The following is a 49,812-nucleotide window of genomic DNA, read 5'->3' as shown; positions in this document are numbered from 1 at the left end:
TCAGGCCCACCCTGAGACCAGCGGCGTGTCGACGCCGATGTCGCCGACCTTGCGGGAGCCGCCCGGAGCCCCGAGCGGCGCGTCCCGACCGGTCAGCACCTCGACGAAGAACGCCCGGTTGTCCTCGATGAACACCTTCTGGTCCGGCTCGACGCGGCGGTCCTGGGCGATGGCCTCGACCGGGCAGACCGGCTCGCAGGCGCCGCAGTCGATGCACTCCTTCGGGTTGACGTAGAGCTTGCGCTCCCCCTCGTAGATGCAGTCGACCGGACATTCCTCGATGCAGGACCTGTCCATGATGTCGATGCACGGGGAGGCAATGACGTAGGGCATGCTCGCGACTCTCCTCAGGGCGTGGTGGGGACTCAGGGCGTGGTGGGGACTCAGGCGGGTTGGGGGACGGAGGCAGGGGTGTCGGTCGAGTGGCCCGGGAAGAGCTGGGCCGCCGGGTCGAGGTGCACGGCAGCATTGTTCACCGCGGTCGCGACCTCGCCGAAACCGGTGGCGATCAGCCGGACCTTGCCGTCGTAGTCGACGATGTCACCGGCAGCGAAGACGCCGTCGAGGGCCGTCCTCATCGCCGAGTCGACGACGAGGTGGCGGTTGTCGTGCAGCTCGAGTCCCCACTCGCGCAACGGCCCCAGGTTCGCCGTGAAGCCGAGGGCGGCGACGAGCCGGTCGCAGGGCAGCGACCGGGTCGCGTCCTCGCCGGTGACCCGGATCTCGATGTGCTGCAACGCCGCTCCCCCGGTGGTCGAGACGACCTGCGCGTTGGTGATGACGTCGACCGGGGCTGCGCGCAGCTGCTCGAGGGAGCCGGGATGAGCGCGGAAGGCCTCGCGGCGGTGGACCACGGTGACGCTGCGGGCGACGGGATGGAGCATCAGCGCCCAGTCGACCGCACTGTCGCCGCCGCCCACGACGACGACGTCGCGACCGGCATACGCGTCAGAGGTGGGGACGAAGTAGTCGAGGCCGCGGCCGAGGAAGGCTTCGCCGGCGGGCAGCGGCCTCGGGGTGAACGTGCCGATGCCCCCCGTGACGACCACGGCGCCCGTGACGATCTCGGTCCCTGCACTCGTGCGGATGACGAGTCGGTCGGGCCGGTCCGGGACGGGCACCCGGTCGAGGGTCTGCGCCTCCTGGCCGAGGAGGTAGATGGGGTCGTAGGGGGCGGCCTGCGCGACGAGGTTGGCGACGAGGGTGCGGCCGGACACCGCCGGGAATCCGGCGATGTCGTAGATCTGCTTCTCCGGGTACATCGCCGTGACCTGACCGCCGACCTGGCTCAGCGAGTCGACGACCGCGGTCCGCAGGCCGCGGACGCCGGCGTAGTAGGCGCCGAAGAGACCGACCGGGCCGGCACCGATCACGAGCACATCGACCTCGACGGTGTTCACTTCGCGACCGCTGATCGTGTGGCGAGAGAGGGCGACTCGACCTCGGCGGCCGCGAAGAGCTGGCGCACCTTGTAGCGCTGCATCTTGCCGGTGGCGGTCTTCGGCAGCTCGGCGACGAAGACGATCTGCCGCGGGGCCTTGAAGTGGGCGAGGCCGTCACGACACCACTGCACGAGCTCGTCGGCGCCGACGGGAGCGGTCGCCGACGCGACCACGACGGCGACCGGCTTGTCGAGCCCGTCGGCGTCGGGGACCCCGATGACGGCGGCCTCGAGGACCGAGGTGTGCTGGACCAGTCGGGCCTCGACCTCGGCGGGTGACACCCAGATGCCGCCGGCCTTGATCAGGTCGTTGGACCGGCCGAGACACGTGTAGTAGCCGTCCTCGGAGCGGACGTAGGTGTCACCGGTGTTGAGCCACTCGCCCTGGAAGACGGCACGGCTCGCATCGGTGCGACGCCAGTAGCCGAGGGCCATCGACTGCCCCCGGACGTAGAGCTGGCCGGGCTGCCCGTCCGGCACCGGTTGACCGACGAGGTCGCGCAGCGCGATCTCGTAGCCCGGCACCGGCCGGCCGGTCGTGCCGGGACGGATGTCGCCAGGACGGTTGGACACGAAGATGTGCAGCTCCTCGGTGGAGCCGATGCCGTCGATGATGTCGACCCCGAAGCGGGCCCGGAAGCGCTCGAGGAGGGCGGCCGGCAACGGCTCCCCGGCGGAGGCGGCGAGACGGACGGAGGCGAAGGAGTCGTCCGGCACGTCGCTCGCCAGCAGCCCGGCATAGAAGGTCGGCACCCCGAAGAACAGGGTGGGGCGCTCGGCGCGGACCCGGTCGCCGATCGAGGCCGGAGTGGGACGTGCGGCCTCCAGCACCGTCGTGGCCCCCACCGCCAGCGGGAAGAACATGCTGTTGCCGATGCCGTAGGCGAAGAAGAGCTTGGCCACAGAGAGACAGACGTCCTCGGCGGTGATGCCGAGAACCTGGGATCCGTAGGTCTCACAGACGAGTCGGATGTTGGCGTGCCGGTGCATCGCCCCCTTGGGCCGGCCCGTCGTGCCGGAGGTGTAGAGCCACAGCGCCCACGAGTCGTCGGTCGTCGGGGCCAGAGCACGGCGCTCCGGCGGCGCCGCGCCGCCGGACTCGAGCAGCGCCGCGAACGGGGTGACGGAGACGCCGGGTGGCACGCCGATCTCCAGCTCTCCGTCGGTGACGACGGTCTGCACGTCGGGCGCGTGCCGCAGCGCCTCCTCGACCTGCGGCGCGAAGGGGGCGTCGACGACGACGACCCGCGCGCCCGAGTCGGCGATGATCTCGCCGAGCTCGTGACCACTCAGCATCGTCGAGACCGGGACGGCGACCAGTCCCGCGCGGAAGCAGGCGAGGATGCCGCTGAACATGACGACGCCGTCACCGGTCACGAAGACGACCCGGTCGTCGTGGTGCAGGTCGAGGCCACGCAGGCCGGCGGCCGTGGCTGCCACCTGGTCGGCCAGCGCGGCATACGTGAGGGTCGCCCCGCTGGCGGCCCGGACGGCGACGTGGTGGCCCCGGCCGGCCCCGACGTGGCGATCGACCAACCAGGCTTCGGCGTTGAAGGTGGTGGCCACGGGCTCAGACCCGCTTGAGGTCGTAGTCGCCCTTTTGGCCCGAGCCGTAGCGGCGGAGAGCGCCGTCCGGGCCAGCGGCGTTGGGGCGGAGGAAGATCCAGTTCTGCCACGCGGTCAACCGACCGAAGATCTTGGTCTCGAGCGTCTCCGGCCCGACGAAGCGGTGGTTGGCCTCCATGCCGGTGAGGGCGTCCGGCGACAGCGAGGCCCGCTCCTCCAGCACGATCCGGAGCTCGTCCTCGAAGTCGATGTCGTCCAGCGCGAGGGTCACGAGCCCGGCGTCGGTGGCCGTCGCCGCGTCGAGGTCGGAGCCGACCCTGGCGCCCGCGGCCGCGAGCTGGTCCGGGTGTCCCCAGAAGCGCGAGGCGAGCCGGGTCAGGCCGTTGCCCATCGGGTAGGCGCCGAGGTTGGACGGGGTGATCCGGATCGTCGCGGGCGCGGCGTCGGGGTCCACGTCCTCGTAGACGCCGTCGAGCATGTACTGCCGGTCCGCGGCCAGGGCGAGCTCGAGCAGCAGACCGACGAACGCCGTGCCGGGGTCGATGACGGCGACGAGGCTGCGGCTCGTGACGTCGAGCCGCTTGAGGGTCCGCTTGTAGTAGAGGGTCACCTCGCGGACGAACCAGTCGTCGGCGAGCTCGGTCAGCTGGGCGTCGTGGGCGAGCACCAGCTCCTGAACGCCCGAGGTCCGGAGCACCCAGGTGCCGATGTCGAGCTCGTTGGTGCGCAGGTGCAGGATCAGGTCGTCGAGAGCACGGGTCATGGCGAGCGGCCAGTAGGCGGCGCCCTGGGCGAGCACCCCCGCAGCGTCGGCCGGCGGCGGCGCGTCGGGCCCCGACACGGTGATCTCGGCGACCCGGCGGACGCGGTCGATCGTCGCGGACACGTGGGGGTAGGTGATCCGGTCCCCTCCGTCGCGCCGGTCGAGGGCCGTGAGGGTGACGCCCTCTGCGTCGGACGGGCGGGTCGAGCGGGCGGCCGCCTCGCTCGCGCGGCGCCTCACCTCGTCCGCGAACGCGTTGCGTGGCACGGTGGCGTCGACCAGTCCCCACTCGACGGCAGTGGCCCCCCGGTAGCCCTCCGACTTCGTCGCGAAGAGGTCGGCACGGTCCTTGCGGACGAAGCGCTTGTCCACGACGCGGGTCAGGCCTCCGGTGCCGGGCAGGACCCCGAGCAGCGGCACCTCGGGCAGCGAGACGGTGGACGAGCCGTCGTCGATGAGGACGATCTGGTCGCAGGCGAGGGCGAGCTCGTAGCCGCCACCGGCCGCCGTCCCGTTGAGGGCGGCGACCCACGTCTGCCCGGAGTGGGCCGTGGCGTCCTCGATACCGTTACGGGTCTCGTTGGTGAACTTGCAGAAGTTGACCTTCCAGCCGTGGGTCGACTGGGCCAGCATCCGGATGTTGGCACCGGCACAGAACATCCTGTCGAGCCCGCCGGTCATCACGACCGCCTTGACGCCCGGGTGCTCGAAGCGGACCCGCTGGACGAGGTCGTATAGCTCGATGTCGACACCGAGGTCGTAGCTGTTCATCTTGAGCTCGTAACCGGGGACGAGGCCGCCCTGCTCGTCGACCCGCAGGGTCGCCGTGGCGATCTCCCCGTCGACCTCGAGGCTCCAGTGCCGGTACCGCTCGGGAGAGATGGCGAAGGTGACCACCGGCAGGGATACGGCGACCTGGTCGGCAGGTCCCTGATCCTCGCGACCCGCGTGATCGGAGAGGGTGCTGTCGGTGATGGTCATGACGCTTCTCCAGGGGATCGACGGCTTCGGCGGGGAGGACCTGACTTGATAGTCTACGAATCTTCTACGTTTCGTCAAGTATTTGTAGTGTTAAGGCGGCCGCATCCACTCTCCGGCCGTCCTGACAGAATCACCACCCGGAGCCACCATCACCATCACCACCCGAGGAGACCCGTGCCCAAGGTCGGCATCGCCGAGGCCAGTGCCCGGTCGCTGCTGCTCACCGTGCTCGGGGAGTTCGTCCACGCGCGGGACGGCGAGGTCTGGACGGGGACCCTGGTCTCGGCGCTGGGCGCCCTCGGGGTCGAGGAGAAGTCCGCGCGTCAGGCCTTGTCACGGACTGCGGCCGAGGGGCTCCTCACCTCGGAGCGGCACGGGCGCCGCGTGCGCTGGCGTCTGACTCCGAGCGGCCGTCAGCTGCTCGCCGAAGGCACCGAGCGGATCTACGGGTTCATGCGGGGGACGCGGGAGTGGGACGGCCGCTGGCTGGTCATCAGCATCGCCGTGCCGGAGTCCCAGCGGCAGCTCCGGCACCGTCTCCGCACCCGCCTGACCTGGCTCGGGATGGGCTCCCCCTCCGCCGGCCTCTGGGTGGTGCCGGACGCGACGAAGGAGTCCGAGGTCCGCTCCGCGATCAGGGAGCTGGACCTGTGGGACCGGACCTACGCCTGGGTCGGGCCCGCGGTCGACGCGAGCGAGTCGACCCGGCTGCTCGCGGAGGCCTGGGACCTCGCCGACGTCGAGACCCGTTACCTCGACTTCATCGACACCTTCGGCGCCCTCGAGGCGACGTCGGGCGAGGACGCCTTCGTGGCCCAGACCCGCCTCGTCCAGGACTGGCGACGGTTCCCCTTCGACGACCCCGACCTTCCGGCCGAGCTGCTCGACACCTGGAACCACGACTGGCCGGGCCCGCGGGCCGCGGCGATCTTCCATGATCGCCGGACCCACTGGAACCGGCTGGCTCAGGCCGAGTGGGACCGCCTCGACGACGAGGCGGGCCAGCGCACCTGACCCGGCCGGGCCGGCCTCAGGCCAGGCCCTCCTCGGCGAGGTGGACGTAGTCGAACTCGACCGGCTGGTCGTTGATCCCGGACGACGGAGGCGCGATCCAGCTGGCGAACTTGCCCAGCTCGTACTGCGGCACCATGAGGTCCGCGACCGCCTTGCGGTCCTGCTCGCTGGGCAGCCACGAGTCGATCCGCGCGGCGTGCGTCTCCGCGTCGAGGACCTCACCCTCGGGGCTGACCGGCTGCCCGGCATACACGCCGACCTTGCGGTTGAAGCCCTCGTGGGGCAGGAGGAGCCGCTCCTCGAGACCGGCGTCCTCGAGTGCCTGGTTCCAGCGTCGGACCCCGTTCGCGCAGTCGGCGACGTATTCGTCGCGCAGGTCGAGGTTGAGGGCCGAGAGCATCGGGACGGTGGTGGTGGCGATCTTGCCGTCCTCGACGAAGCTCATCTCGCGGGTGTCCTCGAGGAGCTCGTGGTCGTCCTTGCGCCGGGTCTCCATCCACCGACCCTTGAGGCCCGAGGAGTAGTAGTTGCCGGCGTTGGTCGACCGCTCGGATCCGAACAGGTCCATCGAGACGGAGAACTGGAAGTTGAGGTACTTCTGGATCACCGTGAGCGGGATGACCCCCTGCTCGAAGGCTGCCGCGCCGCCGTTCTCCTTCATGACCTCGGCGGTGCGCTCCACCGTGCGCTGCACGCCGGTCGTGCCGACGAACATGTGGTGCGCCTCCTCCTTGAGCATGAACTCGCAGGTGCGCGCCAACGGGTCGAAGGCCGACTCCTTGAGGGTGCCCAGCTGGAACTTGCCGTCACGGTCGGTGAAGTAGGTGAACATGAAGAACTGCAGCCAGTCGGTGGTCGCCTCGTTGAAGGCGCCGAGGATGCGGGGCGAGTCGAGGTCGCCGGAGTTGCGCTTGAGCAGCTGCTCGGCCTCGTCGCGGCCCTCCCGCCCGAAGTAGGCGTGCAGCAGGTAGACCATCGCCCAGAGGTGACGCCCCTCCTCGACGTTGACCTGGAAGAGGTTGCGCATGTCGTAGATGCTCGGCGCGGTGCTGCCGAGCACCCGCTGCTGCTCGACCGAGGCGGGCTCTGTGTCGCCCTGGACGACGATGAGACGCATGAGGTCGGCGCGGTGCTCGCCCGGGACCTCCTGCCACGCCGGCTCGCCCCGGTGCTTGCCGAAGCTGATGACGCGGTCAGGGTCCGCCTCGGCCAGGAAGATGCCCCAGCGGTACTCCTCCATCGGGACGTGCTCGAAGTGCGCCCAGCCGTCGCGGCCCACCGCGACGGCCGTCCGCAGGTAGACGTCCTTGGTCGGGAGCGACGGACCCAGCTGCCGCCACCAGTCGAGGAACTTCGGCTGCCACCCCTCGAGCGCGCGCTGGAGGCGCCGGTCACCGTTGAGGTTGACGTTGTTGGGGATCCGCTCGCTGTAGTCGATCTGGCTGAGCGGGCCGGTGGGCGAGGGGGCCGGGCCGGTCCGAGCGTCGATGCTCATCACTGGTCTCCTGTCGGACGTCGGTGGGCTGTCACGTAAAGTTCTACACTTTGGTTGCGTGATTGCCAAGTGATTGTGGACTATTTCCCCGACTCGCCGTCGACGACCGGGTGAGGAGCAGTGTGACGACCATCACATCCGCTAGAGGCCCGAAGGTGGTTGAAACGTGATCTAAATCGGTGGCCAGGGTCGGTGGCCCTTCGCCGCGGTCTCCGTCAGGCTGACGTGGGGCGCTTGTGCTCCGCTCAGCTAAGGAGAACCCCGTGACGGTTCGGGCCGTGCCGAATGCGACAGCTGACGGGCTCGGCGACCTCATCGTCCGGTCGGCCGAGGGCGATGAGATCGCCTTCGCGCAGCTGTATGACGCCGCCTCACCGCGCCTCTTCGGGCTGGTCCTGCGGGTCCTGCGGGACCGGGCGCAGTCGGAGGAGGTGTGCCAGGAGGTGTTCCTCGAGATCTGGCGCACGGCAGCCCGGTTCGACCCCGACCGCGGCTCGCCGCTGACCTGGATGATGACCATCGCGCACCGCAAGTCCGTCGACCGCGTCCGGTCCGCCGAGGCGTCGAGCCGTCGCGACACGCGATACATCGAGACCAGCCACGAGGTCGAGTACGACGTGACCGCCGAGGCCGCCACCGCCTCGATGGACGGCCAGCGGGTGAGCGCGGCCCTCGCTGCCCTCGCCCCCGGCCAGCGCAACGCCCTGGAGCTGGCCTACTTCGGGGGGCTCACCCACTCCGAGGTCGCCGAGAAGCTCGGTGTTCCGCTCGGGACGGCCAAGACGCGGATCCGCGACGGGCTGATCAAGCTGCGCGTCGCCCTGAGCTCCGGACACGACGTCGAGTTCGCGTGAACTCACACCCTTCTCCGGGTTGAGGTGAGAACGCGCTCTCGAGAGCGCCTTCTCACCTCAACCCGGGTATCTGCTGGCGCCTAGTGAATCGTGAGTCACTAGGTCCTTGACAGGGGTCACCGCCCTGATCCACGCTGACGCGGACCGGTCTCGATGTCGTGGCCGGACCGCCGACAAGGAGGTCAGGTGTATCCAGGCACCCATGTCTCTACCCATCCCGACAAGCTCGCGGTCGTGATGGCCGACACGGGTCAGGGGGTGACGTATCGGCAGCTGGAGGACCGGTCCGTCCGGCTCGACCACGTGCTGTTCGACCACGGCCTGCGGGTCGGCGACTCGTTCGCGCTGCTCTCGGAGAACAGCCCGGTCTACTACGACTGCTACTGGGCGGCGCTCCGCAGCGGCCGCTACATCACGGCCATCAACTACCACCTCTCGGTGGACGAGATGGTGTACATCATGCAGGACTGCGGCGCAACGGTGTTCGTCGCCTCAGCGACGCTCGCCGACAAGGCGGCCGAGATCGTGGCCCGCGTCCCCGGCATCACGCTACGACTCGCGGTCGGCGGTGCGATCACCGGCTTCGCCGACTACGAGGCGGCCCTTGCCGCGGCCTCCGACGTGCCCTTCGAGACCCAGCCGGCCGGCCTCGACATGCAGTACTCGTCCGGGACCACCGGCGTCCCCAAGGGCGTCCGGGGCGCGTTGCCGGCCCGGCAGGTCACCGAGCCCGGCGACCTGATGATCGCGGTCTTCGCCCCGATGTACGGGTTCGACGAGGACACCGTCTACCTCAGTCCTGCGCCGCTCTACCACGCCGCCCCGCTGCGCTTCGGTGGTCTCATCCACGCCATGGGCGGCACCGACGTCGTGATGTCGCGGTTCGACCCGGTAGCAGCTCTGGGCTACATCGAGCAGTACCGCGCGACCCACAGCCAGTGGGTGCCGACGATGTTCGTCCGGATGCTCAAGCTGACCGAGGAGGAGCGCTCAACCCACGACCTGAGCAGCCTCAAGGTCGCGGTGCATGCCGCCGCCCCCTGTCCCGTCGACGTCAAGCAGCAGATGATCGACTGGTGGGGGCCGATCCTCCACGAGTACTACGCCGCGACCGAGGCCGCGGGGATCACCCTGATCCGGCCCGAGGACTGGCTGACGCACCAGGGCTCGGTCGGCCGGGCCGGTCTCGGCATCCTCCACGTCTGCGACGAGGGCGACCCCGACCAGGGTGAGCTCCCCGTCTGCGAGACCGGCCTGGTCTACTTCGAGCGCGACGCGATGCCGTTCAGCTACCACAACGACCCGGAGAAGACCCGCAACGCGCAGCACCCCCTCCACGACACCTGGGCGACCACCGGCGACATCGGCCGGGTGGACGAGGACGGCTTCCTCTACCTCACCGACCGGCGCGCCTTCATGATCATCTCGGGCGGGGTGAACATCTACCCGCAGGAGGTCGAGAACGCCCTCACCATGCACCCGGCGGTCTACGACGTCGCGGTCATCGGCATCCCCGATCCCGAGATGGGAGAACAGGTCAAGGCCGTCGTGCAGGTCGCCGACGGGGTCGTGGCGGACGACGCGCTCGCGGCGCAGCTCATCGCCCACGTGAAGGAGAAGATCGCTCACTACAAAGCGCCACGCAGCGTCGACTTCGTGGACTCCCTCCCCCGGAGCGCCAACGGCAAGATGGTCAAGGGCAAGCTGCGCGAGCACTACGCCCACGCCGCCGCGGTCGCCTCTGCCGGGACCGCATCCGCCGGGACCGCGTCGTGAGCGTGACCACCGTCCTCGTCGACAGCACCGGTGACCCCAGCGCCTCACCCGCTGACCTCGCGGCCACCTCCCGCGCGGCCGAGGAGGCAGGCTACGACGGCTTCTTCGTGCCGGAGACCCAGCACGACCCGTTCATAACGCTCGCTCTCGCGGCCCGGGCGACCGAGCGCGTGACCCTGCTCAGCGGGATCGTCGTCGCCTTCGCGCGCTCCCCCATGACGACAGCGATATCGGCGAACGACGTGCAGGAGCTGTCAGGGGGCCGCTTCGTCCTCGGGCTCGGCTCGCAGGTCAAGCCCCACATCGAGCGCCGCTTCGCGATGCCCTGGAGCAGTCCCGCCGCCCGGATGCAGGACTACGTCCGAGCCGTGCGCACGATCTGGACGGCCTGGGAGACCGGCGAGCCATTGCGGCACGAGGGGCCGTTCTACCAACACACCCTGATGACACCGATGTTCAGCCCGGGGCCCAACCCGCACGGGAACCCGCCGATCCACCTCGCGGCCGTCGGCGGGCTGATGACCGAGACGGCCGGTCGGGTCGCCGACGGGCTCATCGCCCACCCGCTGACGACGCCCGACTACCTGCGCGAGGTCACCGTCCCGGCACTGGAGAAGGGGCGGGCCGAGAGCGAGCTCGCCCTCCCGCCGGTGGTCAGCCTCCCGGCCTTCGTCGCCCTCGGCGAGAGCCGGGCCCAGCTCGATGCCGCCCTGACCGGCGTCCGCAAGCAGCTGGCCTTCTACGGCTCCACCCCGGCATACAGGGTGGTCCTGGAGCACCACGGCTGGCACGCGCTGCACGAGCGGCTCCACGCCATGTCGCGCCGCGGGGAGTGGACCTCGATGGCCGACGAGATCGACGACGACGTGGTGGCGGCGTTCGCCGTCGTGGGCACGCCGGAGGAGGCCGCGCGCGACCTGCGGAGCCGGTTCAGCGGGCTCGTCGACCGGCTCTCATTCAGCATGCCGTATGCCGTGGACCCCTCTCTCACAGCTCGGCTCGCCCGGTTGCTACAGGCCGGAAGCGCGTCGTGACCACGCCCGAGCTCGCCTTCAACCTCATCCACCGCGTCAACGTCGGCGACAGCCTGACCCGCACCGCGGCACGCACCCCGGAGACGGTCGCCCTGGTCGACAGCAGCCGCTCGCTCACCTACGCCGAGTTCAACCGCTGGGTCAACCGGCTGGCAAACGCGTTGCTGCACAGGGGATTTGCCGCCGGTGACGCCCTCGGTCTGGCCTCCGGGAACAGCGTCGAGTTCCTGGTGACCTACTACGCCTGCGCCAAGATCGGCGCGGTCTGCGTGCCCATCAACCTCGGGTGGCGGGTCGAGGAGGTCGCCTACGTCCTCGAGCACTCCGGCGCCCGCGGGCTGGTCGTCAGCGAAGCCCTCGCCGAGCGGATGGTGTCGGCGGTGACGACGCTGCCCTCCGTTGCCGAGGTGATCGTGGTCGGCGACCCGACCGGGGCCCGCGCGCTCCTCGGGACCCTCCCTGTCACTGCCTTCGCCGACGTCCTCGCGGCCGGCTCCGACGCCGAGCCGGAGGTGGTGGTCGACGACCGGGCAGCTCTCACCTACCTCTACACCAGCGGCACCACGTCGTTCCCCAAGGGCGTCATCGGCAACCACACGGCGATCCACGTCGAGTCGCTGATGATGGCGCTGGAGGGGCGGTTCGCCGCGGACGACCGCTTCGTCGCGATGATGCCGATGTTCCACACGGCCCAGCTCAACTGTCACTGCACGCCGGCCGTCGTCGTGGGCGCGACCATCCACATCGAGCCCGGCTTCGACCCGGCCCGCCTCCTGCACCTCATCGAGGCCGAGGGGATCACGCAGATCTTCGGGATCCCGATGATGTATCGCGCCCTGCTCGACCACCCCGACCGCCCGTCGACCGACCTGTCGACGCTGCGGCGGGCCCTCTACGCGATGGCGCCGATGCCGGAGGCCACGCTGCGCGAGTGCCTCGAGGTGTTCGGCTGCGGCTTCTACCTCCTCTTCGGGCAGACCGAGATGAGCCCGACGACGACGATCTTCCGGCCCGAGCACCAGCTCTCCCACAACGGCGCTGCCGGCACCCCGACGGCCAACGTGCACGTCGCGATCATGGCCGACGACGGCGCGATGCTGCCCCAGGGCGAGACCGGCGAGATCGTCTACCGCGGGCCCCAGACCATGACGGCATACCTCAAGGACGAGAAGGCGACCGACGAGGCCTTCCGGCACGGCTGGTTCCACTCCGGCGACCTCGGGCACTTCGACACCGACGGCCTGCTGTGGTTCACCGACCGCTCCAAGGACGTGATCAAGACCGGCGGCGAGAACGTCGCCTCGATCGAGGTCGAGAAGGCGGTGTATGCCGCGTGCCCGCAGGTCGCGGAGGTCGCCGTCGTCGGCCTCCCGCACGCCCGCTGGAGCGAGGCGGTCACCGCGGTCGTCGTCGCGAAACCGGGCGAGCAGATCGACGAGGTGGCCGTGATCACCGCGGTCAAGGGCGTGCTCGACTCCTACAAGGCACCGAAGTCGGTCATCGTCGTGACCGAGCTGCCGCGCACCTCGACGGGCAAGATCCAGAAGAACCTGGTGCGGGACACCTTCCGGGACCACTACACCCCGTCCCCTCACACCGCATAGACCCACGGGTCGCCGGCCTGCTCGGTCCGGGTCACGCGGCCCTGGGCGCGCAGGACGTCGAGGTGGGCCACGGTCTCCATCACGGCGAGCATCTGGTTCAAGGCGTCCATCTCGTCGAGGTGCCGGCTGCGGCTCGTCCAGCGGAGGTGCCGCGCCACCTCGTATGCCGTGGCCGCACCACCCGTCAGCGCGGCGGCCGTGTCGGTCAGCCGCGTCTCGTGGTGGGCGATGAGCTGCGTCGCGCGTTCGTGGATGCTCCCGCCCGCCGGGCCGTGGGCCGGCAGCATGATCCGGTCGGGCTCGGAGACGACGCGGGCGAGGCTCGAGAGGAAGTCGGCCAGCGGGCTGACCGCGGGCACGGCCTGGAGCCCGACGGACGGCGTGATGTGCGGCAGCACGTGGTCGCCGGAGAACATCAGGCCAGCGTCGTCGTCGACGAACACGACGTGGCCCGAGGTGTGCCCGGGTGTCGCGACGACACGCAGGGTGCGGCCGCTCGCATCGAGGCGGTCCGCGTCGGCGAGCCATGCGTCAGGGGGTTCGTAGTCATGTCGGTCGACGCCTTCGTGCTTGACGGCTCGGACCATGTCGAGCACCGACTGCGCTCCGGCGTCGGCGAGCGACTTCAGCTGTGACTGGAAGGCGACCGGTCGGACGGCATACGCCGCGTCCATGTTGTCGCGCTCCCCCTCGCCGAGGCTGATCGTCATCCCGACCCGACGCCGCAGCTCGACGGCCAGCGTGTAGTGGTCGCGGTGGTGGTGCGTGACGAGGCACTGGGCGAAGTCGCCGGCCGAGAGGTCGAGGGTGGCGAGGGCCTCGTCGAGAGCCACGACCGCCGGCTCGATCTTCCACCCGCCGTCGATCAGGGTGTTGCTCCCAGTGCCCAGCACGGCATACACGTTGACGGCGCGCAGGCCGTCGGTCGGCATCGGCAGGGGGATGCGGTGCACCCCGGGGGCAACCTCCTCGATGCCGGGGGTGGTCCAGTCCATGGGTGTCCTCCTCGTCGGTCCGGCCCATCCTGTCTCATGGCGACGACCCGGCGCGTAGCGACGACCGTTGGTCCGCCCCGCGCGGCCCCCGACCGTTCAGCGGGTCCGGCGCCGTCGACCAACGGTCGTCGTTGCGTCGCTTGGCCGGGATCATCGACCTCAGGCGGAGCGGGCCTCGACCGCGTCGAGGTCGCGGAGGGCGTAGCGCAGGGGCTCCCACTCCTCCTGCAGGATCGTGTGGAGGCAGGAGCGGACGGTTCTCCTGGTGGTCCGGGGCCCACGGGTGGGGGCGCGTCGCGTCGAGCTGCTAGGGAGTCACGGTGGCGAGGAAGTCGCGCACCATGGCGACCCGACCGGGGCGGACCTCCAGCACCTCGGCATACGAGGGGGTGTCCGCCGAGAAGACGGCCAGGTCGTAGCCGTCGGTCTCGTACTCGGCGTTCGGCTGGCCGAGGGGGTGGTAGGGCTGCGCGATCTCACGAATGGCCCGCCCCAGCCAGGTGTCGGTGGCCATGACCAGGTGCCGCAGCGTCTGCGCGAACGACCACTCGCCGTCGACGGAGACGTCGACCGAGCCCGGCGGCATACCCTCGACGCGTTCGAGCGTGGCGGCCCAGCTGCGCTCGAGGGCGGCCCAGGCGGCGCGCAAACCGTCCGGATCCTCGGCGTGCCGCTCGGCGCGGCCGGGGAATCGGCGGTTGAGCTCCGCCTCGACCAGGGGGATGACGTCGACGCCGTTGATGCGCAGGAAGCTCGCGCCGTCGAACAGCCACGGCGCGTCGATATCCGCCTCCTGCACGTCGACCGCCCGCATCACCACGCCGGACAGGTCGGTCCTGACGAACCGGGCGCCCCGCAGGTTGGCGTCGACGAACTCCGCCCCCTGCAGGTCGTCGGATCCGGTGAAGGTGGTCACGTCTCCTCCTCGTCGAGCGCCGTATGCCGCGGCCACAGGCTAGCCCGCCGTCCCTTTATCGGGTGACCCGATAAAGGGACGGTCCACTGGAGAACGGTTGTCGAGTGAAGCGCGCCCTTCTCGAGGGCCGAATCCTGGGCATCGACAAGGGGACGCTCCGCTCGAGAACGGTTCTCCAGGTCAGCGCCCCTGTATCGGGTCACCCGATAAAGGGGCGGTCCGCGCGTGAACCGCTCTCCAGCGAAACCATCCTGTCTGGGGCCATTCTGAGTCGGGCCACCTGAGTCGGGCCATCCGGAGTCGGGCCCTCCTGTCGCGGGGCCGCTCCGTCAGGTCTGGATGTTCTTCAGGTCCGCCAACAGGCTCTGGTGCGTCGGCGTCCAGCCGAGCGCCACCCGGGTGACGGTGCTGGACGAGGGCTGGTCCATCGCGAAGATCGCGCCGAGCGGGCCGAAGGCCGTCTCGGGCACGGACTCGACGGGCAGGCCCAGCCGTTCGCCGATGACTGCGGCGATGTCGCGCACCGCGTCGCCCTCGTCGGCCACGGCGTGCCAGGAGCTGCCGGCCGGCGCCTGCTCCAGCGCCAGCCGGAAGAGGACGGCGGCGTCGAGTGCGTGCACGGCCGGCCAGCGCTGGGCGCCGTCGCCCGGGAAGCCGGAGACCCCGGTGCGGCGGGCGATGCCGGTCAGCAGCCCGGCGAAGCCCCCGTTGCCCTCGTTGCCCTCGTTGTGGACCGTGCGGGGCATCCGCACGGCCGTGCTGCGGACCCCGCGCGAGGCCAGACCCAGCAGCGCCATGACCGTCCGGCCGCGGCCGCCCACCGGCCCGTCGAGCGGCAGCGGGTCGGCCTCGGTGGAGGCGCGGCCCGCGATCCAGGGCGTCCCGGAGACCGTGACCAGGGGGCGGTCCGTGCCGATGAACGCCTCGCCCAGGGTCGTGAGCGCGGCGGTCTCCTCCGCGACCGCCCGAGCCACGGCCTCGGCGCTGCTGAAGTCGTTGCTGAAGGCCAGGTGGATGACCCCGTCGGCCCGGGCTGCGCCGGCGCGCAGGGCGTCGAGGTCGGCCAGGCCGCCGCGGAGGGCCTCGGCGCCGGCCGCCTCGACGGCCAGCGCGGAGGCGTCGGAGCGGGCGAGGGCCAGGACGGTGTGGTCGTGGGCGAGCAGCTCGGCGACGACGGCGGAGCCGATCAGGCCGGTGCCACCGGTGATGAGCACGTGCATGGGATTCCTCCGAGTGATGGGACTTGTGTCCCATGACCGTAGCAGAGTGATGGGATAGAAGTCCCATCACCTAGGATGTCCCTCATGGGTCGATGGGAACCGGGTGCGCGCGAGCGGCTCGTCATGGCTGCCGTCGACCTGTTCACCGAGCAGGGCTACGACTCGACGACGGTGGCGCAGATCGCCGAGCGCGCCGGGGTCACCAAGAGCACCTTCTTCCGCCACTTCACCGACAAGCGAGAGCTCCTCGTCGCCGGCCAGGAGACGCTGAGCCAGCTCCTCGCCGAGGGCATCACCGAGGCCCCCGCTGACGCCACCCCGCTCGAGGCGGTCGCCGCCGGCCTCGAACGGGCGTCCGACGCGATGGGCCCGATGAACCGCGACCTGGGCCCCCGCCTCAAGGCCGCCGTCGCCGCTAGCACCGAGCTGCAGGAACGGGATGCCCTCAAAAGCGTCGGCCTCGCCGCTGCCATGACGAGCGCCCTCGTCGCCCGCGGGGTCCCCGACCCCACCGCACAGCTGGCGGCCGAGCTGGGGGTGCTGGCCTTCAAGCGCGGCTACGCCGAGTGGGCCGAGGGCGAGCGCGACGCCGACGACGGGCTGGCTCCCTTCACCCTGGCCGCCCTGGCCGAGCTCCGGGCGGCGAGCGCGTCGCTGGGCTGACCACCGCGACGACCCGAGTCCGGACGCTGGGGACACAGGACCGGCCGGTGCCCGGTATGCCGCCCCGACCGCGTCACATACCGGACTCGTGCCGGTTGACAGTCCCCACCGCGCCGCCGCGCGCTTGCCGTTCCTCGAGCTCAATCCCTTTGCGCTGACTGCGGGGACGGCCTAGCGTCGCCCTCACCGGCCGGCCGGACCCGCCGTGCCGCCCGTCGATCGGAGGCCCGCCACGATGACGTCACGGCTCGTCGCGCTCTGCATCGATGCGAAAGACCCGGCACGCCTCGCGCGGTTCTGGGCCGGCGTCCTCGACCGGGAGATGACCGACGAGGGCGACGGGCCGGGGATCCTTTCCCCCGACGACACCGGTTCTCGCATCCGGTTCCTCCCCACGGACGCGCCGAAGACCGACGCGAACCAGATGCACGTCGACCTGACGAGCGTCTCCCTCGAGGACCAGCAGCGGACCGTGGTCCGCTTACTCGACCTGGGCGGCCGACACCTCGACATCGGCCAGGGCCCGGATGCGGCGCACGTCGTCCTCGCCGACCCCGAGGGCAACGAGTTCTGCGTCATCGAGCCCGGCAACCGCTTCCTCGCCGGCTGCGGGTCCGTCGGGGCGCTGTCGTCGGACGGCTCGCAGGAGGTCGGCTACTTCTGGAGCGCAGCCCTGGGGTGGCCGCTGGTCTGGGACCAGGACGGTGAGACGGCGATCCAGTCGCCACCGGGCGGTTCGAAGATCACCTGGGGTGGTCCGCCGGTGCGGCCGAGGTCCGGCCGGAACCGGCTCCGCTTCGATCTCGCCCCGATCGAGGGTGGTGACCTTCAGCAGGAGGTCGACCGCCTCATCGGACTCGGGGCAACCCGTATCGGCGACTCGTCCGGTGAGGGCCGTCTCACGATGGCCGACCCCGACGGCAACGAGTTCGATGTCCTGACGACGTCATAGCGGCACGCCGCGAGGAGCTCGATCCGGCGCCACCGCTCACCAGGAGAAGTCCTCCCGGTGCAGGTCGCGGCGGCGGACCCCACCGGCGCGGGCGGTGCGCGTGACCTCGGCGGACCACGCGGGCGGCCCGCAGAGGTAGACGTCGCGGTCGGCGAGGCCGGGCACGAGCCGCTCCATCGCCTCCGTCTCCTCACCGACCACTCCCTCCGGGAGCCACGACCGCGGCGACCGTCGGGGCCCGGCGAGGACGAGGAGGTCGATGCCGCGTCGCGCCGCGAGCGCCTCCAGCTCGTCGCGGAAGATCGCCTGCCCGGCGTCGCGCACCCGGTAGACGAGCATCGCCTCCCCCGGGGCGAGGTCGGCGTCCTCGAGCAGCGCGCGAAACGGGGTGATGCCGGCCCCGGCCGCAAACATCACCAGGCGCGGGTGCCGTCGATGCGCGAGATCCAGTGAGCCGTATGGCCCCTCGATGATCACCCGTGCACCGACCCGCAGGTCACCGGCACGCGCGCCCTCGTCCCCCTCGTCGGCGATGGTGACGCGCAGCCGCTCACCGGTCGGAGCCGCCGAGATCGAGTAGGGGTGGCCGCGGGTCCAGCCGCGGCGGCCGAGGAAGCGCCAGACGAAGAACTGCCCGGACCGCGTCCCCAGGCCCTGCAGGTCGCGTCCGGTCATCGTCACCGACACCGCGTCCGGCGTCTCACGCTGCAACCCCTCGATCCGTATGCCGTGTCGCAGCGACCGCTGCAGCGGCACGACAACGCGCCACACCAGCACGACGGTGAGGGTCCCGGCATACAGCACCCACCAGTAGACGGCGATCCACCCGACGCGGAAGTCGCCGGTCGCGAGCTGGTGCGGCAGCGCGAGGCCCATCCCGAAGTAGGCGTAGAGGTGGATGAGATGCCATGTCTCGTAACGCATCCAGCGGCGGACGTCGATCATCGAGGTCACGACGACGAGGACGATGAGGACCGTGCCGATCGTCGCGACGAGCATCCACGGGTCGGTGAGGAAGAGCCGCGCCATCGCCGCTCGCATCGCGTCGGGCTCGTGCTGCTCGCGGGCGAGCACGAAGAGCAGGACGTGCAGGAGCATCAGCCAGAACGACCAGTAGCCGAGCTGCCGGTGCCACCGGACGAGCACCTCACGACCCCAGGCCCGCTCGAGCCACGGCAGCCGGGCCATCAACAGGACCTGCAGGATCATCAGGTCGGACGCCCAAAGCCCGGTCGTCAGCGCCTGCGGCTGCTGGAGGTCGAGAGGGTGGATCACCGCGCGCCAGAACGCCTCCCACGACCGGAACCCGATCCACGTCGTGACGACCATCGTCGCGACCGAGAGCGCAGCGAAGACCCACGCCACCGTGGAGTCGGTCCGCAGCCGCACTCGGGCGACGTCAGTCATGCCACCAGCCTGCATCATGGCCTGCCAGAATCGCTCACGTGCCGACACCCGAGACCCAAGCCACGATCGCCGTGCTCGCTGACCGGCTGCAGGACGCCATCGTCGCCGGGGACGTCGAGGCCGCCTCGCGGATCTACGCCGACGACCTCGTCGTGTGGCACAACTACGACCGGGTCGACTGCGACAGGGCGACGAGCCTCGCCGCGATCGCGACGATGGCCACGGCATACCGGCGGCTCACCATCACCGACGTCCGCCGCGACTACCTCGCGGACGGCTACGTGCAGCGGTCGGCCTTCCACGCCACCAACCTCGACGGCGCCACCGACGAGGTCGACGCGATGATGCGCGTCTGGGTCCGCGACGGGCAGGTCACCCGGATCGAGGAGTACACCGACACCTCGGTGACGCCACCGCCGGCGCGCGTGGACGGATGACCCACCCGACGTGATCGAGGACGTGATCGAGAGCGCCGTCGCCGAGGCACGTCGGCGGGGGGAGATGTCGGAGCGGGACGTGTCGGGGTCGGTGGCGCACGTCGAGCGAGCGCTGCCCGTCGTGTGCCGGGACGAGGGCCTGACACCGGACAGCTGGTTCTCCGGCGGAGCCGGGATGCCCACCCTCGCCGTGACCACGGCTGATGGCACCGCAGCCGTCCTCAAGCTCGACCAGCCCGGGCTGCTCGACGTCCAGGCTCAGGTCATGCTCGCTGCGGACGGCCACGGCTACGCCCGCGTCCTCACCTGGAACCCTTCCCTCGGCGCGCTGCTCACCGAGCGGCTCGGTGACACCCTGTGGACCGAGGCCCGCTCTCTCGAGGCCCAGACGGCGGCGATCCTCCCCGTCCTGAGGGAGGCGTGGGACGTCCCGATCGAGGTCGGCAGCCCGTTCGTGGGCAAGGCCGCCGGGCTGCGGACGATCCTCGCCGACCTCGGCCCGCGCTATGGCAGCGGACATCCCTGGGCCCTGGCCCGGGCCGAAGGGTATGCGACCGCGCTCGCGACATCAGAGCAGCCCGAGGTCGTCTGCCACGGCGACCCTCACGCCGGCAACGTGCTCCGCCGCGGCGGGGGTTGGGCCCTGATCGACCCGGACGGCTTCGTCGGGGAGCGCGCCTACGACCTCGGGGTCGTCCTCCGGGATGCCTGCCGTGAGATCGAGGCGGCAGAGGCCACCACGGCGGGCTCGGGCGCCGCGCTGCTCGATGCGGCGTGCCACCGACTGGGGCCGCTGGCCGGGGTCGATCCCGGCCGCGTCTGGCGCTGGGCCTACGTCGAGCGCGTCACGACCGGCCTCTACCTCTGCTGGCACGGTTACCCGGAGGAGGCGGCGAGCTTTCTCGCGACGGCTGACCTCCTGCTGCGCTGAGTGACGCGTCGACCGGCGTGTGCCTGATCCTCCTGACATGCAGACATTTACATATTCACACGTTACGCTTTCCGCAGGTGAGCGCCCGGCTCCCTGAGACCGCAGGAGGTCGACGCTGTGCCCGTCCCCCTTCACGAGGCCAAGGCGGAGCTCTTCCGCGCCCTCGGACACCCCGCCCGCATCCGCATCCTCGAGCTGCTCGTCGAGGGCGACCAGGCGGTCCACCAGCTCCTGGCGCGGATGGACATCGAGCAGAGCAACCTCTCCCAGCAGCTGGCCGTCCTGCGACGGCACGGGCTCGTGCGGCAGCAGCGGATCGGCGGCGAGGTCATCTACTCGTTGGTCGTGCCGGGGACGCGTGACCTGCTGCTGGCCGCACGGATGGTCCTCCACGACGTCCTCGTCGACGGCGAGAGCCTGACCGCGCAGCTGCGTCCGCCCGACGAGGCGACGGGTTGAACCCTCTGCGCGTGCTGCGGATGATGCGGAACGCAGGCCGGCTCGCCGAACCCGCCCCGCCCGCCGGGAGCGGCGGCCCGACCCGTCCTGCCGACGGTCCCCACGACCCGGTCTTCCCCGCGGTCCTCCAGGGCAGCGCGCAGGTGCGACACGTGGACGCGGGGTCGTGCAACGGTTGCGAGATCGAGGTCGCGGCGGCGTTCGGACCCGTCTAGGACGTCGAGCGATACGGCGCCCGGCTGGTGGCCTCGCCGCGCCACGCCGACGTCGTCCTGGTCACCGGTGTGGTCACCCACAACATGCAGGAGCCGTTGCGGCGGACGGTCGAGGCGACACCGCGGCCGCGGGTGGTCGTCGCGGTGGGTGACTGCGCCCGCAACTGCGGGGTCTTCGCGGGCGCCTACGGCGTGGCGGGCTCGGTCGGCGATGTCGTCCCGGTCGACCTCGAGATCGCCGGCTGCCCCCCTCCGCCACAGGCCATCGTCGAGGCCCTGCGGCGAGTCACCCGCCGATGAGCCTGCTCGAGGTCGGCCTGGTCGCCCAGCTCGCGCTGGCGCTGCTGGCCGTGACGGCCGCGGTGGCCGCGCCGACCCCGCTGCGGCCGCTGCTGGCGGGTGGCGCCACGCTGTTGATGGGTCTGTCGGGTGTCGCGACCGGAGCGCTCGCCCTGGGCGGGCGTACCGGCATCGTGTCCGCCCCGTTGACCGTCGGCCTCGGCCTGGACGCCCGGATGACTCTGGCGCCGGACCGGCTCGGCGGCCTCTTCATGCTCCTCGCGGGTGCGGTCGGCGCCGTCGCGGCCCTCTACAGCGTCGGCTACGCCCGAGGACCCGCCGGTTCCCGCACCGGGTGCGCGGCCTTCGCCGTGTTCCTGCTCGGCCTGCAGCTGGTGCCGGCGAGCGGCGACGTCGTCGCGTTCCTGCTGACGTGGGAGCTGATGGCGATCGGGTCGACGATCCTCGTCCTCGCCGAGCACGGGCGCCGGGACCAGGTCCGCTCTGCCGGGCTCTGGTATGCCGCCATGACGCACCTGAGCTTCCTGTTCCTGCTCGCCGGTTTCGCCGTCCTGACCGTCGCCGGGCACAGCAGCAGCTTTGCCGCCCTCGCGGCCGGCCGGATCAGCGGCGACCAGGCCGGCCTCGCGTTCGTCCTGCTCACGATCGGTTTCGCGACCAAGGCCGGGCTGGTCCCCGTGCACGTCTGGCTGCCCCGCGCCCACCCCGAGGCACCCAGCCACGTCTCAGCCGTGATGAGCGCGGCGATGGTGAAGATGGGCGTCTACGGCGTCGTCCTCACCGTCACCCGGCTGCTGCCCGGGGGCCCACGCTGGTGGGGACTGGTGGTGCTGGCCCTCGCCCTGCCGTCGGCGCTCTACGGCATCCTGCAGGCCTCGGTCACCAGCGACCTGAAGCGGCTGCTCGCCTACTCCACCACCGAGAACGTCGGCCTCATCCTCAGCGCCGTGGCCATCTCGATGCTGGCCGCCTCCTCCGGCGACTCGGCCGTGGCCGGGGTGGCGATGGTCGCCGCCCTGATGCTCACCGTGAGCCACGCGGCCTTCAAGACGGTCCTCTTCCTCGGGGCGGGTGCCCTGCTCCATGCGACGGCCGAGCGAGACCTGGACCGGCTCGGCGGGTTGGTCCGCAGCATGCCCCGCACGGCCGTCGCCTTCGGTGTCGCGTGCCTCGGTGCGGCGGCGCTTCCCGTCACCTCAGGCTTCGCCGCCGAGTGGGTCCTGATGCAGGCGCGGATCCACGGCGACAGCCGCGACCAGCTCACCAGCGCCTTACTCCCCGCTGCGATTGCCGTCGTCGCCCTGACCGCGGGCCTCGCGCTGCTCACCTTCGTCAAGGCCTTCGGGATCGCGTTCATGGCCCGGCCGCGGTCCCCCGGGGCCACGACCGCCCACGAGGTCAACCGGCCGATGACCGCCGCCGTGCTCATCGGTGCAGCCGCAGTCCTCGCCCTCGGCCTGGCCCCCGGCCTGACGGCGACCGCGGCCGCGACCGCGCTCCGCAGCGCGGGTGTCGTCGGTGCCGTCGGCGCCGCCACGACCACCAGCGCTGCTGCGGCGGTCGGCACCGGCGCCGGCTGGGGCGTCGCCCTGCCGGGGATCGGCGCCCACCTCGACCCGCTGGCGCTGACGCTGCTGGCGCTCGCGGTGACCCTCCCCGTCGTGCTCGTGACGTGGCTCCTGGCCCGGCGTCATCCCCGCCGCGACGTCGACCTCGTCTGGGGTGGCGGTGGCGTGCGCACCAGCCCGCGGATGCCATACACCGCAACGTCATTCGCCGAACCACTGGTCCGCGTGTTCGACGACGCCCTGCAGCCCACCCGCGACCTGCGCGTCACCCACGCCCAGGAGTCGCGCTACCTCGTCCAGGAGGTCAGCTTCCACCAGCATCTCGACGACCGGGTCGAGAAGAGCCTCTATCGTCCGGCGATCGCGATGCTGGACCGCGCCGGAGACCTGGCCCGACTGATGCAGAACGGCAGCATGCACCGTTATCTCGGCTTCTCGTTCGTGGCTCTGCTCGTCGTCCTGGTCGCGGTGGCGTGGTGAGCGCCACCGTGACGACCATGCTGCTGGTCGCGGTCCAGTGCGGCCTCCTGCTGGCTCTGGCGCCGGTCAGGGTTGGGCTCATGCGACAGGTGCGGGCCCGCCTCGAGGGCCGCGCCGGCGCCGGCGTCCTCCAGCCGTGGAGGGACCTGGCCAAGCTGGCTCGCAAGGAGCCGCTGCGCGCGCCCGGGGTGCGCTTCGGTGGCGCCCTCCCGGTGCTGCTGATGGGGGCCAGCCTGCTGCTGGTGGCCCTCCTGCCCCTGCTCCAGACGGCCACCCTGGTCGCCGTCCCCGACGACCTGTTCGTCGTCGTCTCGGTGCTGCTGCTCGGGACCGTCGCCATCGCCCTGCTGGGCCTGGACTCGGGCACCGCGTTCGGTGGGATGGGTGCCAGCCGCCACATGACCGTCGCCGCGCTGGTCGAGCCGACCATCCTCGTGGCCGTCTACGCCCTCTCCATCCCGGTCGGGACCTCCAACCTCTCCGCCATCGTCTCGGCCCGGCTGGACCACCCCGCCACGGTCGTCGCCCCCGTCAGCCTCCTCGCGCTCGTCGCGCTGTTCATCGTCGTCATCGCCGAGACCGGCCGCCTGCCCGTGGACAACCCGTCCACCCACCTCGAGCTGACGATGATCCACGAGGCGATGATCCTCGAGAGCTCCGGCCGCGACCTCGGCTGGGTCGAGTACGCGTCCTGGCTGCGGCTGGGAGCCCTGCTCGCGCTCGTCGCCAACCTCGCCGCACCCTGGGGCGTCGTCCAGCACCTCCACGTGCTGGCCGTGCTGATCGCCATGGTCGCGCTGGTCCTCAAGGTCGCCGTGCTCGGGGCCGCTATCGCCTCCGGTGAGGTGTTCCTGGCCAAGCTGCGCCTGTTCCGGGTGCCGGAGCTGCTCGCCGGATCCTTCGTCCTGGCCTTCCTGGCCGTGACCGCGTCCTACCTGACGGTGTGAGGAGGACGGCGATGACTGACGCCGGGTTCACCCAGGTCCTCGGGTCGTGCGCCGGGGTGCTGATCCTCACCGCGGTGCTGCAGCTGTGGCGGCGATCGCTCAGCGGCTCCGTCACGCTGCTCGCCCTCCAGGGCGCCGCCCTCTCCGCGCTGATCGGCACGATCGGGGTCGCCGCGGCGGACCCGGAGCTGATCGGCGTCGCCGTCCTGGTCCTCGCCATCAAGGCGGTGGCGATCCCGATCGTGCTGGGGCGCACCGCAGCCGCCACCGGCGCACGACGTGAGGACGCCCCGCGGATCAACCCGACCGCGGCGCTGCTGCTGTCGGCCGTCCTGACGACGGTCGCCTACCTCGCCAGCCGGCCGATCCTCGGCGCCGCCCCCGATGCCGCCCAACGAGCGGTGCCCGTCGGGATCGCGGTCGTGCTCATCGGGTTCCTGCTGCTGCTCACCCGACGGCAGGCCATCTCGCAGCTGATCGGCTTCGTCGTGCTCGACAACGGGATCGCGATGATCGCCCTGTTGACCGCGGGTGGGGTGCCGTTGGTCGTCGAGCTCGGGGTCTCGCTCGATGTCCTGCTCGTCGTCCTCATCCTGCGCGTCCTCACCGGCCGGCTCAAGCACGTGTTCGGTGCGACCGACCTCGACGACCTGACGGAGCTGCACGACTGATGGCCGCCGTGATCTGGCTCGCCCTGGGACTGCCCACGCTCCTTGCCACCGCCTCGATGCTCTCCCGCCGACGACGGTGGACCCGGTATGCCGCGATCATCGCGTCCGTCGTCGCTCTCGTCTCCGGCATCGCCCTCGTGGTGCTGACCCGGTCGACGCGGGCCGTGACCTCCACTGCTGCCGTGACCACCACCGCCATGACCACCGCGGGCGGGATCCTGCGGGCGGACTCCCTCTCGGCGTACATGCTGGCTGTCGTCGGCCTGGTGGCCCTGACCGCGACGTGGGCAGGGTTGCCCAGCAAAGACATTGGTGACAGCAGCGACAGCGTCGACCCTGGCGAGGGGACCTACTCGGCGCTGCTCTGCCTGTTCCTCGGGGCCATGACCCTGGCGCGGCTGGCCGACAACCTCGGCGTGATGTGGGTCGCGATCGAGGCCACCACCATCACCACCGCCTTCCTCGTCGGGCAGCACGGCGACCGGCGGGCCCTGGAGGCGGCGTGGAAGTACGTCGTCCTCGGCTCCGTCGGGGTGTCGATCGCCTTCCTCGGGATCGTGCTGATCTATGCGGCGACCACAGCGGGCGGCGCCCCCACCCTGTCGTGGGTGCTGCTCGCGCACCCGGCGCAGCCGCTCGACCCCGACCTCATCCGCGTCGGTGCGGCGCTGGCCGTCCTCGGTTTCGCCACGAAGGCGGGGCTGGCGCCGATGCACAGCTGGCTCCCCGACGCGCACAGCCAGGCCCCGGCCGCCGTGTCGGCCCTGATGTCGGGCGTCTTACTCTCCGTGGCGTTCTACGCGATCCTGCGGATCCGGACCATCAGCGACGCCCTCCTCGGCCCCACGCCCATGCGAGGGATGCTCCTCACCGGCGGGCTGCTGTCCCTGCTCGTGGCGGCCGCGTTGATCCTCACCCAGCCGGACTACAAGCGGATGCTGGCCTACTCCAGCATCGAGCACATGGGCCTGCTCGCCCTCGGCGCGGCCATCGGCGGGCCGTTGGCGATCGGTGCCGTCCTGCTGCACATCCTCGGGCACGGCCTGGCCAAGCCGAGCATCTTCGTCGTCGCCGGACGCATCCTGACCGCCGAGGGCACCAGTCGCATCGACGGCGTCCACGGGCTGCTGGCCCGCCAGCCCCGTCTCGCCGTCCCGTTCCTCACGGCGATGGCCGCGCTGCTGGGGTTCCCGCCGTCCGTGCTGTTCTTCACGGAGGTGGCCATCGTCGTCGCCGGCTTCCAGCAGGGACTCGGCTGGGCCATGGCCGTGGCTCTGACCTTGCTGCTGGTGATCTTCGCGGGCCTGGCGCGGCATACGGTGAACATGACTCTGGGGAAAGCGGATTCGACCGGCTCGGCGCTCCCGTCCGTCCGCCCGTCCGGCGCCATGATCCCGCTCGGCCTCGCTCTCGCCCTGGTGGCGGTCATCGGTTTCCTCGCCGGACCGCTGCGCGACGTCATCGCGCTGGCCGTCGCCACCCTCGGGGGGACCTCGTGACGGCCGACCGTGAGCCGACCGTCCGCGAAGTCACCCGGGACGACCTCGTCGGACGCGCCGACGTCCTGCTCGAAGCGCGTTGGCGTCTGGCACTCGTGGCGGCGCACGAGGACCGGCACGACTTCCGGATCGTCTACACCTTTCTCAGGCCCGGACACCCCCCGTGCGAGCTGTGGCTGCGCGTGCCCCGCGACGACGCCTGGGTGCCCACGCTGGCCGGAATCTCCTACTCGGGCGGACGGTTCGAGCGGGAGGTGCGTGATCTCTACGGCATTCGACCCGAGGGTCACCCCCTGCCCCGCCGGATGGTGCGCCACGGGCACTGGCCGACCGGCTACTACCCGATGCTGCGCGACGCCGACCCCGAGCCCCACTTCGACGCGGACGTCGGCTCCTACCCCTTCATCCAGGTCGGCGGCGACGGGGTCTACGAGATCCCGGTGGGACCGGTCCACGCCGGGCTCATCGAACCCGGGCACTTCCGGTTCTCCGTCGTCGGGGAGACGATCGTGCGGATGAAGGCGCGGCTGTGGTTCCTCCACCGCGGGGTGGAGAAGCTCTTCGAGGGGAAGACGCCGCAGGACGGCATCGCCCTGGCCGAACGCATCAGCGGCGACACCGCCGTCGGCCACGCCCTGGCCTACGCGATGGCCGTGGAACAGGCCCTCGGGATGCAGGTGACGCACGAGGAACGCGCTCGTCGCGCAGTGCTGCTCGAGCTCGAGCGGCTGCACAACCACGTCTCCGACATCGGCGCGATCGTCAACGACGTCGGCTTCGGCATCATCCACGCACACACCCAGGGGCTGCGGGAGCAGCTGTTGCGCCACAACCAGCACGTCACCGGTCACCGGCTCCTCCGGGGTGGGATCACCATCGGCGGCGCACACTTCGTGGGCGACCCCGACCTCGACCTGATCGCCGAGGTCTCCCGCTCGACGGCTGAGCTGGTCGACCTCGCCCTGAGCAACCACGGTGTCCGCGACCGCCTTACCGGGACAGCGATCCTCGACGCCGAGCAGGCATACCTGCTGGGCACGCTCGGCTATGTCGCTCGCGCCTCAACGCTCCCGATCGATGCCCGCCTCGACCATCCCTTCGTCGACCTGCCGTGCGCCTTCGTGCCGGCGACCCAGGCGAACGGGGACGTGCTGGCGAGGTTCCTGGTCCGCGCGGAGGAGGTGGCGACGTCCGCCACCCTGATCGCCTCCTGGGCCGATGCGGCCACCCGCACCTCCCGTCTTGCCGACATGCCGGTCGACGCGGCGGTGCCCAGCGCCGTTGCCATCTCGGGAGGTGGGGACAGCGCGCCGGACCGATTCGGGCTCGGTGTCGTCGAGGCCTGGCGCGGGACGCTGGTCCACCGGGTGGAGCTCGCCCCCGACGGCACCCTCAGCCGGGTCAAGGTCGTCGACCCGTCCTACGTCAACTGGCCCGCCGTCCCGGTCGCACTGGCGGACACGATCGTGCCCGACTTCCCGCTGGCCAACAAAAGCTTCAACCAGTCGTATGCCGGCAACGACCTCTGACCCCGGAGGCGCGGGCCTGCAGCGGTCAGCTCAGTGGGCGGCGGCGAGGGCGGCAGTGGCGTCCACGGGTTCGAGCCGCCAGGGCCGGACCACCGCGAGGTAGACCACGAGGGCCAGGCCCAACCCGCTGGCGATGACCTCGGCCATCGAGACGGCACTCAGGCCGAGCAGGCCGAGCACGGGACCGACGAACCCGGCCACGCCGAACTGGGTCGCGCCGAGCAGCGCTGCCGCCGTCCCCGCCGTGTCGCCGTGCCGGGCCAGGGCCAGGGCGGGCGCGTTGGGCAGGGCGACCCCGATGTTCGCGAGCACCAGCCAGAGGGGCACGAGCAGCCCGACCAGGCCGCCGTATCCGGTGGCGGCGGTCACGACCATGGCCCCGGCCGCGAGCGTCCCGAGGACGAGCGCTGTCCCGAGCACCCGGGCCGAGCTCCACCGGCCGACGAGCCGGGGGTTGAGCTGGGTGCCGATGATGAGGGCGATGGATCCCGCACCGAAGACCAGCCCGAACTGCTGCACGCTCAGGCCGTACTGCCCCTGCATGACGAACGACGACCCGCCCACGTAGCCGAAGACGGCGGTCATGGTCAGACCCGCCACCAGCACCAGACCCACGAAGGTCCGATCCCGCAGCAGCGCGCCGTATGCCGTGAGGCTCCCCCGCACGCCGCCGCCGAGCCGCCGCTCCGGCGGCAGGGTCTCGGGGAGGGCGACCGCGGTGACGACGAGGAGGATGACCGCGATCACGGCGATGACGACGAACACGCCACGCCATTCCGTCCAGCGGAGCACCTGGCTGCCCAACGTCGGGGCCAGCACCGGCGCGGCGCCCATGACGAGCAGCAGCCGGGACATCATCACCACGAAGGCCCGACCGTTGGCGACGTCGCGCACGATGGCCAGCGCCACCACGGAGGCGCTGGCCGCCGCGATCCCCTGGAGGACGCGAAAACCGCTGAGGATCAGGACATTGCCGGCGACCGCGCACAGGATCGAGGCCACGACGTGCAGGGCCACCCCGATCATCATCGGCCGGCGCCGGCCGAAGCTGTCCGAGATCGGGCCGACGACCAGCTGCCCCAGGGCGAACCCGACGAGCGTCCCGGTCAGGGTCAGCCCGACCGCCGCCGACGTGCTCTGCAGGTCGCGGGTGATGCTCGGGAGGGCGGGCAGGTAGGTGTCGATGGTCAACGGGCCGAGCGCCGTCATCGCGCCGAGGATGATCACGAGCTTGACCCGCGCTCGGGTCGTCATCGCGTCCGCGCTCGAACCGGTGGCGGTCGGAGGCGCAGGGCGGGCTGCCTCGGGCGCAACCGTGGAGGAGACCTCGGGGGCGGCGGTCATCGGGTGTCAGCGATCTTCAAGGGCACCGGCACCATTCTCCATCACGATCGCCGGCCCGCGATCCACCGGCCAGCGTCTGGACAGCCGCCGGTCCAGTGCGGATCCAGGCGGTGACGAGGATCATCGGGCTTCGTGACCATCCTGACGAACGACGTGCGGACCGGACCTGAGCTCGCGGTCGTCGAGGGTGACGACCTGAGGACGGCGTGTCCCTTCGAGGCCGTGCACGACGTCGAGGGACGGGCGGCTCTGCTCGAGGTCATCCAGGAGATGGAGACCCAGGTGGCGACCCTCAGGGAGGCGCTGCAGTCCAACCGGCGGATCGGGATCGCCGTCGGCATCGTCATGGTGCGGTTCGCGGTCGACGCCGAGGCCGCGTTCGACGCCATCCGCCAGATCAGCATGAACTCCAACCGCAAGCTGCACGACGTGGCGGAGGACGTCATCCGCGAAGGGGTGCTGGAGGGTGCCGTCAGCTCGCGGGCTGGTCGACAGGCATCAGGACCGCCGCCCCGGCCGGCGTGAGGTCCGGGGCGGCTGGTTCTGAGGGGCCGTCGAGCTCTCGCGCGATCGACCACAACAGCGACAGGCCGAGGACGGCGAGCAGGGCCGAGCCCCACCCGGGCGCCTGCTTGACGTAGACCAGCCAGTACCCGGCTGCGGGCACTGACCAGACGACTCCGCCGATGACCTCGGACGGGTTGACCACCCACGGGTCCGCCGTCTCGTTGGCCTCGCCCTTGGTCCTGTACCCACCCTTATCGTCGACGGACACCAGCCGGTGGGTGATCACTCCCCCGTGGTGGGTGAACGAGATGGGCTGACCCACGACGGGCTCGCCCCGGTGGACCACGACCAGGGCTCGCGGCCCGAAGGTGGGCTGCATCGAGCCGGTCTGCACGGCATACAACCGGAACGGCAGAGCGAGGAGGGCGACCCCGAGCAGGCCGAGCGCGACTGCCGCGCCGGACCACCGCAGGACCACGCCGAGAGTCGACCGCCGCCGCTGTGGCGCCGGAGCTCGCGTGCCCGGGCCATCCTCCTCGCTGCCGGTCATCAGGGCTGCTGACCGACCTGGGTGGCGACGACGTTGACCGGCAGGCCGGTGCCGGGGGTCGGGGTGGTGTCAGCGCCGTAGGCATCGAGCACCGGGTAGCTGTTCCACACGCCACCGGTGCCACCGTTGGAGCCGTTGCCGAGCTTGCTCGCGTAGCCGAAGCTGAAGGTGACCACGCCGGAAGCGCCCGGAGCGACGCTGCTGGCGACCTTGAGGCTGGTCGGAAGCGGCCAGCAGCCGGCCGGGGTGAGGGCGCCGCACGAGTTGGTGCCGTCCGCCCTGGTGCGCCCGTCGTTCAGGTTGGCCGAGTCGAACAAGGGCGTGCCGCTGCTGGCGACGTGGACCTCGCCATAGGTACCGAGGTTGTTCAGCGCGTGCAGTGCCGGGACGTTCGGGAACGTCATGAAGACGTCCTGGGCGACCGGTCCCGTGTTCTGGAAGTCGAACGTGACGGTCTGCACCGCGCCGGGCATCAGGTTGCTGTAGGTCAGGTTGATGCCGTTGCCGTTGACACCGTCGCTGCTCTGGCCGCTCACGGAGACGTGGATGCTGCCGACGGTTCCGGTGATGCCACCGGACTTGGTGTCGCTGAAGTACGCGCCCGTCGTGCCGGAGGCGACCACGGCCAGCGTGCCGGCCAGGGCGAGGGCGGTCAGGGCCTCGGCAAAGTCCTCGTGTGTGGCTGTGACCTGCGGTTTCGTGGGGTTGTGATCGGTGTGGCGTGTGTGACGGGTGTGGCCCTTGGGGCTTGGATGGAAGTTCTCACACAGCCGACCACGCCGAGGACCACACCCGCCGATGTCATCTTCGCCCACGACCCGTGCCCCCGCGCAAGCGCCGAGCCGACCCGAGCTGCTGACCCTGCTGGAGTCGGTGCCGGACCACCGGTCGGCGCGCGGGGTGCGCCACCTGCTGCCGGCCATCCTGGCGGTGGGTTTGGCGGCGGTCCTGGCCGGCGCACGGTCCTTCGCCGCGATCGGGGAATGGGCCGTGGACCAGTCCGAACCGGCCATGGCCCTGCTGGGAGTCACGGGCCGGGCGCGTCCGAGCGAGTCGACGATCCGGCGGGCCATGGCCGGTCTCCACGCCGACCGGTTGGACCAGATCATCGGGGCGTTCGTGTGGACCCGCACCCACCTCGTAGGCGGTCGGCGGGTGATCGCGCTCGACGGCAAGACCGTGCGCGGTGCGCGTACCTTGAACGCGGTCGCCCCGCACCTGGTCGCCGCGTTCGACCACGCCACCGGAACCGTCGTAGGGCAGGTCGCGGTCGCCGCCAAGAGCAACGAGATCCCCGCCGTACGAGACCTGCTCGCCTGTTTCGACCTGGCCGGCGTCGTCGTGACCGTGGACGCGATGCACACCCAGGTCGAGACCGCGCAAGCCATCATCGACGCGGGCGGGGACTACCTGTTCACCGTGAAGAAGAACCAGCCCACCCTGCACCGGGCGTGCAAGGACCTGCCCTGGAACGCCGTCCCCGACCACCGCGTCACCACCCGCGGACACGGGCGTCAGGTGACCCGCACCATCAAGGTCGTCACCGCACCCGCCTGGGTCCACTTCGCTGGCGCAGCCCAGGTCGCGCAGGTCCGCCGGACCGTCACCCGCCACGGCAAGAAGAGTGTGGAGGTCGTGTACCTGATCACCTCGGCGGACCACCACGCCGCACCACCGGCGACCCTCGCCGCCTGGGTTCAGGGCCACTGGGGCATCGAGAACCGCCTGCACTGGGTCCGAGATGTCACCTACGACGAGGACCGCTCCCAGGTCCGGACCGGCAACTCCCCACAAGTCATGGCCACCCTGCGCAATACCGCCATCAGCCTGCTCCGACAAGCCGGCTGGACCAACATCGCCACCGCCCTACGACATCACGCCTCACATCCCGACCAAGCCATCACGTGCCTGTTGACCTGCTAGAACACGACTTTGCCGAGGCCCTGCGAGGGCGGTGACGCCGGCGCCGATCTTCATCTTCAAACTGTTGCGCATTTGAGTATCCTGTACTGCGTTGGTGAGTGTTTTGCCCCGCCGTCCCACAGCAATGGGACGGCGGGCCCGCTCGTGTGGGCGGCTGAAATGTCTGGCGTCAGCGCGAGGGCGGCAGCCGTTTGCGCGGACGTGACCTACGCCATAGATTTACTAGGTGGTATGTCGCGGCGTATCCGTTTGTAAGCGAACGTGTCGGGGGGCCCACGGGCAGCACCGGTCTCCGGCCACCAGCTCGACCGACCATCCTGCTGCCGTGGGCGCCGAGCCTCGATCCTCAGGCACCGACGGTGCGACCATGCTGACCCCGCGGCCACTCCCGGTCCGGCGGTCGGCGCCGCACAGACCACTGAGGGTCCGGGGGCCTGACCGGCCGGTGTGTCTGGTGGAGCCGCCTATCGGAATCGAACCCATGACCTATTCACTACGAGATCTATTCTCGGACCTCTCTGACCTGCATCGAAGGCGGCCATACGGGGTCTTAACTGCGAGAACACCATTCAACGTCTGTCGTCTGACCTCATTCCAGGTGCCGCCCTCGGCGTGATGAGGGACCCAGCCGGCGGTGGCCCAACTGGCGAGCCACTCGTCCTCGGGACCAGCGGCGGGAGTCCAGTCGTCGAGGCGGTAGCGGCGGAGCATTCGCGTGCGACCTTCGTCTAGAGTTTTTCCGGCACGTCGGATGTCGACATGATCCGAATGGGTAACGCCCGGCTGCCGCGAGTGCGCAGGCGCAAATCAAATTGTTGCGTGATCGCCTGCAGCACCTCGTATGGGTCGACGTCGTGGATCAGGAACTCTGTAATCGAGATCTCACCATTGTGGACACACCGCGATCTACGGCAGGACGTCGAACTCCCCTGACTCAGAGAGGCTTACGTGCACGGCCAGCACGCGCAAGGGATACCCACTGTGGCCGCCGCCGATATCCAGGCCGACGATGAGCCACTCGTCTTCGTCGAGGCCTACCAGGTCGGGGAGCTGGGGCCCCGTCTTCCGCTCGTCGAATGGGCTGTGCCAGACCAGTCCGGGTGCGTCACTTCAGCAGTCCCCAGTGAAATCCTTCTTCGGAAGTCGAACCAACGCACCCCAGACGATGGCCGCAACCGTGGCGAAGCGTCCGGTCATACGTCCTGCGGCAGGCTCGGCTCCAACGGCCGACACGCGTCCGTTGGAACCCAACAGGTGGGTGGGAGCGCGGCCCGCCCCCCACGGCGTTCCGCGCCCCCACGGAGCCATGGTCGACCTACAGAGGTGCTTTTCCCCGGACGGGTCAGGCCAGATTGTCCCCTCGTGACCAATATAGGTAAAGGTACCGTCAAGAACTCGAACGCGTATGCGAGATGGTACGAACAGGGCACTGGCAGCTTCCGGTCAGCGGATCCCACGGTGAACGTCGGACCGGTCTGGATTCCGCGCAGCCGATCCTTGTCGGCCGGACCCGAGGCCGGAACGGGCCGGCCTAGGGTCCTTGCTCGCCCAGTGAATCCCTGACCAAAGAAGCGTCTGCTTGTGCGAGAGGATCGCGACCTGACCGCTCGTCGTCAGATGCTTTGAGGCCGAACTGGACCATCGTCGAGGCCGTGATCGCTGCTGTGGATGCGACGTCGATCTGCCCGGCCGAAGCGGACCACGTGCCGATGGACTTTCGGGTAGGCCTTGGGGACCCGCTTGAGGAAGGCCAGAAACTCGACGTTGGTGTGCGGCTGGAAGCACCGGTCGGTCATCAAGCCGGTCGCGATTTCAAGCGGCGCTCGACCATCGCGACACCTGTGTGCGGATGGTTGTGCACCAGGGGAGCTGCAGCTACTCTCAACTCATAGTTTGAGTGGTGCTCAAACATCAGTCACCGCTTCACGAGCGAACGGGGTAGCAATGTGGAAGGTCGAGGTCTCCGGTGACGCCCGGACCGTACGGGAGACGGTGTGGGCGTGGTACGAGGCGACCGACCTGGCGCCTTCGTGGGATCCGCTGATCGAACGGATCGAGTCCGAGGGACCGATCGAACTCGGTGTCCGGGGCCGCAACCACCCGGCCAGGGGACCAGCTGCCCCGTTCGTGTACAGCCAGGTCACCCCGTTGATCAGCTACACCGAGGTGTCGTCCGCCCCAGGCGCGGCATTCGCGTTCACGCATGGGCTGAGCGATCTGCCGGGCGGCCTGCTGCGCATCACCCACGGCGCCGAGGTGTCCGGGCCACTCGCGTGGCTGTACCGACCCCTGATGCAGCGCCGCTTCCACAAGGGCATGCGGGTAGCCATGGACAACTTGGTGCAGCGGGTCGAGGCGGGGCCGCCGACATCCACTGAAGCGGGCACGACGGCAGCGGGCTGACGCAGACCTAGACTCGGCCGGTGCCCGTGACCACGACGCCGACCCGCCGCGCGGAGCGGCGCGAGGCGACCCTCATCGAGATCCGCGACGCCGCTCGGGCGCTCCTGGCCCAGTCCGGGCCGGACGCGGTGACGCTGCGCGGCATCGCCACCAGGCTCGGCATGGCCGCCGCAGGAGTCCACTACTACTACCCCTCGCGCGACGACCTGCTCACGGCGCTCATCGTCGAGGCCTTCACCGACCTCGCCACTGAGACCATCACCGCCGGCGGCCGGCGACGCGGATCCATCCACGCCTGGACCGAGGCCGCGCTGGCCTACCGCACCTGGGCGATGAACCACCCAGCGCTGTTCGAGCTCGCCCACAGTGCGACCGCGACCCGGCTGAAGGACCGTCCGGCCCTCCTGGACGCCAAGGACAAGGCGGTCCGGGCTCTCACAGACCCCCTCGCCGCCGCCGTCGCGTCGGGTGAGGTCGAACTACCGGCCGGGCCACCGGTCCCAGCGGCCCTGCAACGCCACTTCCGTCGCTGGGCCGACGCCGCAGGCGTCCCCCGCGACGCCCAGCTGCTGATGTTCCTCGTTCAGGCCTACACCCTCGTCCACGGTGCCGTGGGACTAGCCGTCACCGGCAGCCTGCCCCGCGAGCTCCTTAACGACGACGTCCTCTTCCGCGCCCAACTCGCGCACGTACTACCCCACCCCCGATAACCGGCGCCGCCGCGGTAGGCACGCTCGCAGCGAAGAGACGCAAGCGGGAGGCAGCAGGCTCTCGCTCTCTTCTGAAAGGCCAATGTCGTAACGGGAACAGAGCGGGATCGGGACACTAAGGGTCGCGCTCGTCAGGCGAGGCCCCGAGACGCGCTGGGCCGTCTGCTGCCCTACGGCGCTGAGGGTGTCGAGCCGGTGTCGGCGGAACCCCTGGCGACGAACGAGGCGCTGAAGAAGGCGAGAGAACTCATTGACGCCGGCCGCTCCTACGCGGCCCACGAGGTCCTCGAGGCACGGTGAAAAGCGGACCGACCGAGGAGGGGGATCTGTGGCAGGGACTGGCGCAGGTCTGCGTGGCTCTCACCCATGCTGCTCGCGGGAACCTGGTCGGGGCGGAGCGGCTTTTTCAGCGGGCTGGAATCAGGTTGGCCGCGTTTGCGTCGATGGGACGCCAGGCATACGGCGTCGACGTCACGAAAGTGGCGCAGAAGGCACGAAACCACGAGGGTATGTTTTAGTGCTCACGATTCCTGCTCGGCTTCGTCAGCCATCCATCGTGAAGTCCATCGCCGGCGCAGCCCCGTCAGGAGGCGGAAGGGGCGGAAGCAACGCGGCGGAAGAACGCGGGTCGCGTTTCGCACCGAACGCCTTTGCCCATCGGCCGCGCGGGTCGGGCGAGCGCCGTCGTCGTCGCCCAGCCGTCTAGTTTTGGTAGGCGCTGGGGTCGCAGGTGTGGATGGCTGTCGGATCGGAGAGGAGACGGTAGTTGTAGGACGCGCAGTCGAGGAATGTGGCGATGCTCATGCGCTTGTGTGATCGTTCGAGGACACCTTTGGACGGGCCGTCTGAGCCGATTCCGGCGCGGTGCACCATCCACTCGATGTCCATGGCGTCGTCGGTCAGGTAGCGCATCACCGCCTCGTTGTCTTGGTGCTGGCCGATGTAGCTGCGAGCGATGGTGTTCCGCACTGTCCACAGCGCCGGCGACAGTCGTGTGCCGGGTGCTGCGCTGAGTCCGCCGGCTTGGTAGAGGAAGCGGGTGACGCCGGTGCGCCGCATTGCGGGGATGAGTTTGCGGATGAAGGCGGTGTTGATGGGGCTGGTCTGCTGCAGTTGCGCGTCGCCCAGCATGGACACGACGGCGTCGACGCCGTCGAGGAGGGGGTCCAGGTCGGGAGGGTCGGTGATGGTTCCGTGGTGAACCTCGAGGTTCGGGTTCCTGCTGGTGAGCTTGCCCGGTGTCCGTGCTAGCGCCTTGACTCGGTGCCCGTTCTGCAGAGCGAGCGAGGTGAAGTGCTGACCGGTGTGACCGGTGGCGCCGAACACCAGGTAGGTCTTTTGCGTGTCCAAGCTGTCTCTCCTGTTCATCGAGTCTGTGTCGGCTGCGTCGGGGTCAGTCGAGGGTGACGACGATCTTGGTTGCGGACACACCGGCCCGGAGGGTGTCGAGCGCGTGGGGCACGGCAGGTAGCCCGTGGCCGGTGACCATCGGGTCCGGTGCGGGACGGAACCGCCCGTCCCCCAGTGCCGCAGGGAGGAAGTCCTGGAAGATGGCTGGCCCGATGGCTGAATGGACTGGGGTGCCGCCCCAGATGCTGCTGACGTGCAGTCCCCGTGTCCGCGCGATCAGCGCCCGGGGCCTTCGTGACGGGGTCGGGGTAGGCGGACGCGATCCGCTTCGTGCCGGTGCTGCGACGCGCGATGCGCAGGGCGTGCGTCAAGGAGCCCTGCCCGATGGCCATGGTTCCGGCCAGGGGGCGATCACCGAGGGTGGTGAGGACCTTGTCGTCGACATCTGGTTGGCGGTAGTCGAAGACCGCCTCGGCCCCGAGCGAGCGGACATACTCGTGGTTCGTGGTGCCCGCGGTGGCGAGCACGGTGTATCCGCTGGCCCGCGCGAGTTCCACGGCGTTGCACCCGACGCTGGTTGAGGCGCCCCAGACGAGCGCCACGTCATGACGCGGTTCCGCCACGGGCCCGGGGTAAGGGAGACCGATCTGGTCGGGCTCGAACAGTCCGGCCGCCGCTGTCGAGAGCCCGAGCGGCACCACCGCGGCGTCTCGAAGGCGACGTGGTCAGGGATGGCTGTACAGACCCTCGCCAGGACGACCACGTACCGCTGGAAGCCGCCTTCGGCTGGGGTGTTGCGAGCTCGCTCCTGGCCCGCCGCGTAGCCAAGCACGCGGTCGCCGGGGCGCAGCCGGGTGACCTCTTGACCGATCTCGACGATCTCTCCGGCGACGTCGCTGCCGATCACGGTGGGATAGCGCCCCCACGGCGTGACGATCCGCCGCAGTGGGCCGGTGATGGCATCGACGGGGTTCATGGCGACGGCGCGGACCTTCAGGACGACTTCCCCTGGTCCAGCTGTGGGTAGTGGGGCAGGGCCTACCTCGAACCGGCCCATGGTCGACAGGAGCCACTGAGCCTCGTTGGTGTCGCTCATCGGGTCACCGCCGGGGCAGCCGGTGGTGCTGCCGGCGTGGCGTCGGGTCCATCGTGATCGGGTCATTGTGGGCCAACTCATCCGTTGATGACATGCCGTGTCATCGACGAGTATGACACGACGTGTCATCGATTACGATGGGCAGATGAGATGGGCTCCGGATGCGCGTGGGCGTCTCGAACGGGCGGCGTTCGACCTGTTCGGGGAGCAGGGCTACGCGGCGACGACGGTCCCGCAGATCACCGCTCGCGCCGGCCTGACCACCAGGACGTTCTTCCGCTACTTCGCCGACAAGCGAGAGGTCATCTTCGGCGGGGACGAGATCCCGCGGGCCGCGGCGCGCCTGATCAGCGAGGCCCCGCCAGAACTGGAGCCGATCGACGTCATCCGCCTGGTGCTCGACGAGGTCGCGGCAACGCGTTTTGACGGGCGACGGGAGGAGACGGCGGCGTGGCGGCGGATGATCAACGCCGACGACTCCCTGCGGGACCGCGATGCCCGGAAGCGGGCCGACCTCGTCGCGGCAGCGCGAACCGCGTTCGTCGATCGAGGCGAAGCGCAGCGCAGCGCCACCATATTCGCCGAGACGGGCGCATTGATCTTTCACGTCGCCCTCGACGCGTGGCTTGCCGAGCCAGAAGCACGACCGATGGGCGACACCATCGCCGAGATCATGACGTGGGTCTGCGTCCGCAGACTCGAAGGCACACCGCTAGGTTCATAGGCAATGTGCTGCGGCCCCCCGCTGGTGAAAATCGATACGCGGCGATAGGACGCAGGTGCGTCGCCAGGTCACCGTGAATACTTATGGCCTCGAGGTGGTGCCGGCCATCCGCCGGTGCCGAATTTCGGCAGCCGGGGTGAGGAGTGTCAGCGTCCCTCGCGGGCGGCGTAGCGTGTTGTGGAGCTGCCGGACCAGGTGCGTCTCGACTTGCAATGGATGGCGCGGGACTTCGAGGTCCTGCTGGCGACCGGGTGGACTGATCGGCTTGACGGGGCGACCGATGGCACCGGATGGACGAACCCGCAGCTGTTGTGGCACATGGCGTTCGATCAGCACATCGCCTGCGCGCTGCTGCCTGTGACGGGCGGGCTCTCTCACCTACCGGCGTTGGCGTCCGGCCGGTACACCAGCGCCCTCTCCACCGCGACCCGCCCTTATAACTGGGTGAACTTCGTCGGCGGCGCCGCCGGGGCCTAGGTGATTGGCCTGCGGCTCGCCGGGTGGGGGATGCGTCGGCTTACCCAGCGGCTGCTGGGCTGGGAGCTCGGGCAACCGACGCCAAGCTCGCCTCGGGCATGTCCGTACCAGCCGGTTTGGACCCCTACTTGATCGCCTTCAACGACGAGTGTGTGCCCGACCTCACAAATGGCGGAACTGCGCGAGCGGGGCAACGTCAGCAGGGTGGTGATCGAGGAAATGACCGTAGCCGGTGTCTTCATCTTCAGCGACGTCGGCCTGGACGGTTCGAGCGTCGTGTGCAGCGTCGACGCGAGCAGCGGCACGTCAGTCTTCACTGACGGCCCGTACGTCGAAACCAAGGAGCATCTCGGCGGCTTCGCGGTCGTGGACGTGCCGGGCTATGCCGAGGCGCGGTACTGGGCCGGCAGGATCGCGACCGCCGTCGGCTGGCGCCAGGAGGTGCACCGCTTCCCACACTGCACGCCGTCCCAGAACGAGACGCCGTCCGAGGCTTCGCCGTGAGATACGTCGAGCAACCACGCTCCCGGAGGAACTCCCATGGCGGTCCGCGTCGACCTCAACATCTCCCTCGACGGCGTCGCGTCCCCGGCGGATCCGCCACCCCGAGCACCCGATGGGCGCCGACTGGGAGGCCTTGACGGCGGCATACGTCGCGACCCGCACCTTCCGGCAGCGGGGTGCTCGGCGACACCAGCGGTGAGGGGACGACGGGCGTGACGATGCGTCAAGCGCCCACCTCCCACAATCGCTCAAGGACGCGCCCAGCAACTGGAGACACGCCCTAGGCGCCTTCGCTGCTGCTGGCGCGGGTGGGGCTGAAGGTCAGCTCGTGTGTGAGGACCGTTTCGGCGACGGCGTTGAGGGCTTTTCCGCTGGTGAAGGCGTGCGCCCGGAGGAGCGCCAGCGCGTCCTCGGAAGGGACAGCGAGCTGGGCCGCCACAACTTGGGTGGCTTGGTGGATCCCAGCCCGGCTGGCCCACGGCACCTGCTTAGCGAGGTCCGCCTCGGGCGAGCGATATAACGCGGCACCGACCACGTCGGCCAGGAACTGAATCGCCACCAGGTCCGGCTCGATCTGCGGGGACGTCGCCCAGTAGAGGGTCAGGACCCCGACCTGCGCGCCGCCGGCCCGGATCGGGGCCGCACACACCCACACCGACCCGAGCTCCTGCCACGCAGCCGGAACGAAGGTCGGCCACGCCGTCGTGTCGCCCAGACCGGCACTTACCGCCTCGTCCCCCTCGTGAGCGTCCCACCCGGGGCCTTCACCTACGACCTCCTGCAGGTCCTCCAGGCGGCCAGCGACCCAGTCGGTCGCGAACAGCGTGACCCGGTCTTGGCCCGTGTATCGCAGGGTGATCGCTCCGCCATCGGCGACAGTGACGGCGACACACGCCAGACCCAGGCGTTCCGGCAGCGGGGCCAGCGCCCGGTCCGGCGCGGACAACCCGGACAACCACCTCATAATCTCTTCGGCCTCCACTGCTGGCCCTCCTACGCAGTCGGTCGTACATGCGGTCCCGAAGACGCGGGGGGACGGGCGCACCGCTCCCAGGAAGGGGCACGAGTGACCGTCAACCGCGTGGGTCGTTGGGGTATTCGTCACAAAGAGCAGCTTCGGATTGACAACAATCGGAAGACGCGGCGGGGATTTCTTTCCGACCTCCCACCGAGGGTGCAGAGGTGGCGGCGGACTTTGGCCGAGGAAGGTGGTCTTTTTGGTTGATGTGCTGCGGCTTTGAACCGGTTGACACTTGCACGTGGTGTATCCGCGTCCCGTGGGCCAGGGCAGCAACCAAGGGCCGAGATCGCTGCGCCGTGCCGATACCTGGCTGCTGGCCCTCGTAGTCGGGTGCAGCGCTGGGGTGGTCGCGGGCTGTGTCGGCGTGACGTTCGCGGTCCGTCAGTTGCAGGGGGACACCGGACCGATTATCACCGCCGTCCGGCTGGAGACAGCAGTGGTACTGCTGGCCGGGCTGGTCGGTGTCGCGGCGGTTCGGCGGTGGGCCGGGAAGCGGACCCGGCGTGAGGCAGCGAAGCACAGCGTGACGTTGGTGCAGAAGTGGTGCCGGACTGCGGGGGTCTCTGGTGGCGCCCAGCGGGAGGCGATGGGGCCTCACTCTGTCCCCTCCATCCCCTCCATCCCCTCCGTCCCCTCCGTCCCCGCCGTCCACTCCCTCCGTGCTGTCCCTGACTACGACGTCGTGGCGATGCCCCGTGACTGGCGGTCGGTGATGTCGGCAGACGGTCGCTGGGCGTCCGCCTCCCAAGTCACCCGCCCGGTCCGTGGTGTGTCAACCCTCCCCCTGAGCCTGGACCTGGGCCGGTATCTGGACCCGGACCTGAATGTCCCGCCCGGGGTGGGTCAACATGCCGGGTCGGCTGAGCGGGTGTGGGGTAACGACGCGGTGGTCACCGACCTGGAGATGGCGCGCCTCGAGGCTACGGAGGCCACAGAGGCCACGGCGCTGCTGTCGGCGGTTCTGGCTGCCACACCGGACTTCACCTTTGTCACCGACCTCGGATCCGGCGCAGTCGTCTACGCCCCACCGGGCAAGGACGTCGTCGGTATCCGCAGTGAGGTGCTGATCGGGTATGGGGCCGGCGTCATCGCGGCGCTGGTCCACCCCGAGGATCAGGGGCGGCTGCGAGCAGCCAACGTCACCGCGGCCGACCTCGTCGATGGGCAGGTGCTCCAGATCCGCTACCGCATGCGGCACACGGACGGCAGCTGGCACTGGCTGAGTCGCCGGGTCACCCCGTTCCACCGCGACGCCAACGGCCACGTGATCGAGGTCCTGGGTGTCGTCCGGGACGTCACCGACATCGTTGAGGCGGAGGCCGTGCTGCAGAACAGCGCACTGCACGACCCCTTGACCGGGCTACCTAACCGGGCGCTGCTCATGGACCGGCTGGAGGAGGCCCTCGCCCGTGCGGCGCAGACCGGTCGCGAGGCCGCCGTCCTGTTCTGCGACCTCGACGGGTTCAAGCGCGTCAACGACACTGCCGGCCACGCCGCGGGCGACGCGGTCCTCATCGAGACCACCCGCCGGATGCGTGCCGTTCTGCGTGAGCAGGACACTATCGCCCGAGTTGGGGGTGACGAGTTCGTCGTCATCGTGGAACCTTGGAAACGCGAACCCGGCGACGCACCGCAGAACAGGCCCCTCTCCGGGACCAACGACGGGCCGGTCAACAAGACGCACGTGGGACCGGTCGGAAAGGTCCGTCACGTCGAGCCGGTCGATGATCGCGAACTCGCGATCCAAGTGGCCGAACGTCTTACGGTGGCGCTGCGGCAGCCGGTCAGGGTCGACGGGGTCGAGCATGTGGTGACGGCCAGTATCGGCATCACCTACGCCGGCATTGCCGCGGTGAAGGCTGATGACGTCCTGCGCGACGCCGACGCTGCGATGTACCACGCCAAGCACGGCGGCAAGGACCGCTACGAGGTCTTCGAGCACGGGCTGCGCACCGCCTTGGCCGAGCGGGGGCGGGTGGAGCAGCTGCTGCGCAGGGCTGTCGCACCCGACACGGTGCCGGCTCCCGGGGGAGCGCCAACGTTGGTCGCGGCGTACCAGCCGGTTGTCGACGCGGCGACCGGTGACCTGGTCGGTTTCGAGGCGCTGGCCCGTCTCACCGACGGTCAGGGCGGGATCATTCCCCCGCACGTCTTCATCCCGGTCGCCGAGTCTAACGCGCTGATCCGCCCGCTGGGCATGCTGATGCTGGACACGGCCTGCGCCCAGCTCGCCATGTGGCGTGCAACAGTTCCCGGGATGGCGCACGTCACGATGGCCGTGAACGTGTCGGCTTTGCAGGCGCAGCACGCCAGCCTGATCGACGATGTTCGAGTCACCCTGCGGGCCCACGGCCTCACGGCCAACGATCTCGTGCTGGAGCTGACCGAATCCTCGCTCCTTGAAGCGGGGCCCTCTGCGCTGACGACCCTGGAGACCCTGCGCCAGTACGGTGTCGGGATCACGATTGACGACTTCGGCACCGGTTACGCCAGCCTGAGCTACCTCGTGACGCTGCCGGTGTCCGCGGTCAAGGTGGACCGCTCCTTCACCGCCGGACTCCTCCACGACCCGACCTGTCGGACCATCGTGCGCGCCGTCATCGGCCTCGCCGCCGAGCTTCACCTCACCTGCATCGTCGAGGGTGTCGAGACCGAAGCCCAACGATCTGCCCTCCCTACGGGCGTCCAGCTGCAGGGCTGGCTCACCGGTCGACCAGCCCTCGAGCCCGACCTCACCTCACTCCTAGCCGGGAAGGCTCGCCCCTGGCGGTCCCCGGAACACCAGCACTGACCTCCTTTGCGGCTGTTTGGTTGTCCGGCTGATGGCCGTCGCTCCAGATCCCTGCCGATTCTCGGTTCGGCCGACATCCTGCGGGTGCGGCGATCTGGGAGAGGGTGTCCCCCTTCTCCACGGTGACCTGGGCGGCCTGCGTGGTCTGGGCCGGCTGGGAGCCCGTGGGGGTGGCTGCAGTCCCGGTAGGTACGGTCTCGGTGGGTGCGTCGGCATGGGCTGGCCTGAGTGCAGACGTGACGCTGGGGTCGGCTTGGCAGCCGAGGTGCGGTTGGTGTCGTCGGGTTCGCTGCGTAGCTGGCGGCGCGGGCAGCTTCCCCGGCGACGATGTCGGCCCGCTCCGCGGTCCGGATCCGCGCGCCGCCGTCAGCGACCAGGGCGGCGACCGCGAGGATGGCCGCGAGAATGACCGCGAGAATGACCGCCACCCACAATGTGATCGCCCCTGGTCCCGCCCCAACTGGTCCCGCCACCACCGCCGGTCCCACTGGCCGCGGGTCATCGCAACAGCCCGGCGCTGGCGCAGCGGTTCGTGTCCAGCGCGCTGGCGCCTTGATCGGTCGGGCCCCGGTTGCCCGGCAGACCGGCGAATCCGACATCGGTGCACAGGTGGGCGTGCAGCGCGGTCATGATCGCGCCCAGCTGCGGCGGCGGCCGTGGCCGGGCGGGCCTCGTAGCTGCGGACCAGCGCCTGCGGGCGCAGCAGCACCGTCTCGCCCACCCCGGTCGCCCGGAGACCATGATCTTGCCCCCGGCCAGCACCGTCGCGCGGAACCTGAACTTCCGCCGGGACGTGTTCGACCTTGCGGCCACGGACGCCGGTCTGGCCGGGTTGACCCCGCACGAGCTGCGGCACACGGGGGCATCGCTCGCGGTGAGCGCCGGCGCCAACGTCAAGGTGGTTCAGCGGACGCTCGGCCACGCCTCGGCCGCGATGACGTTAGACGTCAACTCCGGCCTGTTCGACGATGACCTCGACGCGGTGGCCGTGCGGCTGGATGAGGCCGCCGCTATCGCTCGTGTGCCCCGAGGTTCCGTTGACGGACCTTACGGAGAGGCGGGCAGGCCGCTGACCTGCACCTTTATTGGAGCCGCCTATCGGAATCGAACCGATGACCTATTCATTACGAGTGAATCGCTCTGGCCGACTGAGCTAAGGCGGCGTGCGGCGCGGGGTCTCCCCTGCGGCACGGGGCACCATTATACGGACAAGTCAGCGAATCTCCGAACCGGATCCGGCCCCTCGAGCAGGCCCTCGGGCAGGCTCGCTGATGGCCTCAGCACGTGAGCCCGTCCTGGGGGGTCGTGCCGTTGACGTAGTAGTTGTCGATCGGGTCGTCGACGCACGCGTTCGAGCGCTTGTATGCCGTGTGCCCGTCGCCGTCCCAGGTGATGAGGACCGCGTTGGAGAGCTCCTGGCGGAGCTGTACCGACCAGGCGTAGATCGTGGCCGGGTCACGGATCGTGCCGACGACGACGATCGGACCGGAGCCGGCCGCGGTGACCTTGTGCGGCGTCCCGGTGGACTTCACGTCCCACTCGCCACACGCCACGGAGCTCCAGGCCAGGTACTTGCCCCAGGTGGGAGACGCCTTGAGCGCCTCGGCGGCGTTCGCCTCGACCTGGGCGGGGTCGGCCGTGTCGGGCCGGTCGAGGCAGTTCACCGCGTAGATGACCTCCATGATGTTGCCGGAGTACTGACCACCGGGGGTGCGGTCGGCCATCTCGTCCGCGAGCCGCATGAGCAGGTTGCCGTCGCCGTCCTTGGCGTTCTTGAGCGCGTCGCTGAGAGTGGGCCAGAGGGACTGGTCGTACATCGCCTGCGCGATGCCCATCGAGCCCCACGCCTCGGTGAGCTTGGTGACCCGCTGGTCGTCCGTCACGGCGATCGGCTGGGAGTCGAGGCCCCGGAGGAAGTCCCGGATCCACTGCATCCCCTCGTCGACCGACTGGCCGACGGGGCAGTCGGAGTTCTTGATGCAGTCCGCGACGTAGGACCGTGTGGCCAGCTCGAAGCCGCTCGCCTGCCCGATGTTGAGCTCCTTGGAGGTCAGATCGGGCGGGACCACGCCGTCGAGGACCATCCGGCCGACGAGCTTGGGGAACAGGTCGGCATACGTCGAGCCGAGGAAGGTGCCATAGGATTTCCCGAGGTAGTTGAGCTTCTGCTCCCCGAGCGCTGCGCGCAGCACGTCCATGTCCTTGGCCGCATCGACGGTCGAGACGTGACCGACCAGCTTGGGGTTCTTGGTGGCGCAGCCGTCGGCGAGCTTCTTGTCCTCGGCGACGAGGTTCTGCTCCTCGGCGGCGTTGTCGGGGGTGGGGTCGGTGCCACCGAGGAAGGTGTCGAGCTCGGTGTCGCTGAGGCAGTCGATCGGGGCCGAGCGGCCCACCCCGCGGGGGTCGAAGCCGACGATGTCGAAGCGGCGCCGCACCTCGTTGCCGACGATCTGGTCTGCCGCCTTGGCATAGTCGACGCCCGAGCCACCCGGGCCGCCGGGGTTGACGACCAGCGACCCGATCCGCTGCGACCCGTCGCGCGCCGGGACCCTGAGCAGGGCGAGCTGGATCGTGCCGTCCGCCGGTTTGGCGTAGTCGATCGGGACGATGAGCTTGCTGCACTCGCCGCCCGTGCACGAGGACCACGAGAGGTGTTGGCCGTAGAACTGCTCGAGACCGGTCGTCCCGGTGGGGGGCGTCTGCGGCGTGACGGGGACGCTGCTGGGGCTCGAGCTCGAGCTGGCGCCGTTGCCCGGCAGGTAGGGCAGGACGAGGCAGGACGAGAGGCCGAGGCTGGTGGCGACGGCGACCGTGACGAGGCCTGCGACCCGGCGGACGTTGCGCAGTCGGCGCGCCGGTTGCGTCATGGGTGCTGACTCCTACTGGCTTCTGGCGCGGGCCCCTGCACGCACGTCGAGGGACAACGGTAACCCGTCATCCTGTCGGCCCCCACTGACGTCCGTATGCCGCCTGGCTCAGGCCCCCTGGTGCAGGGTCACGGTCATCGCCTCGAGGGCCAGCAGCGGCGGGACGTTGGCGTTGATCCGCTCGCGGGCCTCCCCGATGGCGTCCATCGCGTGCAGCAGCCGCTCGGGGCTCTGGCCGTTCGCGAGCTGTCGCACGACGTCGATGCTGTCCTGGTTGACCAGCGCGACGGGGGCGCCGAAGTGGAGAGCGAGGGCGTCGCGGTGCACGGAGAGGAGGTCGACGAGGGCGCGATCGACGACGTCGCGGCCGAAGCGGGTCGCGCGGGTCTTCTGCTCCTTCTCCAGCGCGCCCAGCTGCGAGCGGATGTGGGGCGGCTGGGTGCGGGCCGACGGGTCGGCTCCGAGGATCTCCATGAGTCGGGTCCGCTCGGCGGCGTCGCGCTCGGTCGTGGCCGCGGTGGACTCCTCGTCGGCGATCGACGCGAGGTCGGCGGCGGCGCCGATGGCGTCGCCGATCGTGCGGATCCGGCCGGGCATCGCGATGACGTCGCGGCGCCGGATGCGGGCCCCCTCGTCGCGGGCCAGCCGGCGCGCGAGGCCGACGTGCGACTGGGCCGCGCGGGCGGCATACATGGCCATGGCGGGGGCGATGCCGTCGCGGCGGACGAGGAGGGCGGCGACGTCCTCCGCCGGTGGGGTGCGCAGGCGCACGTGGCGCGAGCGCGACCGGATGGTGATGATGACGTCCTCGAGCGACGGGGCGCAGAGGATCCACACGGTGCGGGGCGTGGGCTCCTCGAGGGCCTTGAGCAGGGCGTTCGCCGGGGCGTCGCTGTAGGCCGTGAGGCGGTCGGCGTCCTCGACGATGATGACGCGCCACCGCCCGACGGACGGTTTGAGCGCCGCCTCCTGCACGAGCGCCCGCATCTCGGCCACTTTGATCGACAGGCCCTCGGTGGCAACGACGGTGACGTCGGCGTGGGTGCCGTCGAGTGCCGTGCGGCACTCGCGGCAGGTGCCGCAGCCCCCGTCGGGGCACTGCAGCGCCGCGGCGAAGGCGCGCGCGGCGACCGAGCGACCCGAACCGGGCGGACCGGTGAACAGCCACGCGTGGGTCATCGCCTCGGGCACGGTCACCGCGCGGGTGAGCGCCGCGACCGCCTCGGGCTGGCCGACGACGTCGTCCCAGACGGTCACTCCAGCACCCCGGCGGTGGTCAGCCACGCAGCGACGCGCGCGTGAATCGCCTCGGGTGCCTCCGCGGCGTCGACCACGAGGTAGCGCTCGGGTGCGGCGGCCGCGAGGACGAGGAAGTGCGCGCGGACAGCCGCGTGGAACGCGTCTCCCTCGGCCTCGAGCCGGTCGTGGACGGCGCCGCGGCGGGACCGGCCGACCTCCGGGAGGACGTCGAGCAGGATCGTGAGGTCGGGCAGCCGGCCGGCGACGGCCCACTGCTGCAGCCGGCTGATGTCGTCCACGCCGAGCGACCGGCCGGCGCCCTGGTAGGCGATCGAGGAGTCGACGTAACGGTCGGTGATCACGACGGTGCCGGCCGCGAGCGCCGGCAGGATGACGGCGTCGACGTGCTGCGCCTTGTCGGCGGCATACAGCAGCGCCTCGGCGCGGGGGGCGACGTGCTCGCCGTGGAGCACGAGCTCGCGGAGCTGCGCGCCCAACGGGGTGCCGCCCGGCTGCCGCGTCACGAGGAGGCGGCGGCCGGCCCGCTCGAGCGCCCCGGCGAGGAGGTTCACCTGCGTCGACTTGCCCGCGCCGTCGCCGCCCTCGAAGGCGATGAGGACCCCGGTTGCCGCGGGCACGGGTGGGGTCGGGGTCGTCACGGGCCGAGCCTAGGGCAGGGGTCCGTCAGGCTTAGGGGGCCCGGTCCGGACTTCTCCGCACGTGAGGAGAAGTCCGGACACCAGGTGCGCCGATCAGCCCGCGCCCGCCTCCAGCCGGTCGGCGTTGGCGTGGATCGCGTCCCGCAGATAGGCGGCGAGGCCGGGGGCGAGGTCCTCGTAGGTCGTGGTGAACCGCGGGTCGGAGACATACATGTCGCCGAGGTTGCGATGGAACTGCGGCGAGACGTCGTAGAACCAGCGTTCCATGTGCTGGCGCGCACGCTCGGCAGCGTCCATGGCCGCCTCGCTCGTGGCCGGCTCGCCCGACCGCAGGGCCGCGACGGCAGCAGCGTTGACCTCGTCCATCTCCGCCTTGATCGCCTCCCAGTCCGCCTTCGTACAGCTGGCCGTGCGCGCCGACGACTGCTTCCAGGCGTCGGTGTCGCCCCAGCGCTCCTCCGCCTCGGCGGCATACTCCTCCTGGTGCTCGGCGAACACGCCGCCGAACAGCTCCTTCTGCTCGTGTGGTGTGAGCTGCATGCCCATCCTCTCCTTCTCCAGTGCTCGATCGATGGCGTCGACGAGGTCGTGCAGGTCGCTCAACCTGTCGATGACCGTGGCCCGTTGCCGGAGCAGGTGGGCCTGGAGGTCGCTGCCCGTCGCCTCGAGCAGCTCGGTGATCTCCTCGAGGGAGAAGCCCAGCCGCCGGTAGACGACGACGTGCTGCAGCCGCTCGAGATCCGCCCCTGTGTAGAGGCGGTAGCCCGCGCGGCTGCGTTCGCTCGGCCGCACGAGCCCGATCCCGTCGTAGTGGTGCAGCGTGCGCACCGTCACGCCGAGCTCGTCCGCGACCTGCCCCACCGTCAGCGCGGTGAGGGCGTGGTCGGTCCTGTCGGTCCTGTCGGTCCTGTCGGTCCTGTCGGTCCTGTCGGTCTCGCTCGTCGACATCGTTCCTCCGGTCATGGAAAGAAGCGTGGAGCCTCACGTCGCGTGAGGGTCAAGCCCAGTCTCACTCCGGTATGCCGCGGTGCGGCCGAGGTCGCGCAGCTGCGGTCAGGTCGCGCACCCGGGTGCGGGACTTCGCCGCAGATGCGCGACCTCGCGTGAAGGTGAGAGGGTCAAGACCCCCCGCACCCCTGCGAAAGGACCCACCATGCGTGCCGTCGTGTTCTCCGAGAACGGATCGAGCGACGTGCTCGAGCTCGTCGAGCGGGAGCCGGAGACCCCCGGACCGGGTGAGGTGCGAGTGCGCGTCGTGCGGTCCGGCGTCAACCCGACGGACTGGAAGTCGCGGGCGGGGAGCACGGGCGCCGCGATGGCCTTCGCAGAGATCGTGCCCAACCAGGACGGGTCGGGAGTGGTCGACGCGGTCGGCGACGACGTCGAGGAGCTTGCCGTCGGCGACCGGGTCTGGGTGATGCTGGCCCAGCACGGTCGCCCGACCGGGACCGCCCAGGAGCAGACCGTCGTGCCGGCAGACCGCGTCCACCTCCTGCCGGAGGGTGCCGGCTTCGACCTCGGCGCCGACCTCGGGGTGCCGGCGGTCACCGCCCACCGCGCGCTGACCACGTCGGAGGGTGGGCCGACCCGCCTCTCCCCGGCCGCGCTCGCCGGCCGAACGGTCCTCGTCGCGGGTGGCGCCGGAGCCGTCGGGAACGCCGCCATCCAGCTCGCGCGATGGGCGGGCGCGACCGTCATCGCGACGGTCAGCAACGACGAGAAGGCCCGGCTCGCAACGGCGGCCGGGGCGCAGCACGTGGTCAACTACCGCGAGGACGACGCGGCTGCGGCGATCCGCGCGCTCGCCCCTGCGGGCGTCGACATCGTCGTCGAGGTCGCCCCGGCGGCCAACCTGCCGCTCGACCTCGCCGTCATCAGGCCCCGGGGGACGATCGCCATCTACGCCAACAACGGTGGCGACGAGGTGACC

At 70.4% G+C, this 49,812-nt stretch carries 45 protein-coding genes, 1 tRNA gene and 2 pseudogenes; 28 read left to right on the top strand and 20 right to left on the bottom strand.

Annotated features, from left to right (window positions below):
• Genes fdxA through boxC form a run of 4 tightly spaced genes read right to left on the bottom strand, consistent with a single transcriptional unit; the run spans window position 1 to window position 4,751 of the window.
• Window positions 1-333, bottom strand: a complete 333-nt coding sequence (gene fdxA, locus Q0R63_RS22875; RefSeq protein WP_295702407.1) for a ferredoxin — start codon at window positions 331-333, stop codon at window positions 1-3.
• A 50-nt stretch (window positions 334-383) separates the two neighbouring features.
• Window positions 384-1,400, bottom strand: coding sequence for an NAD(P)/FAD-dependent oxidoreductase (locus Q0R63_RS22870; RefSeq protein WP_295702406.1), 1,017 nt, complete (start codon window positions 1,398-1,400; stop codon window positions 384-386).
• Window positions 1,397-3,007, bottom strand: coding sequence for a benzoate-CoA ligase family protein (locus tag Q0R63_RS22865; protein WP_295702405.1), 1,611 nt, complete (start codon window positions 3,005-3,007; stop codon window positions 1,397-1,399). The genes Q0R63_RS22870 and Q0R63_RS22865 overlap by 4 nt, the downstream gene beginning before the upstream one ends.
• 4 nt (window positions 3,008-3,011) lie before the next feature.
• Window positions 3,012-4,751, bottom strand: a complete 1,740-nt coding sequence (gene boxC, locus Q0R63_RS22860) for a 2,3-epoxybenzoyl-CoA dihydrolase (protein WP_295702404.1) — start codon at window positions 4,749-4,751, stop codon at window positions 3,012-3,014.
• A 174-nt stretch (window positions 4,752-4,925) separates the two neighbouring features.
• On the opposite strand from boxC, the gene Q0R63_RS22855 reads away from it, so the two are divergent.
• Window positions 4,926-5,765: a PaaX family transcriptional regulator C-terminal domain-containing protein gene (locus Q0R63_RS22855; RefSeq protein WP_295702403.1), complete on the top strand. Its 840-nt coding sequence runs from the start codon at window positions 4,926-4,928 to the stop codon at window positions 5,763-5,765.
• Window positions 5,766-5,781: 16 nt separating this feature from the next.
• On the opposite strand, the gene boxB is transcribed toward Q0R63_RS22855, so the two are convergent.
• Window positions 5,782-7,260 carry a benzoyl-CoA 2,3-epoxidase subunit BoxB gene (gene boxB, locus Q0R63_RS22850; RefSeq protein ID WP_295702402.1) on the bottom strand — a complete coding sequence of 493 codons (1,479 nt, stop codon included), beginning with the start codon at window positions 7,258-7,260 and terminating at the stop codon, window positions 5,782-5,784.
• Between the two features lie 263 nt (window positions 7,261-7,523).
• Here boxB and sigK point away from each other — a divergent pair, with 263 nt between their 5' ends.
• The 4 genes from sigK (at window position 7,524) to Q0R63_RS22830 (ending at window position 12,528) form a co-directional block, all read left to right on the top strand.
• On the top strand, window positions 7,524-8,114 hold the full coding sequence (gene sigK / locus Q0R63_RS22845; RefSeq protein ID WP_295702401.1) for an ECF RNA polymerase sigma factor SigK: 591 nt from the start codon (window positions 7,524-7,526) through the stop codon (window positions 8,112-8,114).
• 186 nt (window positions 8,115-8,300) lie between these two features.
• Window positions 8,301-9,890, top strand: a complete 1,590-nt coding sequence (locus Q0R63_RS22840) for an acyl-CoA synthetase (protein WP_295702400.1) — start codon at window positions 8,301-8,303, stop codon at window positions 9,888-9,890.
• Entirely contained in the window at window positions 9,887-10,924 is a 1,038-nt protein-coding gene (locus tag Q0R63_RS22835; RefSeq protein WP_295702399.1) for a TIGR03617 family F420-dependent LLM class oxidoreductase, read from the top strand. Before Q0R63_RS22840 ends, Q0R63_RS22835 begins: the two co-directional genes overlap by 4 nt.
• Window positions 10,921-12,528 (top strand): long-chain-fatty-acid--CoA ligase, encoded by a 1,608-nt coding sequence (locus tag Q0R63_RS22830; protein WP_295702398.1) that lies wholly within the window; start codon window positions 10,921-10,923, stop codon window positions 12,526-12,528. The genes Q0R63_RS22835 and Q0R63_RS22830 overlap by 4 nt, the downstream gene beginning before the upstream one ends.
• Here the strand turns inward: Q0R63_RS22830 and Q0R63_RS22825 are convergent.
• The 3 genes from Q0R63_RS22825 to Q0R63_RS22815 all read right to left on the bottom strand — a co-directional run bounded on the left by Q0R63_RS22825 (window position 12,516) and on the right by Q0R63_RS22815 (window position 15,659).
• Window positions 12,516-13,523 (bottom strand): MBL fold metallo-hydrolase, encoded by a 1,008-nt coding sequence (locus tag Q0R63_RS22825; protein WP_295702397.1) that lies wholly within the window; start codon window positions 13,521-13,523, stop codon window positions 12,516-12,518. The genes Q0R63_RS22830 and Q0R63_RS22825 overlap by 13 nt on opposite strands.
• Window positions 13,524-13,830: 307 nt before the next feature.
• The gene (locus Q0R63_RS22820; protein WP_295702396.1) at window positions 13,831-14,439 is read right to left on the bottom strand and encodes a DinB family protein; all 609 of its coding nucleotides are present in this window, start codon (window positions 14,437-14,439) and stop codon (window positions 13,831-13,833) included.
• A gap of 329 nt (window positions 14,440-14,768) precedes the next feature.
• Window positions 14,769-15,659: an SDR family oxidoreductase gene (locus tag Q0R63_RS22815; protein WP_295702395.1), complete on the bottom strand. Its 891-nt coding sequence runs from the start codon at window positions 15,657-15,659 to the stop codon at window positions 14,769-14,771.
• An 84-nt stretch (window positions 15,660-15,743) separates the two neighbouring features.
• Here Q0R63_RS22815 and Q0R63_RS22810 point away from each other — a divergent pair, with 84 nt between their 5' ends.
• Together Q0R63_RS22810 and Q0R63_RS22805 are read left to right on the top strand one after the other, a co-directional pair.
• Complete coding sequence (locus tag Q0R63_RS22810) at window positions 15,744-16,322, top strand: TetR/AcrR family transcriptional regulator (RefSeq protein WP_295702394.1); 579 nt, start codon at window positions 15,744-15,746, stop codon at window positions 16,320-16,322.
• A 235-nt stretch (window positions 16,323-16,557) separates the two neighbouring features.
• Entirely contained in the window at window positions 16,558-17,274 is a 717-nt protein-coding gene (locus tag Q0R63_RS22805) for a VOC family protein (RefSeq protein ID WP_295702393.1), read from the top strand.
• Between the two features lie 36 nt (window positions 17,275-17,310).
• Here Q0R63_RS22805 and Q0R63_RS22800 read toward each other — a convergent pair whose 3' ends face one another.
• The gene (locus Q0R63_RS22800) at window positions 17,311-18,681 is read right to left on the bottom strand and encodes a ferredoxin reductase family protein (RefSeq protein WP_295702392.1); all 1,371 of its coding nucleotides are present in this window, start codon (window positions 18,679-18,681) and stop codon (window positions 17,311-17,313) included.
• 38 nt (window positions 18,682-18,719) lie between these two features.
• On the opposite strand from Q0R63_RS22800, the gene Q0R63_RS22795 reads away from it, so the two are divergent.
• From Q0R63_RS22795 to Q0R63_RS22750, 10 genes and pseudogenes are all read left to right on the top strand, one after another.
• Window positions 18,720-19,118, top strand: coding sequence for a nuclear transport factor 2 family protein (locus Q0R63_RS22795; protein ID WP_295702391.1), 399 nt, complete (start codon window positions 18,720-18,722; stop codon window positions 19,116-19,118).
• A 10-nt stretch (window positions 19,119-19,128) separates the two neighbouring features.
• Window positions 19,129-20,049 carry an aminoglycoside phosphotransferase family protein gene (locus Q0R63_RS22790; RefSeq protein WP_295702390.1) on the top strand — a complete coding sequence of 307 codons (921 nt, stop codon included), beginning with the start codon at window positions 19,129-19,131 and terminating at the stop codon, window positions 20,047-20,049.
• Window positions 20,050-20,166: 117 nt separating this feature from the next.
• On the top strand, window positions 20,167-20,508 hold the full coding sequence (locus Q0R63_RS22785; protein WP_295702389.1) for a metalloregulator ArsR/SmtB family transcription factor: 342 nt from the start codon (window positions 20,167-20,169) through the stop codon (window positions 20,506-20,508).
• 20 nt (window positions 20,509-20,528) lie between these two features.
• The gene (locus Q0R63_RS22780) at window positions 20,529-20,723 is read left to right on the top strand and encodes a hypothetical protein (protein WP_295702388.1); all 195 of its coding nucleotides are present in this window, start codon (window positions 20,529-20,531) and stop codon (window positions 20,721-20,723) included.
• Between the two features lie 18 nt (window positions 20,724-20,741).
• Window positions 20,742-21,023: pseudogene (locus Q0R63_RS22775) on the top strand (oxidoreductase); the annotation flags it as partial.
• A complete protein-coding gene (locus tag Q0R63_RS22770; protein WP_295702387.1) occupies window positions 21,020-23,071 on the top strand; it encodes a proton-conducting transporter membrane subunit in 2,052 nt (683 codons plus the stop codon). The pseudogene Q0R63_RS22775 and the gene Q0R63_RS22770, both read left to right, overlap by 4 nt.
• Window positions 23,068-24,018 (top strand): NADH-quinone oxidoreductase subunit H, encoded by a 951-nt coding sequence (locus Q0R63_RS22765; protein ID WP_295702386.1) that lies wholly within the window; start codon window positions 23,068-23,070, stop codon window positions 24,016-24,018. The genes Q0R63_RS22770 and Q0R63_RS22765 overlap by 4 nt, the downstream gene beginning before the upstream one ends.
• Window positions 24,019-24,029: 11 nt before the next feature.
• Window positions 24,030-24,689 (top strand): hypothetical protein, encoded by a 660-nt coding sequence (locus Q0R63_RS22760; RefSeq protein WP_295702385.1) that lies wholly within the window; start codon window positions 24,030-24,032, stop codon window positions 24,687-24,689.
• Window positions 24,689-26,188, top strand: a complete 1,500-nt coding sequence (locus Q0R63_RS22755) for a proton-conducting transporter membrane subunit (protein WP_295702384.1) — start codon at window positions 24,689-24,691, stop codon at window positions 26,186-26,188. The genes Q0R63_RS22760 and Q0R63_RS22755 overlap by 1 nt, the downstream gene beginning before the upstream one ends.
• Window positions 26,185-27,717, top strand: a complete 1,533-nt coding sequence (locus Q0R63_RS22750) for an NADH-quinone oxidoreductase subunit C (protein WP_295702383.1) — start codon at window positions 26,185-26,187, stop codon at window positions 27,715-27,717. Before Q0R63_RS22755 ends, Q0R63_RS22750 begins: the two co-directional genes overlap by 4 nt.
• 30 nt (window positions 27,718-27,747) lie before the next feature.
• Here the strand turns inward: Q0R63_RS22750 and Q0R63_RS22745 are convergent, their stop codons facing one another.
• Window positions 27,748-29,061, bottom strand: a complete 1,314-nt coding sequence (locus tag Q0R63_RS22745) for a multidrug effflux MFS transporter (protein ID WP_295702382.1) — start codon at window positions 29,059-29,061, stop codon at window positions 27,748-27,750.
• 132 nt (window positions 29,062-29,193) lie between these two features.
• Here Q0R63_RS22745 and Q0R63_RS22740 point away from each other — a divergent pair, with 132 nt between their 5' ends.
• The gene (locus tag Q0R63_RS22740) at window positions 29,194-29,586 is read left to right on the top strand and encodes an ANTAR domain-containing protein (protein WP_295702381.1); all 393 of its coding nucleotides are present in this window, start codon (window positions 29,194-29,196) and stop codon (window positions 29,584-29,586) included.
• Here Q0R63_RS22740 and Q0R63_RS22735 read toward each other — a convergent pair.
• Together Q0R63_RS22735 and Q0R63_RS22730 are read right to left on the bottom strand one after the other, a co-directional pair.
• The gene (locus Q0R63_RS22735) at window positions 29,534-30,046 is read right to left on the bottom strand and encodes a S24/S26 family peptidase (protein WP_295702380.1); all 513 of its coding nucleotides are present in this window, start codon (window positions 30,044-30,046) and stop codon (window positions 29,534-29,536) included. The genes Q0R63_RS22740 and Q0R63_RS22735 overlap by 53 nt on opposite strands.
• 71 nt (window positions 30,047-30,117) lie before the next feature.
• Window positions 30,118-30,933 (bottom strand): hypothetical protein, encoded by an 816-nt coding sequence (locus Q0R63_RS22730; protein WP_295702379.1) that lies wholly within the window; start codon window positions 30,931-30,933, stop codon window positions 30,118-30,120.
• On the opposite strand from Q0R63_RS22730, the gene Q0R63_RS22725 reads away from it, so the two are divergent.
• The 4 genes from Q0R63_RS22725 to Q0R63_RS22710 all read left to right on the top strand — a co-directional run bounded on the left by Q0R63_RS22725 (window position 30,917) and on the right by Q0R63_RS22710 (window position 35,672).
• On the top strand, window positions 30,917-32,041 hold the full coding sequence (locus tag Q0R63_RS22725) for an ISAs1 family transposase (RefSeq protein WP_295702378.1): 1,125 nt from the start codon (window positions 30,917-30,919) through the stop codon (window positions 32,039-32,041). The genes Q0R63_RS22730 and Q0R63_RS22725 overlap by 17 nt on opposite strands.
• Window positions 32,042-33,985: 1,944 nt before the next feature.
• Window positions 33,986-34,444 carry a hypothetical protein gene (locus tag Q0R63_RS22720; RefSeq protein ID WP_295702377.1) on the top strand — a complete coding sequence of 153 codons (459 nt, stop codon included), beginning with the start codon at window positions 33,986-33,988 and terminating at the stop codon, window positions 34,442-34,444.
• Window positions 34,445-34,464: 20 nt separating this feature from the next.
• A complete protein-coding gene (locus Q0R63_RS22715) occupies window positions 34,465-35,154 on the top strand; it encodes a TetR/AcrR family transcriptional regulator (RefSeq protein WP_295702376.1) in 690 nt (229 codons plus the stop codon).
• Between the two features lie 296 nt (window positions 35,155-35,450).
• Window positions 35,451-35,672 (top strand): DUF309 domain-containing protein, encoded by a 222-nt coding sequence (locus Q0R63_RS22710; RefSeq protein ID WP_366521199.1) that lies wholly within the window; start codon window positions 35,451-35,453, stop codon window positions 35,670-35,672.
• Between the two features lie 184 nt (window positions 35,673-35,856).
• Here the strand turns inward: Q0R63_RS22710 and Q0R63_RS22705 are convergent, their stop codons facing one another.
• Window positions 35,857-36,504 carry an NAD(P)H-binding protein gene (locus Q0R63_RS22705; protein ID WP_295702375.1) on the bottom strand — a complete coding sequence of 216 codons (648 nt, stop codon included), beginning with the start codon at window positions 36,502-36,504 and terminating at the stop codon, window positions 35,857-35,859.
• A 367-nt stretch (window positions 36,505-36,871) separates the two neighbouring features.
• Entirely contained in the window at window positions 36,872-37,561 is a 690-nt protein-coding gene (locus Q0R63_RS24695) for an alcohol dehydrogenase catalytic domain-containing protein (RefSeq protein ID WP_366521200.1), read from the bottom strand.
• A 151-nt stretch (window positions 37,562-37,712) separates the two neighbouring features.
• Here Q0R63_RS24695 and Q0R63_RS22700 point away from each other — a divergent pair, with 151 nt between their 5' ends.
• From Q0R63_RS22700 to Q0R63_RS22690, 3 genes are all read left to right on the top strand, one after another.
• Entirely contained in the window at window positions 37,713-38,324 is a 612-nt protein-coding gene (locus tag Q0R63_RS22700) for a TetR family transcriptional regulator (RefSeq protein WP_295702374.1), read from the top strand.
• A 177-nt stretch (window positions 38,325-38,501) separates the two neighbouring features.
• Window positions 38,502-38,801 (top strand): hypothetical protein, encoded by a 300-nt coding sequence (locus Q0R63_RS22695; protein WP_295702373.1) that lies wholly within the window; start codon window positions 38,502-38,504, stop codon window positions 38,799-38,801.
• A 168-nt stretch (window positions 38,802-38,969) separates the two neighbouring features.
• On the top strand, window positions 38,970-39,305 hold the full coding sequence (locus Q0R63_RS22690) for a YciI family protein (protein ID WP_295702372.1): 336 nt from the start codon (window positions 38,970-38,972) through the stop codon (window positions 39,303-39,305).
• Window positions 39,306-39,585: 280 nt separating this feature from the next.
• Here Q0R63_RS22690 and Q0R63_RS22685 read toward each other — a convergent pair whose 3' ends face one another.
• Window positions 39,586-40,269: an ANTAR domain-containing protein gene (locus Q0R63_RS22685; RefSeq protein ID WP_295702371.1), complete on the bottom strand. Its 684-nt coding sequence runs from the start codon at window positions 40,267-40,269 to the stop codon at window positions 39,586-39,588.
• Between the two features lie 925 nt (window positions 40,270-41,194).
• On the opposite strand from Q0R63_RS22685, the gene Q0R63_RS22680 reads away from it, so the two are divergent.
• Together Q0R63_RS22680 and Q0R63_RS22675 are read left to right on the top strand one after the other, a co-directional pair.
• Window positions 41,195-43,117 (top strand): GGDEF and EAL domain-containing protein, encoded by a 1,923-nt coding sequence (locus tag Q0R63_RS22680; RefSeq protein ID WP_295702370.1) that lies wholly within the window; start codon window positions 41,195-41,197, stop codon window positions 43,115-43,117.
• Between the two features lie 778 nt (window positions 43,118-43,895).
• Window positions 43,896-44,120: pseudogene (locus Q0R63_RS22675) on the top strand (tyrosine-type recombinase/integrase); the annotation flags it as partial.
• 83 nt (window positions 44,121-44,203) lie between these two features.
• On the opposite strand, the gene Q0R63_RS22670 reads toward Q0R63_RS22675, so the two are convergent.
• From Q0R63_RS22670 to Q0R63_RS22650, 5 genes are all read right to left on the bottom strand, one after another.
• A tRNA-Thr gene (locus Q0R63_RS22670) sits at window positions 44,204-44,280 on the bottom strand.
• Between the two features lie 114 nt (window positions 44,281-44,394).
• Window positions 44,395-45,984, bottom strand: a complete 1,590-nt coding sequence (locus tag Q0R63_RS22665) for an alpha/beta hydrolase (protein ID WP_295702369.1) — start codon at window positions 45,982-45,984, stop codon at window positions 44,395-44,397.
• A gap of 108 nt (window positions 45,985-46,092) precedes the next feature.
• Window positions 46,093-47,241, bottom strand: coding sequence for a DNA polymerase III subunit delta' (locus tag Q0R63_RS22660; protein ID WP_295702368.1), 1,149 nt, complete (start codon window positions 47,239-47,241; stop codon window positions 46,093-46,095).
• Window positions 47,238-47,882: a dTMP kinase gene (gene tmk, locus Q0R63_RS22655; protein ID WP_295702367.1), complete on the bottom strand. Its 645-nt coding sequence runs from the start codon at window positions 47,880-47,882 to the stop codon at window positions 47,238-47,240. The genes Q0R63_RS22660 and tmk overlap by 4 nt, the downstream gene beginning before the upstream one ends.
• A 93-nt stretch (window positions 47,883-47,975) precedes the next feature.
• Window positions 47,976-48,845 carry a MerR family transcriptional regulator gene (locus Q0R63_RS22650; protein WP_295702366.1) on the bottom strand — a complete coding sequence of 290 codons (870 nt, stop codon included), beginning with the start codon at window positions 48,843-48,845 and terminating at the stop codon, window positions 47,976-47,978.
• Between the two features lie 190 nt (window positions 48,846-49,035).
• On the opposite strand from Q0R63_RS22650, the gene Q0R63_RS22645 reads away from it, so the two are divergent.
• Window positions 49,036-49,812, top strand: a 777-nt coding sequence (locus tag Q0R63_RS22645; protein ID WP_295702365.1) for an NADPH:quinone reductase, incomplete at its 3' end; no start/stop codon positions are given.

The sequence above is a fragment of the Lapillicoccus sp. genome (genome assembly GCF_025353065.1).
Classification (GTDB): Bacteria; Actinomycetota; Actinomycetes; order Actinomycetales; family Dermatophilaceae; genus Lapillicoccus.
This window is presented reverse-complemented; position numbering and strand designations above follow the sequence as displayed.

What these genes read in the sequence shown, in the direction of transcription:
- fdxA (WP_295702407.1), bottom strand. Translation starts at nt 333, where the DNA reads ATGCCCTACGTCATTGCCTCCCCGTGCATCGACATCATGGACAGGTCC.
- boxC (WP_295702404.1), bottom strand. Translation starts at nt 4,751, where the DNA reads ATGACCATCACCGACAGCACCCTCTCCGATCACGCGGGTCGCGAGGAT.
- boxB (WP_295702402.1), bottom strand. Translation starts at nt 7,260, where the DNA reads ATGAGCATCGACGCTCGGACCGGCCCGGCCCCCTCGCCCACCGGCCCG.
- Q0R63_RS22825 (WP_295702397.1), bottom strand. Translation starts at nt 13,523, where the DNA reads ATGGACTGGACCACCCCCGGCATCGAGGAGGTTGCCCCCGGGGTGCAC.
- Q0R63_RS22815 (WP_295702395.1), bottom strand. Translation starts at nt 15,659, where the DNA reads ATGCACGTGCTCATCACCGGTGGCACCGGCCTGATCGGCTCCGCCGTC.
- Q0R63_RS22810 (WP_295702394.1), top strand. Translation starts at nt 15,744, where the DNA reads ATGGGTCGATGGGAACCGGGTGCGCGCGAGCGGCTCGTCATGGCTGCC.
- Q0R63_RS22805 (WP_295702393.1), top strand. Translation starts at nt 16,558, where the DNA reads ATGACGTCACGGCTCGTCGCGCTCTGCATCGATGCGAAAGACCCGGCA.
- Q0R63_RS22800 (WP_295702392.1), bottom strand. Translation starts at nt 18,681, where the DNA reads ATGACTGACGTCGCCCGAGTGCGGCTGCGGACCGACTCCACGGTGGCG.
- Q0R63_RS22780 (WP_295702388.1), top strand. Translation starts at nt 20,529, where the DNA reads ATGATGCGGAACGCAGGCCGGCTCGCCGAACCCGCCCCGCCCGCCGGG.
- Q0R63_RS22770 (WP_295702387.1), top strand. Translation starts at nt 21,020, where the DNA reads ATGAGCCTGCTCGAGGTCGGCCTGGTCGCCCAGCTCGCGCTGGCGCTG.
- Q0R63_RS22760 (WP_295702385.1), top strand. Translation starts at nt 24,030, where the DNA reads ATGACTGACGCCGGGTTCACCCAGGTCCTCGGGTCGTGCGCCGGGGTG.
- Q0R63_RS22755 (WP_295702384.1), top strand. Translation starts at nt 24,689, where the DNA reads ATGGCCGCCGTGATCTGGCTCGCCCTGGGACTGCCCACGCTCCTTGCC.
- Q0R63_RS22745 (WP_295702382.1), bottom strand. Translation starts at nt 29,061, where the DNA reads ATGACCGCCGCCCCCGAGGTCTCCTCCACGGTTGCGCCCGAGGCAGCC.
- Q0R63_RS22725 (WP_295702378.1), top strand. Translation starts at nt 30,917, where the DNA reads ATGTCATCTTCGCCCACGACCCGTGCCCCCGCGCAAGCGCCGAGCCGA.
- Q0R63_RS22720 (WP_295702377.1), top strand. Translation starts at nt 33,986, where the DNA reads ATGTGGAAGGTCGAGGTCTCCGGTGACGCCCGGACCGTACGGGAGACG.
- Q0R63_RS24695 (WP_366521200.1), bottom strand. Translation starts at nt 37,561, where the DNA reads ATGGGCCGGTTCGAGGTAGGCCCTGCCCCACTACCCACAGCTGGACCA.
- Q0R63_RS22700 (WP_295702374.1), top strand. Translation starts at nt 37,713, where the DNA reads ATGACACGACGTGTCATCGATTACGATGGGCAGATGAGATGGGCTCCG.
- Q0R63_RS22690 (WP_295702372.1), top strand. Translation starts at nt 38,970, where the DNA reads ATGGCGGAACTGCGCGAGCGGGGCAACGTCAGCAGGGTGGTGATCGAG.
- Q0R63_RS22685 (WP_295702371.1), bottom strand. Translation starts at nt 40,269, where the DNA reads ATGAGGTGGTTGTCCGGGTTGTCCGCGCCGGACCGGGCGCTGGCCCCG.
- Q0R63_RS22665 (WP_295702369.1), bottom strand. Translation starts at nt 45,984, where the DNA reads ATGACGCAACCGGCGCGCCGACTGCGCAACGTCCGCCGGGTCGCAGGC.
- Q0R63_RS22650 (WP_295702366.1), bottom strand. Translation starts at nt 48,845, where the DNA reads ATGACCGGAGGAACGATGTCGACGAGCGAGACCGACAGGACCGACAGG.